Annotated in this window: 51 protein-coding genes and 1 tRNA gene (1 of these 52 cut by a window edge); 27 read left to right on the top strand and 25 right to left on the bottom strand. The window is 65.2% G+C overall.

From position 1 onward, the window contains the following. Positions 1-226 precede the first annotated feature (226 nt). Together F2P45_RS17490 and ada are read right to left on the bottom strand one after the other, a co-directional pair. Positions 227-922, bottom strand: coding sequence for a 2OG-Fe(II) oxygenase (locus tag F2P45_RS17490; RefSeq protein ID WP_166877751.1), 696 nt, complete (start codon positions 920-922; stop codon positions 227-229). Further along, positions 919-2,031: a bifunctional DNA-binding transcriptional regulator/O6-methylguanine-DNA methyltransferase Ada gene (ada, locus tag F2P45_RS17495; RefSeq protein WP_166877754.1), complete on the bottom strand. Its 1,113-nt coding sequence runs from the start codon at positions 2,029-2,031 to the stop codon at positions 919-921. The genes F2P45_RS17490 and ada overlap by 4 nt, the downstream gene beginning before the upstream one ends. Before the next feature lie 150 nt (positions 2,032-2,181). Between ada and hutC the strand changes: the two genes are divergently transcribed. The 7 genes from hutC (at position 2,182) to F2P45_RS17530 (ending at position 11,933) form a co-directional block, all read left to right on the top strand. Further along, positions 2,182-2,901, top strand: a complete 720-nt coding sequence (gene hutC, locus F2P45_RS17500) for a histidine utilization transcriptional repressor HutC (protein ID WP_166877756.1) — start codon at positions 2,182-2,184, stop codon at positions 2,899-2,901. A 136-nt stretch (positions 2,902-3,037) separates the two neighbouring features. After that, positions 3,038-6,955, top strand: coding sequence for an ABC transporter substrate-binding protein (locus F2P45_RS17505; protein ID WP_166877758.1), 3,918 nt, complete (start codon positions 3,038-3,040; stop codon positions 6,953-6,955). A gap of 118 nt (positions 6,956-7,073) precedes the next feature. After that, positions 7,074-7,571, top strand: coding sequence for a response regulator (locus F2P45_RS17510; protein ID WP_166877760.1), 498 nt, complete (start codon positions 7,074-7,076; stop codon positions 7,569-7,571). A 188-nt stretch (positions 7,572-7,759) separates the two neighbouring features. Then, entirely contained in the window at positions 7,760-8,086 is a 327-nt protein-coding gene (trxA, locus tag F2P45_RS17515) for a thioredoxin TrxA (RefSeq protein ID WP_126076315.1), read from the top strand. A 142-nt stretch (positions 8,087-8,228) separates the two neighbouring features. Next, a complete protein-coding gene (rho, locus tag F2P45_RS17520; protein WP_054268339.1) occupies positions 8,229-9,491 on the top strand; it encodes a transcription termination factor Rho in 1,263 nt (420 codons plus the stop codon). A gap of 358 nt (positions 9,492-9,849) precedes the next feature. Then, a complete protein-coding gene (locus F2P45_RS17525) occupies positions 9,850-10,119 on the top strand; it encodes a type B 50S ribosomal protein L31 (RefSeq protein WP_054268338.1) in 270 nt (89 codons plus the stop codon). Positions 10,120-10,211: 92 nt separating this feature from the next. Further along, positions 10,212-11,933 (top strand): ArnT family glycosyltransferase, encoded by a 1,722-nt coding sequence (locus tag F2P45_RS17530; RefSeq protein WP_166877762.1) that lies wholly within the window; start codon positions 10,212-10,214, stop codon positions 11,931-11,933. 45 nt (positions 11,934-11,978) lie between these two features. Here F2P45_RS17530 and F2P45_RS17535 read toward each other — a convergent pair whose 3' ends face one another. Beyond that, positions 11,979-12,869, bottom strand: a complete 891-nt coding sequence (locus F2P45_RS17535; protein WP_166877764.1) for a LysR family transcriptional regulator — start codon at positions 12,867-12,869, stop codon at positions 11,979-11,981. Positions 12,870-12,977: 108 nt separating this feature from the next. Here F2P45_RS17535 and F2P45_RS17540 point away from each other — a divergent pair, with 108 nt between their 5' ends. Next, positions 12,978-13,721, top strand: coding sequence for an SDR family oxidoreductase (locus F2P45_RS17540; protein ID WP_166877766.1), 744 nt, complete (start codon positions 12,978-12,980; stop codon positions 13,719-13,721). A gap of 14 nt (positions 13,722-13,735) precedes the next feature. Here F2P45_RS17540 and F2P45_RS17545 read toward each other — a convergent pair whose 3' ends face one another. Continuing rightward, on the bottom strand, positions 13,736-14,800 hold the full coding sequence (locus F2P45_RS17545) for a DUF418 domain-containing protein (RefSeq protein WP_166877768.1): 1,065 nt from the start codon (positions 14,798-14,800) through the stop codon (positions 13,736-13,738). Between the two features lie 96 nt (positions 14,801-14,896). Further along, positions 14,897-15,115 carry a hypothetical protein gene (locus tag F2P45_RS17550; protein WP_166877770.1) on the bottom strand — a complete coding sequence of 73 codons (219 nt, stop codon included), beginning with the start codon at positions 15,113-15,115 and terminating at the stop codon, positions 14,897-14,899. 91 nt (positions 15,116-15,206) lie between these two features. Here F2P45_RS17550 and F2P45_RS17555 point away from each other — a divergent pair. The 9 genes from F2P45_RS17555 (at position 15,207) to F2P45_RS17595 (ending at position 22,421) form a co-directional block, all read left to right on the top strand. Further along, positions 15,207-15,293 (top strand) — tRNA-Leu (locus F2P45_RS17555). Positions 15,294-15,656: 363 nt separating this feature from the next. After that, positions 15,657-16,775 (top strand): PEP-CTERM sorting domain-containing protein, encoded by a 1,119-nt coding sequence (locus tag F2P45_RS17560; RefSeq protein ID WP_166877772.1) that lies wholly within the window; start codon positions 15,657-15,659, stop codon positions 16,773-16,775. A 338-nt stretch (positions 16,776-17,113) separates the two neighbouring features. Continuing rightward, positions 17,114-17,572: a CsgE family curli-type amyloid fiber assembly protein gene (locus tag F2P45_RS17565; protein WP_166877774.1), complete on the top strand. Its 459-nt coding sequence runs from the start codon at positions 17,114-17,116 to the stop codon at positions 17,570-17,572. A gap of 40 nt (positions 17,573-17,612) precedes the next feature. Further along, positions 17,613-18,044 carry a curli assembly protein CsgF gene (locus F2P45_RS17570; RefSeq protein ID WP_166877775.1) on the top strand — a complete coding sequence of 144 codons (432 nt, stop codon included), beginning with the start codon at positions 17,613-17,615 and terminating at the stop codon, positions 18,042-18,044. Then, complete coding sequence (locus F2P45_RS17575; protein WP_166877777.1) at positions 18,041-18,922, top strand: CsgG/HfaB family protein; 882 nt, start codon at positions 18,041-18,043, stop codon at positions 18,920-18,922. Before F2P45_RS17570 ends, F2P45_RS17575 begins: the two co-directional genes overlap by 4 nt. Then, positions 18,919-19,440 (top strand): curlin, encoded by a 522-nt coding sequence (locus tag F2P45_RS17580; RefSeq protein WP_166877780.1) that lies wholly within the window; start codon positions 18,919-18,921, stop codon positions 19,438-19,440. The genes F2P45_RS17575 and F2P45_RS17580 overlap by 4 nt, the downstream gene beginning before the upstream one ends. 39 nt (positions 19,441-19,479) lie before the next feature. Then, a complete protein-coding gene (locus tag F2P45_RS17585) occupies positions 19,480-20,274 on the top strand; it encodes a hypothetical protein (RefSeq protein WP_166877783.1) in 795 nt (264 codons plus the stop codon). Between the two features lie 68 nt (positions 20,275-20,342). Then, positions 20,343-21,305 carry a hypothetical protein gene (locus tag F2P45_RS17590; RefSeq protein ID WP_166877785.1) on the top strand — a complete coding sequence of 321 codons (963 nt, stop codon included), beginning with the start codon at positions 20,343-20,345 and terminating at the stop codon, positions 21,303-21,305. Between the two features lie 75 nt (positions 21,306-21,380). Then, positions 21,381-22,421 carry an RNA methyltransferase gene (locus F2P45_RS17595; RefSeq protein ID WP_166877788.1) on the top strand — a complete coding sequence of 347 codons (1,041 nt, stop codon included), beginning with the start codon at positions 21,381-21,383 and terminating at the stop codon, positions 22,419-22,421. Positions 22,422-22,473: 52 nt separating this feature from the next. Here F2P45_RS17595 and F2P45_RS17600 read toward each other — a convergent pair whose 3' ends face one another. Together F2P45_RS17600 and F2P45_RS17605 are read right to left on the bottom strand one after the other, a co-directional pair. After that, positions 22,474-23,259: a substrate-binding periplasmic protein gene (locus tag F2P45_RS17600; protein WP_166877790.1), complete on the bottom strand. Its 786-nt coding sequence runs from the start codon at positions 23,257-23,259 to the stop codon at positions 22,474-22,476. Positions 23,260-23,351: 92 nt separating this feature from the next. Then, positions 23,352-25,412, bottom strand: coding sequence for a TonB-dependent siderophore receptor (locus tag F2P45_RS17605; RefSeq protein WP_229505138.1), 2,061 nt, complete (start codon positions 25,410-25,412; stop codon positions 23,352-23,354). Between the two features lie 294 nt (positions 25,413-25,706). Between F2P45_RS17605 and F2P45_RS17610 the strand changes: the two genes are divergently transcribed. Then, positions 25,707-26,726: an Rpn family recombination-promoting nuclease/putative transposase gene (locus F2P45_RS17610; RefSeq protein WP_166877796.1), complete on the top strand. Its 1,020-nt coding sequence runs from the start codon at positions 25,707-25,709 to the stop codon at positions 26,724-26,726. Between the two features lie 145 nt (positions 26,727-26,871). Here F2P45_RS17610 and F2P45_RS17615 read toward each other — a convergent pair whose 3' ends face one another. The 5 genes from F2P45_RS17615 to F2P45_RS17635 form a co-directional block, all read right to left on the bottom strand. Next, entirely contained in the window at positions 26,872-28,017 is a 1,146-nt protein-coding gene (locus F2P45_RS17615; RefSeq protein ID WP_166877799.1) for a glycosyltransferase family 4 protein, read from the bottom strand. A gap of 30 nt (positions 28,018-28,047) precedes the next feature. Next, on the bottom strand, positions 28,048-29,181 hold the full coding sequence (locus tag F2P45_RS17620; RefSeq protein ID WP_370663268.1) for a glycosyltransferase family 4 protein: 1,134 nt from the start codon (positions 29,179-29,181) through the stop codon (positions 28,048-28,050). After that, complete coding sequence (locus F2P45_RS17625) at positions 29,178-30,113, bottom strand: NAD-dependent epimerase/dehydratase family protein (protein WP_166877803.1); 936 nt, start codon at positions 30,111-30,113, stop codon at positions 29,178-29,180. Before F2P45_RS17625 ends, F2P45_RS17620 begins: the two co-directional genes overlap by 4 nt. Positions 30,114-30,123: 10 nt before the next feature. Continuing rightward, on the bottom strand, positions 30,124-31,170 hold the full coding sequence (gene gmd, locus F2P45_RS17630) for a GDP-mannose 4,6-dehydratase (protein ID WP_166877806.1): 1,047 nt from the start codon (positions 31,168-31,170) through the stop codon (positions 30,124-30,126). A 322-nt stretch (positions 31,171-31,492) separates the two neighbouring features. After that, positions 31,493-33,805: an NADP-dependent malic enzyme gene (locus F2P45_RS17635; protein ID WP_166877807.1), complete on the bottom strand. Its 2,313-nt coding sequence runs from the start codon at positions 33,803-33,805 to the stop codon at positions 31,493-31,495. A gap of 305 nt (positions 33,806-34,110) precedes the next feature. Between F2P45_RS17635 and F2P45_RS17640 the strand changes: the two genes are divergently transcribed. Beyond that, positions 34,111-35,316: a hypothetical protein gene (locus F2P45_RS17640; RefSeq protein ID WP_166877811.1), complete on the top strand. Its 1,206-nt coding sequence runs from the start codon at positions 34,111-34,113 to the stop codon at positions 35,314-35,316. A 253-nt stretch (positions 35,317-35,569) separates the two neighbouring features. Then, positions 35,570-36,553, top strand: coding sequence for a thiamine-phosphate kinase (gene thiL, locus F2P45_RS17645; RefSeq protein ID WP_166877816.1), 984 nt, complete (start codon positions 35,570-35,572; stop codon positions 36,551-36,553). Positions 36,554-36,568: 15 nt separating this feature from the next. On the opposite strand, the gene F2P45_RS17650 is transcribed toward thiL, so the two are convergent. Genes F2P45_RS17650 through F2P45_RS17660 form a run of 3 tightly spaced genes read right to left on the bottom strand, consistent with a single transcriptional unit; the run spans position 36,569 to position 41,762 of the window. Continuing rightward, the gene (locus F2P45_RS17650) at positions 36,569-39,154 is read right to left on the bottom strand and encodes an EAL domain-containing protein (protein ID WP_166877820.1); all 2,586 of its coding nucleotides are present in this window, start codon (positions 39,152-39,154) and stop codon (positions 36,569-36,571) included. Next, positions 39,151-41,178, bottom strand: a complete 2,028-nt coding sequence (locus F2P45_RS17655; RefSeq protein WP_166877822.1) for a sensor histidine kinase, YfiR-like protein-associated — start codon at positions 41,176-41,178, stop codon at positions 39,151-39,153. Before F2P45_RS17655 ends, F2P45_RS17650 begins: the two co-directional genes overlap by 4 nt. Then, positions 41,175-41,762, bottom strand: coding sequence for a TOL_0243 family YfiR-like periplasmic protein (locus tag F2P45_RS17660; RefSeq protein ID WP_166877825.1), 588 nt, complete (start codon positions 41,760-41,762; stop codon positions 41,175-41,177). Before F2P45_RS17660 ends, F2P45_RS17655 begins: the two co-directional genes overlap by 4 nt. A gap of 316 nt (positions 41,763-42,078) precedes the next feature. On the opposite strand from F2P45_RS17660, the gene F2P45_RS17665 reads away from it, so the two are divergent. The 5 genes from F2P45_RS17665 to F2P45_RS17685 all read left to right on the top strand — a co-directional run bounded on the left by F2P45_RS17665 (position 42,079) and on the right by F2P45_RS17685 (position 45,358). Further along, positions 42,079-42,561 (top strand): CinA family protein, encoded by a 483-nt coding sequence (locus F2P45_RS17665; RefSeq protein ID WP_166877827.1) that lies wholly within the window; start codon positions 42,079-42,081, stop codon positions 42,559-42,561. Positions 42,562-42,696: 135 nt separating this feature from the next. Then, positions 42,697-43,428 (top strand): P-loop NTPase family protein, encoded by a 732-nt coding sequence (locus tag F2P45_RS17670; protein WP_166877829.1) that lies wholly within the window; start codon positions 42,697-42,699, stop codon positions 43,426-43,428. 6 nt (positions 43,429-43,434) lie between these two features. Further along, on the top strand, positions 43,435-43,944 hold the full coding sequence (locus F2P45_RS17675; protein ID WP_166877832.1) for a hypothetical protein: 510 nt from the start codon (positions 43,435-43,437) through the stop codon (positions 43,942-43,944). Positions 43,945-44,012: 68 nt separating this feature from the next. Beyond that, positions 44,013-44,330: an ArsR/SmtB family transcription factor gene (locus F2P45_RS17680; protein WP_166877835.1), complete on the top strand. Its 318-nt coding sequence runs from the start codon at positions 44,013-44,015 to the stop codon at positions 44,328-44,330. Further along, entirely contained in the window at positions 44,327-45,358 is a 1,032-nt protein-coding gene (locus F2P45_RS17685; protein ID WP_166877838.1) for a cation diffusion facilitator family transporter, read from the top strand. Before F2P45_RS17680 ends, F2P45_RS17685 begins: the two co-directional genes overlap by 4 nt. 6 nt (positions 45,359-45,364) lie before the next feature. Here the strand turns inward: F2P45_RS17685 and F2P45_RS17690 are convergent, their stop codons facing one another. The 6 genes from F2P45_RS17690 to F2P45_RS17715 form a co-directional block, all read right to left on the bottom strand. Then, positions 45,365-45,856, bottom strand: coding sequence for a hypothetical protein (locus tag F2P45_RS17690; RefSeq protein WP_166877840.1), 492 nt, complete (start codon positions 45,854-45,856; stop codon positions 45,365-45,367). Beyond that, the gene (locus tag F2P45_RS17695) at positions 45,853-46,485 is read right to left on the bottom strand and encodes an SMI1/KNR4 family protein (RefSeq protein WP_166877843.1); all 633 of its coding nucleotides are present in this window, start codon (positions 46,483-46,485) and stop codon (positions 45,853-45,855) included. Before F2P45_RS17695 ends, F2P45_RS17690 begins: the two co-directional genes overlap by 4 nt. Further along, entirely contained in the window at positions 46,482-47,096 is a 615-nt protein-coding gene (locus tag F2P45_RS17700; RefSeq protein ID WP_166877845.1) for a hypothetical protein, read from the bottom strand. The genes F2P45_RS17695 and F2P45_RS17700 overlap by 4 nt, the downstream gene beginning before the upstream one ends. 43 nt (positions 47,097-47,139) lie before the next feature. Continuing rightward, the gene (cysK, locus tag F2P45_RS17705; RefSeq protein WP_166877847.1) at positions 47,140-48,072 is read right to left on the bottom strand and encodes a cysteine synthase A; all 933 of its coding nucleotides are present in this window, start codon (positions 48,070-48,072) and stop codon (positions 47,140-47,142) included. A gap of 203 nt (positions 48,073-48,275) precedes the next feature. Then, positions 48,276-48,857: an FKBP-type peptidyl-prolyl cis-trans isomerase gene (locus F2P45_RS17710; RefSeq protein ID WP_166877849.1), complete on the bottom strand. Its 582-nt coding sequence runs from the start codon at positions 48,855-48,857 to the stop codon at positions 48,276-48,278. 60 nt (positions 48,858-48,917) lie between these two features. Further along, entirely contained in the window at positions 48,918-49,781 is an 864-nt protein-coding gene (locus tag F2P45_RS17715) for a tRNA threonylcarbamoyladenosine dehydratase (protein ID WP_166877852.1), read from the bottom strand. Between the two features lie 248 nt (positions 49,782-50,029). On the opposite strand from F2P45_RS17715, the gene pdxH reads away from it, so the two are divergent. Together pdxH and F2P45_RS17725 are read left to right on the top strand one after the other, a co-directional pair. Beyond that, a complete protein-coding gene (gene pdxH / locus F2P45_RS17720; protein WP_166877854.1) occupies positions 50,030-51,244 on the top strand; it encodes a pyridoxamine 5'-phosphate oxidase in 1,215 nt (404 codons plus the stop codon). Positions 51,245-51,293: 49 nt separating this feature from the next. Beyond that, complete coding sequence (locus tag F2P45_RS17725) at positions 51,294-52,655, top strand: class I SAM-dependent methyltransferase (protein ID WP_166877857.1); 1,362 nt, start codon at positions 51,294-51,296, stop codon at positions 52,653-52,655. Here F2P45_RS17725 and F2P45_RS17730 read toward each other — a convergent pair. The 4 genes from F2P45_RS17730 to F2P45_RS17745 all read right to left on the bottom strand — a co-directional run. Continuing rightward, on the bottom strand, positions 52,647-53,003 hold the full coding sequence (locus F2P45_RS17730) for a hypothetical protein (RefSeq protein WP_166877860.1): 357 nt from the start codon (positions 53,001-53,003) through the stop codon (positions 52,647-52,649). The genes F2P45_RS17725 and F2P45_RS17730 overlap by 9 nt on opposite strands. A gap of 141 nt (positions 53,004-53,144) precedes the next feature. Further along, positions 53,145-53,750, bottom strand: a complete 606-nt coding sequence (locus F2P45_RS17735) for a hypothetical protein (RefSeq protein WP_166877863.1) — start codon at positions 53,748-53,750, stop codon at positions 53,145-53,147. A gap of 276 nt (positions 53,751-54,026) precedes the next feature. Then, positions 54,027-56,357 carry a hybrid sensor histidine kinase/response regulator gene (locus F2P45_RS17740; protein ID WP_229505139.1) on the bottom strand — a complete coding sequence of 777 codons (2,331 nt, stop codon included), beginning with the start codon at positions 56,355-56,357 and terminating at the stop codon, positions 54,027-54,029. A gap of 6 nt (positions 56,358-56,363) precedes the next feature. Then, positions 56,364-57,256, bottom strand: the 3' portion of a protein-coding gene (locus F2P45_RS17745; protein WP_166877866.1) for an HD-GYP domain-containing protein. It continues 157 nt past the right edge of the window; only the last 893 of its 1,050 coding nucleotides appear in the window; the start codon falls outside the window, past its right edge — the gene reads right to left on this strand; the stop codon is at positions 56,364-56,366.

Raw genomic sequence — 57,256 nt, forward strand, 5'->3', positions numbered from 1 at the left:
AGTCTGGAGGGGATCGTGGGAGGTCAATGGCAAGAGAAAGGGCATCTGAGAACATAGTTCCAGAAGTTAACACTTCTGGGATTTGTTTACAAGAAGCGACAGTCAAGAGCTTAACTTAACGGCATTAAGCTCTGACCCCGGTTGTAGGAACTCTGACCTTTGGTATAGGACCAGCATAGCCCATCGACAATAATTTCAGTTTAGAGCTCTGACCCCGGTTGTAGGTCTATTCGGCGTCGTGGAAGATGATGCCGAGGGTGTGGCGTTGCCCGGAGCGCAGGCGGCTGACGCCGTGGCGCATGGCGACGCGGTAGACGCCGCGCGTGCCATTGACCGGCCGCTGGTTCACCGGAAAAATCACCGCGTCGCCCTGCCCCAGCCCCACCACCTCGACCCGCGATTGCATGCGCGGGCGCTGTTCGGTCAGCACGAAATCGCCTCCGGTGAAGTCTTCCCCCGGCCGCGACAGCAGCAGCGCCACCTGCAAGGGAAACACGTGCTCGCCGTACAGGTCCTGGTGCAGGCAGTTGTAGTCACCCGCGCCATAGCGCAGGATCAAGGGCGTGGGCCGCCGCTGGCCGGCCGCGTGGCAGCGCGCCAGGAACTCGGCATGCTGCGCCGGAAAGCGGGCGCCGAGCCCCATCGCTTCGTGCCAGCGGTTGGCGATGCGCGCCAGCGGTCCATACAGCGCTGCGCGCAGCGCGCCGATCCCCGGCGGCAGCGGGTAGGCAAAGTAGCGGTATTCGCCGCGCCCGAAGCCGTGCCGCTCCATCACCACCCGGCTGCGGTAGCGCGCGTCGTCGTCATACGCGCCGGCATGGGCGCGGCAGGTCGCGGCGTCGATCAGGCCCTTCACCACCGTGCAGCCGTGCGCATCGAGGTCGGCGCCGGCCTGCTCCCAGTCAATCGCAGCGACGCTCATGCCCCGCCCCCGCCTTCGCTTTCGCTTTCGCGATCGAGCAGGATGCGCTTGCGCTCGACGCCCCAGCGGTAGCCGGACAGCGCGCCGTCGGTGCGCACCACCCGGTGGCAGGGAATGGCGACCGCCACCGGATTGGCGGCGCAGGCACCGGCAATGGCGCGCGCGCCAGTCGGCATGCCGATGCGGGCGGCCAGTTCGGCGTAGCTGACGGTCTGCCCGGCCGGGATCTCGCGCAAGGCTTGCCATACGCGCTGCTGGAAGGCGGTGCCGCGCACGTCGAGCGGCAGGTCGAGCCCGACGCCGGGCGCTTCGACCAGACCGACCACGCGCGCGACCGTCGCCTCGAAACCGGCGTCGGCGCCGCGCAGGTCGGCGGCGGGAAAGCGGTCCTGCAGGTCGCGCGCCAGCAGGTCGGGGTCGTCGCCGATCAGGATGGCGCAGATGCCTTTGTCGGTGGCGGCGACCAGGATCGCGCCGAGCGAGCAGGCGCCGATGGCGAAGCGGATCACGGCGCCGCTGCCGCCGGCGCGCCAGGCGGTCGGGGTCATGCCCAGGCGCGCGGGGGCGCTGGCGTAGAAACGCGCGCTGGAGTTGTAGCCGGCCGCGTAAATGGCTTCGGTGACGCTGGCGGCGCCGGCCAGCCCAAGGTCGACCCTGCCGGCGCGGCGCGCCGCCGCATACGCCTTGGGGGTGATGCCGGCGTGCTGCTTGAAGATGCGGTGAAAGTGAAAGCGGCTCATGCCGCAGGCGCCCGCCAGGCTGTCGAGGTCCGGCTCGGCGTCGCTGGCGTCGATCAGGCGGCAGGCTTGCGCCACCATCCGGGCGTGGCGCTCGGCCAGCGGTGGCTGGTCGGGTTTGCAGCGCAGGCAGGGACGAAAGCCGGCCCGCTCGGCGTCGGCGCCGCTGGCGTGGAAGGCGACGTTGGCGCGCAGGGCGGCGCGCGCGCCGCACGAGGGCCGGCAGTACACGCCGGTGGTGCGCACCGAGTAGTAAAAGCGGCCGTCGGCGCCGCCGTCGCGCCGCTGCACGGCGGCCCAGCGCGCGTCGTCGGTGTCGAAGCTGGCGGCGGGCGTAGCGCCGGCGCCGATGGGGTTGATTGCTGTTTTCATGGCTGTGCTCCTGCTGTCGTTCGCGATCGGGTTGGCAGGCATCCATCGTAGGCGGCGCGGCCCGGGCGGTCATCCCGGCGCTTGCTTTTGAATCCGGGCGCGCGGCCACGGTGCTAAAATCGGTTTTTGAGCCGGCTTTCGGAGAGTAGTTTGGAACAGCAGATTGCGCAAGACACGACGCCGATTTTCCAGCGCATCAAGGATTATCTGCTCGGCGAGATCGCCGCCGGCCGCTGGAAGGAGGGCGATGTGGTGCCGTCCGAGCAGGCCCTGGTGCGCCAGTTCGGGGTCTCGCGCATGACCGTCAACCGCGCCGTGCGCGAGCTGACCGCGGAACAGGTCCTCACACGCCGCCAGGGATCGGGCACCTATGTGGCGCCGCAAAAATACCAGGCCACGCTGGTCGAAATCAAGAGCATCGCCGACGAGATCCGCGCGCGCGGCCACGCGCACCGCAGCAGCCTGCATCTGCTCGACAAGGGGCGCGCCAGCGAGCTGCTGGCCCTGCAGTTCGAGCTGGCGCCCGGCCAGCCGCTGTTCCATTCGGTGATCGTGCACTTCGAGAACGAGGTGCCGATCCAGGTCGAGGACCGCTGGGTCAATCCGGCCTGCGCACCCGATTACCTGGCCCAGGATTTTTCGGCCATCACGCCCAACGAGCACCTGACGCAGGCCGCGCCCCTGCAAAGCGCCAGCTACAGCATCGAGGCCCTGCCCGCCCCGCGCGAGATCGCGAACATGCTGGCGGTGGGGCCGCGCCAGTGCTGCCTGGTGCTCAAACGCCAGACCCGCGCCCTCGGCCAGGTCGCGTCGGTGGTGACAATGTGGCATCCCGGCCAGTTATATCAGTTCACCGGCAAGGTCGGCTGAGCGGCACAATCGCCCCCGCGCAGCAGAAATACGACACTTTTACCCGCACGATAGGCGAAGATTCCTGTTGGTAAATTCCCTGCGCCGAAAAATGGCTACTATGGAGCTTAGCCTAAACCTCGTCGATGGCCCCGCCATGCCCGTTCCGATCTCGTTCACCCGCCACCGCGCCGCGCTGCGCCGCTGGCGTGCGTGCGCGCTGCTGGCGGCGGCGCTGGCCGGGGGCGATGCGCTGGCGCTCGAAAAGGTGGTGGTGCAGCTGAAATGGCAGCACCAGTTCCAGTTCGCCGGCTATTACGCGGCCCAGGAACAGGGCTTTTACCGCGAGGCGGGGCTGGACGTGACCTTGCGCGAGGCCGAGCGCGGCGACGACGCGGTGTCGGCGGTGACCTCGGGCGCGGCCGAATACGGGGTGGCCAATACCAATTTGCTGGTGGCGCGCGGGCGCGGCAAGCCGGTGGTGGTGCTGGCGTCGGTGTTCCAGCATTCGCCGGCGGTGCTGCTGGTGCGCGCCGACGCCAACGGCCAGCCGCAGCTGCCCGCCACCGGCACGGTGATGATTTCGGCGAACAGCGTGGAACTGCTGGTGTTCATGAAGAAGTTCGGCGCGCCGCTGGCCAACTATGCCCAGGTGCGCCACAGTTACAACGTGGGCGACCTGGCCAATGGCCGGGTGGCAGCCATGTCGGCGTTCAGTACCGACCAGCCCTACCTGCTGGAACGCGAACAGGCGCGCTTTGCCACGCTCACGCCGCGCGCGGCGGGCCTCGATTTTTACGGCGACCTGCTGTTTACCAGCGAGACCGAACTGCGCGAGCATCCGGCGCGCGCAGCCGCCATGCGCGCGGCCACCCTGCGCGGCTGGCGGCACGCCCTGGCGCACCAGGCCGAGACGGTGGACCTGATCCGCGCGCGCTATCCGCATCGCCTCAGCCGCGAGCATTTGCTGTACGAGGCGCACGGGATCGTGCCGCTGATCGAGGCCGACATGCTCGAACCGGGCTACAGCAATCCGGCACGCTGGCGCGCCATCGCCAGCGCCTACGCCAGCCTTGGCCTGCTGCCGGCCGATTTTTCGCTCGATGGCTTCCTGTACCAGGAGGCGCGGCCCGAGGCGCGCTTCGCCTTACCCGGAACGCTGGCGGCGCTGGCGCTGCTGGCACTGTTGCTGGCGGCAGCGGCGTCCTGGTGGCGCGCGCACCGGCTGGCCGCTTCGCTGCGCGCCGAACGCGCCCTGCTGGCCGACACGCGTGCGCGCCTGGCCAGCAGCGAGAACCTGCTGCGCTTTGCGCTCGATGGCTCCGGCCACGGCACCTGGGAGTGGACCCAGCAAAGCGGCGAACTGGCCTTGTCGGCGCGCTTCAAGGAGCTGCTGGGCTATGCGGCCGATGAATTCGCGGTCGATTTCGACGCCTGGCTGCTGCATGTGCACCCGGAAGACGTGGCGCGCCTGAAGGGCGACCTGTCGGCTTGCCTCAAGTCGCCGGCGGCCGGCAACAATGTGCTGGCGTGCGAGTTCCGCATGCGCTGCAAGGATGGGCGCTGGAAGTGGATGCTGGGACGCGGCATCGTGATCGGGCGCGATGCCAGGGCGCGCGCGCTGCGCGTCTCCGGCACCATGGCCGATATTGGCGACCGCAAGGAAGCCGAGGAAGCGCGCGTGCGCGCCGTGCTGGAAGCCTCGCCCGAGGCCATGCTGATCCTCGACGCCCATGGCCGCATCCGCTACGCCAACCATTTGTGCGCGAGCAGTTTTGGCTATGCGCTCGAAGCGCTGGTCGGCATGCCGGCCGAGCGGCTGGCGCCCGGCGTGCGCGAGCCGGGCGCGCCGAACCGGGTGATCACGGCGCAGCGGCGCGACGCCAGCCAGTTCCCGGCTGAAGTGAACCGCACGCCGATGCTGTCGCAGGGCCATACGCTCACGATCGTGTCGCTGCGCGACATCAGCGAGCGCCAGCGCGCCGAGCAGGCCCTCAAGGCGCTGGCGGCGCGCCTGCACGAGATTTTGCAGATGATGCCGATCGGCCTGTACCTCAAGGATACCGAAGGCCGCGTGACACTCATGAACAGCGCCTGCGAGAGCCAGTTCGGCCTGACGCTGGCGCAGTTGAGCGGCGACCAGCAGGGCGCGACGGGCACCTTGAACGCGCGCGAGCGCGAAGCCTTTGCCGGCGGCGTACTGCTCGACGATGTGGAAACAGTGTACAACGCGCGCCTGGAGCGCGAGCTGCATGTGCGCACCATCCGCAAAACCGTGTGCAACGAGCAGGGGCAGTGCGAGTACCTGATCGCGATGATGATCGATATCAGCGCCAGCATCGGCACCGAGCAGCAGCTGCGCGAATTGAACGAGCACCTGGAAGAGCGCGTCCAGCAGCGCACCGCGCAGCTGGACCAGGCCAAGAAAGTGGCCGAGGAAGCGAGCATGGCCAAGGGCCAGTTCCTGGCCAATATGAGCCACGAGATCCGCACCCCGATGAATGGGGTGATCGGCATGGCCTACCTGGCGCTCAAGACCGACCTCAATCCGCGCCAGCGCGACTACATCGAAAAGATCCGCTTCGCCGGCGAGCACCTGCTGGGCATCATCGACGACATTCTCGATTTTTCCAAGATCGAGGCCGGCAAGCTGGAAGTGGAGATGGTCGCCTTCACGCTCGACCATGTGATCCAGACCCTGTCGACCGTGGTCGCGCCCAAGGCGGCCACCAAGGACCTGGCGCTGGTGTTCGAGCTCGATCCGGCGCTGCCGCGCGCGCTGCAGGGCGATCCGCTGCGCCTGGGCCAGGTGCTGATCAACTATACCCACAATGCGATCAAGTTTTCCGACAGCGGCAGCATCACGATCCGCATCGACAATATCGACGACCGCCCGGACGACTGCCTGCTGCGCTTCCAGGTGTGCGACAACGGCATCGGCCTGACCCCCGAGCAGACGGCCAAGCTGTTCCAGTCGTTCCAGCAGGCCGACACCTCGACCACGCGCGAGTACGGCGGCACCGGCCTGGGCCTGGCGATCTGCAAGCAGCTGGCGCAGCTGATGGGGGGCGAGGTCGGCGTCGAGAGCCATCCGGGCAGCGGCAGCTGCTTCTGGTTCACCGCGCGCGTGGGCAAGCTCGATCCGGCCGCCGTGCATGCGGCCGCCGTGCATGCGGGCGCCGTGCATACGGGCGCCGTGCATACGGGCGCCGTGCATGCGGGCCGGGGCCAGGGGCCGGACGCGGTGGCCGGCGCGCGCCCGCCCGGCCAGGATGCGCTGCTGCGCGGCGCGCGCATCCTGCTGGTCGAGGACAATACCTTCAACCAGCAGATCGCCCTCGAAATGCTGGAGGAAGCCGGCTGCGTGGTGTGCCTGGCGCAGAACGGCCTGGAAGCGCTCGACCTGCTGGCCAAGACCGGTTTCGACGTGGTGCTGATGGATGTGCAGATGCCGGTCATGGATGGTTTGCAGGCCACGCGCCTGATCCGGCTCGATCCGCGCCTGGCCGGCCTGCGCGTGCTGGCCATGACGGCCACCGCCACCAGCGAGGACCGGGCGCGCTGCATGGAGGCGGGCATGGACGATTTCATCAGCAAACCGATCCAGCCGGCGCTGCTGTGCGACGCCGTGCTGCGCTGGCTGCCGGCGCGCGTGCCCGCCGCCGCCGCGCCGGCGCTGCCGGCCCAGCCGGGCTTTCGCACGGTGGCCGGCGACCCGGAGGTGATCGACCTGACGGTGCTGGCCAAGCTGCTCAGCTACAACCAGGACAAGGTGCGCAAGTTCGCCTTCAAGTTCCTGCAGACCACCCAGGATGGCTTCGAGGAGATGGAAACGGCGCTGGCGGCCGGCGACATCGCGCGCGTGCGCGAGCTGGGCCACCGCATCAAGTCCTCGGCGCGCACGGTGGGGGCGATGGGCATGGGCGAGCTGTGCCTGCGGCTGGAAAACCTGCCTTACGGCAGCCCGGCCAGCGAACGGGCCGAGGCGACCGCCCTGGTCGCCCAGCTGTGGCCGCTGCTTGCGCGCATCACCGAGCAAATTATGCAAAACACCACGTTTGCCAGCGACGCCTAAAAAAACCTGCGCACGGCTGCCGCTGGCAGGCGTTCTCCATGATAATAGTGGCGCACACGCGACGACCTTGAACCTGGCGCGCTGCCGATAACGACAATAATAGCTGCTAAAGACAACCATGGACGAGCCCGTAACACAGGCCCCGCCGCCGCGCATCCGCGTGCTGCTGCTGGACGATGATCATTTCATGCTGGAACTGCTGACCGACATGCTGGCCGATCTGGGCAACAGCGGCGACGGCGGCGCTTGCGCCTTCGAGGTCCGTACCGAATCGGATGCGCGCCGCGCCCTGGCCAGTCTGGCGCTTGACCCGCCGGGCCTCTTGATCTGCGACCTGTCGATGCCGGACATGGATGGCATCGAATTCATGCAGGCGGCCGCCGCGGCCGGGTTCGGCGGTGGCGTGATGCTGCTTTCGGGCATGGACAGCGGCGTGCGCAAGGCGGCCGAACGGCTGGCCAAGGCGCACGGACTGAACGTGCTGGGCGCCTTCAAGAAGCCGATCAGCGCGGCCGAACTGCAGGCCGCGCTGGCGCCGCTGAGGGGGCCGGCGCAGGACCCGGAAGCGCCCGGGCACGAGAATTTGTACAATCTCTCTCCCCTTTCGGGAAAATAGGTTATTATTTCGGCTAAATCCCCGCCTGATACCCTCTGCCGCCCTTCCCTATATTGAATTTGTGCACACCGTCACCACCATAGTGTTGCAAGATAAAAAGGAACTGGCTGGTGATAGCGATGGTCCCCGAAGCAGGGTCGGCTTATCCTCCAGGCGTTATTGACCCCCTACCTCATTTAGAGGAAAACATGAGCGAAAATATTAAATACATTAGCGATGCATCTTTCGAAGCGGACGTCCTCAAGTCGGACCGTCCCGTGCTGGTCGACTTCTGGGCTGAATGGTGCGGTCCATGCAAGCAAATCGCTCCGATCCTCGAAGAAATCAGCCAGGAATACGACGGCAAGGTCGTCATCGCCAAGATGGACGTCGATGCCAACCAGCAGGTTCCAGCCAAATTCGCCATTCGCGGCATTCCAACCCTGGTTCTGTTCAAGAACGGTGTTGAAGCGGCCCGCATGGTCGGCAACAATGGCAAGGGCAAGCTGACCGCTTTCCTCGACAGCAATATCTGATTAAGTACAACGTGACGTCGGCGCGCCCGCGCTGCCGTCTTGTCCGGCCGGGAAGCGAGTTGGCCTCGACTGACTTCTTCCCAGATGATTAACCCACGCAGTTCCCTCCCCTACCTTTACTTCCCGTCACGGGACTCAACTCATGCACTTATCTGAACTGAAGGCCATGCACGTCTCCGCACTACTGGAGATGGCGATTGGCCTCGATATCGACAACGCAGCCCGCCTGCGCAAACAAGAACTGATGTTCGCCATTCTCAAGAAGCGCGCGAAATCAGGCGAACAGATTTTTGGCGACGGCGCTCTCGAAGTGCTGCCGGACGGCTTCGGCTTCCTGCGCTCGCCGGACGCCAGCTACATGGCGTCGACCGACGATATCTATATCTCGCCGTCGCAAATCCGCCGTTTCAACCTGCACACGGGCGATTCGATCGAGGGCGAAGTGCGTACCCCGAAAGACGGCGAGCGCTATTTCGCGCTGGTCAAGGTCGACAAGGTCAATGGCGAATCTCCGGAAGCGAGCAAGCACCGCATTCTGTTCGAGAACCTGACCCCGCTGCACCCGAACGAGCCGCTGCGCCTCGAGCGCGAAATGAATGGCCAGGAAAACATCACCGGCCGCATCATCGACCTGATCGCCCCGATCGGCAAGGGCCAGCGCGGTTTGCTGGTGGCCTCGCCCAAGTCGGGCAAATCGGTGATCCTGCAGCACATCGCGCATGCGATCACCGCCAACCACCCGGACTGCACCCTGATCGTGCTGCTGATCGACGAACGTCCTGAAGAAGTGACCGAGATGCAGCGTTCGGTGCGCGGCGAAGTGGTTGCCTCGACCTTCGACGAGCCGGCCACGCGCCACGTGCAAGTGGCCGAGATGGTGCTCGAAAAGGCCAAGCGCCTGGTCGAAATGAAAAAAGACGTGATCATCCTGCTCGACTCGATCACCCGCCTGGCGCGCGCCTACAACACCGTCATTCCCGCCTCGGGCAAGGTATTGACCGGTGGTGTCGACGCCAACGCGCTGCAGCGTCCGAAGCGTTTCTTCGGTGCGGCCCGGAATATCGAAGAAGGCGGCTCGCTGACCATCATCGCCACCGCCCTGATCGAAACCGGTTCGCGCATGGATGACGTGATCTACGAGGAATTCAAGGGCACCGGCAACATGGAAGTCCACCTCGAGCGCCGCCTGGCCGAGAAGCGCGTTTATCCGGCGATTAACCTGAACAAATCGGGTACCCGCCGCGAAGAATTGCTGATCAAGGCCGACCAGCTGCAGAAGATCTGGATCCTGCGCAAGTTGCTGTACTCGATGGACGAGATCGAAGCGATGGAGTTCATTCTCGACAAGATGAAGGCCACGAAGAACAATAATGAGTTCTTCGACATGATGAGGCGCGGTGGGTAATTTCTGCGCGTAGCATCAACAAAAGGGCAGCTGCGGCTGTCCTTTTTCGTTGTTGGCTGGGCCTGCGGCGCCCCCAAGAGTATCCTCAGCGCAACACCGGGGTCAGACCCCGGTTGTTCCCTTGGGGGTCTGACCCCGGTGTTGCGCTGAGGATATTCATACCCCAATGGCGGCTTCGGAGACACCGGGGCCAGACCCCCTAACAGAAAAACCGGGGTCTGACCCCTCCCTATGCACAAAAGCGCTGTATAATCGCCGGTTGCAGTATTTAACCCCTGGCAAGTGAGCGGCAATCGGGTCACGAGGCAAGACGACCGACGAAGTGCAGTTTGGCTACCAAACTAACCGAGGCAAGACCATGCGTAAAGATATCCATCCAGAATACCGCGACGTTGTATTCCACGACCTGTCGTGCGATTTCAAATTCGTTACCCGTTCGACCATCCAGACCCGCGAAAAAATCACCCACGAGGGCGCAGAATACCCACTGGTGAAGATCGAGGTATCGGCTGAATCGCACCCGTTCTACACCGGCAAGCACAAAATCGTCGACACCGCTGGCCGCGTCGAGAAGTTCCGTCAGAAATTTGGTGCCGTCGGCTCCAAAACCGCAGTTGCAAACGGCTAAGTTTTTGCCTTGCACACCTGAAAAAGCAGCCACGGCTGCTTTTTTTTCGTTGATACTACGACCTTTCCCCATTGCCGATGCCCCCGTTATCGATGAAACCCGTCCGTCTTTCCGCCGCCGCCACCCTGGCCCTGCCGCGCTGGGCCTTGTTCGCGCTGGGCCTGCTGTACATCTTGCCCGGCCTGATCGGGCGCGCTGACTGGAAAGATGATGCCGGCAGTTTCGGCATCATGTGGACCATGGCCCACGGCGGCCTGGTCGACTGGCTGCTGCCGAATATCGCCGGCATGCGCGTGCCGGACGACGGCCCGCTGGCCTTCTGGTTCGGTGCGCTGTGCATCAAGCTGTTCGGGTGGCTGATGGGCGACATGATGGCGGCGCGCATGTCGACCATCGCCATTTTCGTGGCCGCCACGGCCTCGGTCTGGTGGACCGCCTTCCACCTGGGGCGGCGCCAGGATGCGCAGCCGCTGCGCCTGGCCTTCGGCGGCCAGCCCGAACCGGACGATTACGGCCGCACCCTGGCCGACACCGCCGCCCTGATCTATCTGGGCTGCCTGGGCCTGCTGATGTTCAGCCACGAAACCCTGGCCGTCACCCTGCAAGGCGGCCTGGTCGCCTATTTCCTGTACCGCGCGGTGCGCTACGTGGAAGCGCAGACGGTGCGCAATGCGGTCCTGATCGGACTGTCGCTGGGCGCGCTGGTGCTCACGCGCGGCCTGCTGACCCCGATCACCCTGCTGCTGGCCCTGTTTGCATGCACGCGCTTTCTGTCGGTGCCGCTGGCGCCGACCCTGCGCCACCTCGGCCTGGCCGTGCTGACGGCGCTGGCGATCTCCATGCTGTGGGTGCTGCCGGCCGTGTCGATGCAGCCCTACGGTCTGAATCCCGTCAGCGGCTGGCTGGCCTGGACCGCGAACCAGATCGGCCTGCCGAGCTGGATCTCGATCAAGACCTTCTTCCGGGTCGGGATCTGGTTCTTCTGGCCGGCCTGGCCGTTCGCCGGCTGGGCCATTTACGCGTGGCGCCGCCAGGACCATCTGCTGCACATCGTGCTGCCGCTGTTTTTCGTCGGCGCGCTCACCTTGCTGATCCTGTGCGATCCGCTGCCGGAAAACGGCGACCTGCTCAAGCTGCTGCCGCCGCTGGCCATCATGGCCGCGTTCGGGCTGCCGACCATGAAGCGCGGCGCCATCAATGCCATCGACTGGTTCTCGGTGATGGTGCTGACCATGCTGGGCGCGATCGTGTGGCTGTTCTGGATCGCCAAGCTGACCGGCTGGCCCGCGCAGCTGGCCAAGAACGTTCTCAAGCTGCTGCCGGGCTTCCGGCCGGAAGTCGAGGTGCTGGCGTTCGTGGTGGCGCTGGGCGCGACCATCGGCTGGATCGCGCTGGTCCACTGGCGCATCTCGCGCCAGCCGGCGGTGCTGTGGCGCGCCGTGGTGCTGTCGTCGGGGGGCCTGATTTTGCTGTGGGTGCTGCTCATGACGCTGTTTCTGTCCGACTTCAATTACAGCAAGAGCTACGCGGTGGTGGCGCGCCAGATCGCCGCCTCGCTGCCGACGGATGCGGGCTGCATCAATTCGAACGTGGGTGCGCCGCAGCGCGCGTCGCTGGCGTTTTACGGCAAGCTGCCGTTCGATAAAATCGGCGCCGGCAAGTGCGACCTGATCCTGCTGCAGGACAGCGTGAAAGTGCACGACGAGCGCGAGCTGTCCAAGCCGCCGCCGGGCGCCGAGTGGCGCCTGCTGTGGGAAGGCCGGCGCGCCGCCGACCGCGACGAGCGCTTCCGCCTGTACCAGCGCGCGCCCTGAGTTGCACGGCGCCTGGCGCCGCCGGCCCGTCAGGGTCAACCCGGGTCAGGCGGCAGCGGCGAACACCTCTTTCAGCCAGCCGGCAAAGGTGCGCACGCGCGCCGACAGCTGCCGCTTGTGCGGATAGAGCACGCTGACCGGCATCGGCCGCGGCGCCATGCCGGGCAGGACCTCCTTGAGCGCGCCATCGGCCAGGTACTGCGCCACGCCGTAGCGCGGCACCTGCACCAGCCCCAGGCCTGCCAGGCAAGCGCCCTTGTACATCTCCGCCCCGGTCACCGAGACCTGCGCCGCCAGGTTGACCACCCGCGACTGCCCGTCCACGGTGAAGTCGAGCGGGTACGGTTTGCCGGTCACGCTCGAAAGGTAATCGACCGCCTTGTGCGTGGCCAGGTCGGCCAGGGTGCGCGGCTCGCCGTGGCGCGCCAGGTAGGCCGGACTGGCCACCGTCACCTGCGCCAGCAGCGCCACGCGGTGCGCGACCATCGTCGAATCCTGCAGTTCGCCCGCGCGCAGCACGCAGTCCACTCCTTCGCGCACCAGGTCGACCAGGCGATCGCCTTCGCCGATCTGCAGTTCGATGTCGGGATAGCGCTGCAAAAAATCCGGCAGCCCTGGCAGCACGAAGTGGCGCGCCAGGGTCGCTTGCAGGTTCACGCGCAGCAGGCCCCTGGGCGCGGCGCTGCGAAAGGCGCCTTCGGCTTCTTCCATGTCGGCCAGCAGCCGCACGCAGCGCTGGTAGTGCGCTTCGCCGTCGAGCGTGGGCGCGACCTGGCGCGTGGTGCGTTCCAGCAGGCGCGTGCCGAGACGCGCTTCGAGCCGCTGGAGCGCATTGGTCACGGTGGCGCGCGGGAGCTGCAGGTCGTCGGCGGCCGCCGTAAAACTGCGCCGCTCCAGGATGCGCACGAAAATGCGCATGTCGTCGAAACGGTCCATTTCCACCTCTTTGTTGTCGCTGATCGAATAGTGATGGCAAGTTTAGCCTGATTATCCCGGAGTCGAGATACGTCATCATGCAAGTACTTGACCACCACGGAGAACAGCATGAACCAGACGGATCACACCAGAGTCGCCATCGTCACCGGCGCCTCGCGCGGCATCGGCGCCGATATCGCACGGCGCCTGGCCAGCGACGGCTTGGCAGTCGCCATCAACTACGCCAGCAATGCGGGCGAGGCGGACGCGCTGGCAGGGGCTTTGCGGGAAAAGGGCGCGCGTGCGATCGCGGTGCGGGGCGATGTATCGAAAGCGCACGACGCGCGCCGGATTTTCGAGGAGGCGGAGCAGGCTTTCGGCAAGGTCGATGTGGTGGTCAACAACGCCGGCATCATGGCGATGGTGCCGCTCATCGACGCGACCGACGAGCAGTTCGAACGCCACTTCGCGGTCAATGCCAAAGGCACCTTCAACATGCTGCGCGAAGCGGGCCGGCGCCTGCGCCAGGGCGGCCGCATCGTCAATCTGTCGACCACGGCGCTGGCGCTCAATATGCCGGGGTATGCGATCTACAACGGCAGCAAGGCGGCGGTGGAAGCGTTCACCCGGGTGTTTGCCAAAGAGCTGCGCGGACGCGATATTACCGTCAACGCGATCGCACCCGGCCCGGTGGAGACCGGGCTGTTTTTGAATGGGAAAAGCGATGCGCTGATCGCGCAGCTGGCCGGCATGGCGCCGCTCGGACGCCTCGGCCAACCGGACGATATCGCGAAGGTGGTCAGTTTCCTGGCCGGACCCGATGGCGGCTGGGTCAACGGCCAGGTCTTGCGCGCCAACGGCGGCGTGGCGTAGAAGTAAGCGCGCGCTTACGCGGTACAGCGCCGCATCAGCCACTCGACCGGGCCGAGTGCGAAACGGCGGCGCCACAGGTGCGCGCACAGCAGCGCGCCGGCCGAGAAGACCAGCGCACTGCCGACCGCGAAAGCGAGCGTGCGGCCGCCCAGCAGGCCAAGCGCTTCGAGCACGCCCATGCCGATGACGACGTGGGCGATGTACAGGGTGAGCGCGAGCTGGCCGGTATGCACCAGCGGCGCCAGCCAGCGCGCGTCATGCCAGCGCTGGCCGATCCAGACGCAGGCCGCCATCACCGCCATGGCGTCGCCGGCGGCGGCGATCCAGTACAGCGGCAGCGGCGGCAGCGGGCCGGACGACCACAGGTGCATCCAGACGCCGCTGCCCGGCGCGCCAAGCAGGGCGCCGATCGCCATCGTCAGTTCGGCCGCGATGCCCATCACAAGGCCGCCGATGAAGACCCGGTACAGCACGGTGCGCGACTGCATGTCGGCGCGGCCGAGCGCCATTCCCAGCAACAGGAAACCGGCCCACGGGAACACCGGGTGAAAACCGTTGAAGAACAGGTTGCGCAGAAAGCCGGCGGGCGTCCAGAAGCCGGCGTAGGCGAGCGTCTCCCAATTCCAGCCGGCGCCGTAATCGAGAGTCGCGGCCAGCACGACGAAGCCGGCCATCATCGCCAGCGCGGCGCCGACCAGGGCGCCCGTGCGCCACGACAGCGCGAGCGCGCCGATGACCATGTAGGCGCCATAGTAATGGAGGATGTCGGCCGGCCAGACCTGCACGTACAGCAGGCCGGCGACGAACAGGAAGGCGGCGCGTTTCAGGATGCCGGTGCGGTCGGCGCGCAGTGCGGCCGGGTCGCCCGCTTCGCGTGCCCGCTTCGACAGCAGCGACAGCCCGACGCCGGCCAGGATCACGAACAGGGCGGAGGCGCGTCCGTCGAGCGCGTCGAAGATCGCCAGCCACCACGGCGCGTCCGGCGCGCTGGCGTGCATCACGACTTTGAAATTAACGATCACCATGCCGATCACGGCAAGGGCACGGGCCAGGTCGAAGCCGACGATACGTTGTTTCATGGATGGCCACATTGAAAAAACTACAATGTAGCATGGGGCTTGGCGCCTGTTGAGAAGCGCGCTTCGATCAGCAATGCTTATGGATCGTCGTATGTTTCAGGCGCTCCGGCCAGGCGGGCCAAGCAGATACTGGCCGTTCAACCGGACATCGGGGCAGTTGACGTTGATCCAGCGCCCCGTCCGAAGTGATGGAACCATCGACAGCGGCTTGTGCAGGCGGCGCGTGAACCAATCGTCAGTCGGGAAGATCTTTTTGCCGCTGAAGAAAATCGCATTCGGATTGTCGCGCTTGATCTCTGCGCACCGCCTGGCCAAGGGTTCTCCAGGCCGGTGTCATGACAGCGTGGCACCGCAACGCGAAATAGTTGCCTGAACCGGGCAAATCGGCCATAATGCGGGTCGCGTTGCCGGGATGGCGGAATAGGTAGACGCACGGGACTCAAAATCCCGCGCTGGAAACAGCGTGCCGGTTCGATTCCGGCTCCCGGCACCAAAGAATATGCTTCAAGAAGTACAGCAAGGCCCACTGACCCGCGATTCTCGCCTTGAGACTGCGGGTTTTTTGTTGTCTGCGCGTGCTGGATGCGCGCCATGCCGGCGCGCCGGTAGCATCGCATCGGTCTCGATGCTCGCCGCTACACCGTGCGCGCGGCCTCGATTCCCCCTCCCCTTCGACGACAAAAACATGTTTACCCCCAGATTAACCATTTCAAATTGCAAATATTTCTTACCTGTCGGAATTCTTTACATGTTTTAAGCAAGATTTTCCCGGATTCGAATCAAAACAAAGAGTTACGAAACTGGCACGATCCATGCTCCTTCATGCGATAAGAATAATCACATAGGGATGCCTAAAATGAACTCGATCACACGTCGTTGCGTCGCACTTGCGTTGCTGGGATTGGCTGGCAGCGCGTCGAACGCGGTATTGGCAGGACCGCTGCCAATCTACTCCAGCACCTACCCCACGCCCAACTCCGCCTGCGCGACCTACGGCAATTTTGTTTCGTGTTCGACAGGCGTACTGAACTACTTGTCCGGCAGCGGCGCTGGCGGATTCACGGGCGACTACACCTTCAGCGCGGCACAGGGCGCGCTGCACGACGCGATCGTGGTCGCCTCGAACGGCGGCGCCACCCTGGCCAATGGCGACGCGGCGCTGCCATCGGAAAACGGCTTCAAAACCATCAACAGCGGCCAGAAGGATTACTTCTTCACAGGCGACGGCAACGATCCCACCAACAACGGCGCGCTGGCCAACGACACCGCGTTCAGCTGGGACATGGGCCTGTCCACGCTGAACAGCAAGCTGACCTTCGGCGGCGATTACCATCAGATGATGATCGCTTTCGACTTCAATAATCCGCAGAACAGCACGGCCAGCCTGCCGATCTGGGCGCTGGTGACGATACGCGATAGCGAAGGCACGCTGGACAACCAATATTTTGAAACGCAGCAACTCGACGCCCTGGATATTTTCAAGGATCCGTCACTGTTTCAATCGACAAAAACCTTCAACGGCAGCGGCGTGACAACGCCAAACTCGACCGACTTTGCGATGACGGTCGGCGCGATCTGCGTGGTCAGCGACACGGTATCGTATCCGTCCCCGAACGGCAGCAGCTGCCCCACGGGCGGGCAGCTGATCAACACGAACCAGGCATCGAATGCCGTGGAATTCATCAATTACATCCCGAGCCTCGACTTGAAAGGACTCGAAGGCGCCGGCTACGACACGCTGTCGGTGCAGGTGTGGATGGGTTGCTTCGGCACCGGCGGAAATACTTCCGGCCCGACGCTGGCCGACGCCAAACCTGTCGGCCCGTGCGACACGGGTGGCTACGGCGATATTTTTCTGATCGCCGGCGCGGCCCTGCCCGACCGGAACACCGTGCCGGAACCGGGCACGCTCGCGCTGGCCACACTGTCGCTGTGCAGCCTGTACGCTGCACGCCGACGCCGTGCACCGCGCTGATCCGCGTTCCATGGCGGGCATCGCCGATACGCGACGATGCCCTGCCAACACACAAGCCCCTACCCGCCCCGCATTCTCGCCATCGTCTCCTCCTCCCCGCATCGTGATCGCGCCGCCTGAAAAGCCAGCGCGATTTCTTTTGGGACAGCTCTTGTCCCGTTCAAATTTCCGCGCGCCAGTATTGATTTTTAGCCAGCCGAAGCGCTTGACATCCGGGTCTTGAATTTTTGACAGTCATCAAAGCCAGCGGGGTCTCGCTCGATAAACTCGAATCTCATCAGCACCGTCGTCACCGATTTTTCTGGCCACACCACAAGAACAACAAACCGCGAGGTCGTATGCCCAAGACCACCAACCTACTCGCCATGTGCGCGCTGTCGCTTGGCTGCGTGCTCGGCGCGGCAGCCCGGCAAGCAGCGCCGCAAGACGGCACGGACACGATCAGCCAGGCACGGCGCGCACTGGTGGCCGACACCGACGGCGGCGTTGTCACGAGCCAGGCCATCACCGTTGCCGGCCACGATTTCTGCCAGTACTTCATCGCCGCGTGGCGCGAAAAAGAAGGCAGTGAACGCTTCACCCTCGCCATCGTCGAGCGCCCGTCGGCACGGCGCGGCAGCGAAGTGCGCATCGACTTCGCCCAGCGCCGCGTGTTCGAAACACGTTTGCCCGCCGCCCGCGCGGCCATCAAATCGCTCAGCGAAGACGCCGCCGAAAGAACCTGGCACGCGGTGCTGGAAGCCGACGCCGAACGCAAGCGCGTCAACGACGCCGACCTGGCGCCCGACGAATTCTGACGCTCTCTCCATCCACTCTGTTTATGTAAGGACATCAGCCATGCACCTCCCTTCCATTTCTCGCGCGGCCACGCTGTGCATGGCCCTGCTGGCGGGCAGCGCCAGCGCGACCGAACTCGTGTATCAGCCAGTGAACCCCTCGTTCGGCGGCTACCCCGCCAATGGCCCCAATCTGCTGGCAAGTGCGTCGGCAACGAACAAGCACAAGGAGAGCTCGGGTCTGGGCGGCTCTTCCATGTTCGACCAGTCGCCGCTCGCACAGTTCAATCAAACGCTCGAACGCACTGTGCTGAGTCAACTCGCGTCCGCGGCCACCTCCAAATTGCTGGGGCAAGATGGCAAGCTGGTGCCCGGAACGTTTTCAACCGCCAACTTCACCATCACCGTGCTCGACCTCGGCGGCGGCATGTTGCGCATCACCACGACCGACAAGACCACCGGCGCCACCACCACCTTCGAGGTGGCGCAATGAACGCGCGGCACTGGGCAATCGCCGCCGCCGCTGCCAGCCTGCTGACCGGCTGCACCTTCCACCATCCGCCATCGGCCGTGACGGCCGGCGCGCAGCTGGCGCCCGCCACCCCGGTCACGCGCGACCTGCTGAACCTGCCCGCGCCGAAAGGCAAGGTGGCCGTGGCCGTGTATGGCATCCGCGACCAGACCGGGCAGTACAAGCCGGCCCCGGACAGCTCGTTCTCCACCGCCGTCACGCAGGGCGCCTCGTCGATGCTGGTCAAGGCGCTCAAGGAATCGGGCTGGTTCATTCCGGTCGAACGCGAGAACCTGCAAAACCTGCTTACCGAACGCAAGATCGTGCGCGCGCTGGAAATGCCGCAACCGGCCGATGCGGCGCCGGTGCAGATTCCGCCGCTGCTGGCCGCGTCGCTGCTGATCGAGGGCGGCATTGTTGCCTACGAAAGCAATGTACGCACCGGGGGCGCGGGCGCGCGCTTCCTGGGCATTGGCATGAGCACGCAGTACCGGGTCGACCAGGTGACGGTGAACCTGCGCAGCATCGATATTCGGGGCGGACAGGTTTTGCAAAGCGTCTCGACCAGCAAAACCATCTACTCGTATGAGATCCATCCGAGCGTCTTCAAGTTCGTGAATGTGAAAAATTTACTTGAGCTGGAAGGCGGGATGACCCGCAACGAGCCGATCCAGCTGTGCGTCAGCGAAGCGATCGAAGCCGGCGTGGCCCACCTGATCGTCGAGGGTGTGCGCGAAGGCAGCTGGGCGCTGCAGGACGAGTCGCAATGGAACAATCCGGTGCTGCAACGTTACCTCGCCGAACGCGCGCCGTATGCGCCGGCGAAACAGGCCGCCAGCGGCGCTGGAGCGCAGCCATGACAGCGCCGCTCACCACATGGTGGCGCGCCGCCATCGCCCTGGCCAGCCTGTGCGCGGCCAGCCTGGCGGGCGCGGCCGACCTGGCGCCGTCCGAACTGCCGGCCGCGGCGCCGCCAGGCCATGTGCTGGCGCTGCGCCAGCAAGGCAGCGGCAACGGCGCCATCGTCGAGCAGTCCGGACAGCGGCACCTTGTCGATGGCGTCCAGGCCGGCGCCGCCCAGCGCGTCAAGCTTGCGCAGCGCGGATCGTTACAGCGCGCCACGCTGCTGCAGGATGGCAGCGCCAACACGCTGGACTTGCTGCAAAGCGGCGACGGCAACCACGCCAGCGTCGGCCAGGTGGGGCAGGACAACCAGGCCAGCATTGTGCAGGATGGCATCGGCCACCGCGCCAATGTCGACCAGCAAGGCAGTCTCAACACGGCGCGCATAGAACAATATGGACGTGAAGGAAACGCGCGCATCAGCCAGTCCGGCAGCGCCAAGACCGCCACGCTGATTCAGCGTCAGGGGCGCTGAACCCACCTGATTCGCCTCTTCCTTTTTCGGAGCATCATCATGAAGACGTCTTTTCCGGCGCTTGCCGCCGGCTTCGCCCTGTGCTTGTCGGCCGATCCGGCCCGTGCCGGCCATGCCACCACCACGCAAACCGGCAACGCGAATACGAGCAATATCACCCAGCATGCGGACGCCCAGACCAGCGCCCACGTGCAACAGTCGGGCCATGCGAATGGCGGCCTGATCGTGCAGGACGTCGTGTACTACAGCGATGCCCGGATCGCGCAAAACGGCGCAGGCAATGGCGCCAGGCTGGAGCAAAACAATGTGGGCCATATTTATCTGAGTGCCATTCAAACCGGCAGCGCCAATCGGGCCGACATGGTCCAGCGCAACAATTCAGGCTTCGCCAGTGCGCGCGCGACACAAATCGGCACGCTCAATGCGGCGGCGGTGCAGCAAGACTTCGTCGCATTTACCCAACTTGGCATCGACCAGTCCGGCAACAGCAATCGCGTCGCGGCGACGCAGGCCGGCACCGAGCAAACCACCTTGGGGATCCAGCAAACGGGCACAGGCAATGGCGCAAGCACTTACCAGTCCGGCAGTGGCCACAACGGCGCGATTAGCCAGAACGGCACGCACAACACCGCCGCGCAGTGGCAAACCCTGGTGGGCAACGACTCCCTGATTATACAAACCGGCAATAACAACACAGCGGGCGTGAGGCAGGAAGGCACGATCGGCTTCGGCACGCCGCCCAATACCGCCTGGGTGAGCCAGGCCGGCAACGGATTGTATGCGGTGGTGACGCAATATGGCGGCGCCAACCGCGCCGGCGTCAACCAGCAGTAGGACAGTATTCAGCAACCGGGGTCGCTGAATGGCATCCATCCTGACCCTGTCCATTACGGAGGCATTTCATGAAACTTCATTTATCCGCCCTGGCAAGCGCACTGACGCTGGCATTTTCCGCTACCTCGGCCCAGGCTGAACTGAACGCCGTCACCGCCCAAAAAGGCGCCGGCAACAGCGCGTATACGGTGCAGCAAAATTCGACCGGCCTGATCAAGGCCACGATTTCGCAAACCGGCGATAACAACAAGGCTGGCGATGCCGCCGCCAAAACCGGCGGCATTGTCCAGATCGGGGTCAACAAGGATATCAGTGCGTCGATCGCCCAGCAGGGCAATCAGAACAACGCCGGCATCCGTCAGGAAAAGGCCTTGAACACGACAGCGACGCTGGCGCAAACCGGCAATCAGAATAGTGCCACCGTGCGTCAGAACAGTGCCACCAAGGCCAATGCCACGCTGTCGCAAAGCGGTCAGAAAAACAGCGCCACGCTCGACCAGCAGGGTGTTTCCGACTTCGAGATCCTGGCCAAGCAGACCGGTAGCGACAACAAGCTGGCCGTCAACCAGCTCAACTCCGCCAATCAGGGTGCGTATGTGACCCAGAACGGCGTGAACAACGGCGTGACGGTATCGCAGACGCAAACCGCGTATGCCGGCGTGACGGTCAACCAGTCCGGCACCGGCAATAACGTCAAGGCGGCCCAAAAGAACGCCAACAACGTCAGCTCGACCATTGCCCAAAACGGCACGGGCAACAATGCGCTGACCGACCAGTCGGATAACAAGAACCTCAGCGCCATCAATCAGAAAGGCAATAACAACCTGACCACGCTGACCCAGAATGCCAACGCCAACCAGTCGCAAGTGACCCAGGACGGCCTTGCCAACAAGGCGACGGTGTTCCAGACCGGCACCAATGCCAACAATTCGCTGGCCAACGTGTCGTCGATCATTCAAACCGGCAACGGCTATACCGCGAGCCTGACCCAGAACGGCAGCAATAACCATTCGGGCATTGTGCAGTACTGATGGCCGCGCGGCGGCGCGGGCGACCGTGCCGTCTTCCTCGCTCCTTTGCATCGCGTTATGCAATAAAATAGCGCGATGCAACTTACAACGATCCGCCAGCGCCTGCGCGCCCTGGGCGCCCTGCCCTTGCACGAACAGCGCGTCCTGCGCGACTGGGTCCAGGGCCGCCCCTACGACCAGGGACGGCGCCGTCCCAACGATTTCCTGCCGCTGGGCGTGCGCACCTTTCTGCCCGCGCTCGACGCCGAGCTGCACGGCATGGCGCGCCTGATTTCCTCGCATCCCGGTGAAGATGGCTCGGCGCGCTTGCTGGTCGGGCTGGCCGACGGCCAGGCGGTCGAAAGCGTGCTGCTGCCGCGCGACGGGCTGTGCGTGTCGAGCCAGGTCGGCTGCGCGGTCGGCTGCCAGTTCTGCATGACCGGGCGCGAAGGCCTGATCCGCCAGGTCAGCAGCGGCGAAATCATCGCCCAGGTGGTACTGGCGCGCACCCAGCGCCTGGTGAAAAAAGTGGTGTTCATGGGCATGGGCGAGCCGGCCCACAATCTCGACAATGTGCTCGAGGCCATCGAGCTGCTCGGTACGGAAGGCAATATCGGCCACAAGAACCTGGTGTTTTCGACCGTCGGCGACCCGCGCGTGTTTGAACGTTTGGCACAGGGCGTGGTCAAACCTGCATTGGCGTTGTCGCTGCACACCACCAAGCCTGGCTTGCGCGAGCAGTTGCTGCCGCGCGCGCCGCGCATCACGCCCGAGCAACTGGTCGAGGCGGGAGAAACGTATGCGCGCCTGACCGGCTACCCGGTGCAGTATCAGTGGACCTTGCTCGAAGGCGTCAACGATGGCGCCGACGAGATCGACGGCATCGTGCGCCTGTTAAAAGGCAAGTACGCGGTGCTGAACATGATCCCGTACAACACCATCCCGGATCTGGCGTTCAAGCGGCCCAGCTGGGAGAGCGCGCGCGCGATTGCGGCCACCTTGCATCAGCGCGGGGTGCTGACCAAGCTGCGCGATTCGGCCGGGCAAGATGTCGATGGCGGCTGCGGGCAATTGCGCGCCCGCGCCGCGGCACCGGCGCGCCGGACCATTGCGCTCAAGCGCGCCGAAGGCTCCTGACCGTGCCGCTCGCCTCGTTCGCAAGCTGGCGGCGGCTTGGGGCAACGCTCGCTCAGCGCGCCGGACCGGCCTGCGCGCCATCCCCGTCGGCCGCCTTGCGCGGGGTCCAGTTGTCGTACTTGCGCTCGAGCCGGCGCGAGGTACCGTCGCGGTTCATGGCGTCGAGCGCGGCGTTCATCTTGTCGATGAGCGCGTCGGGGACGGCGCGGTTGCAGGCAAGATAACCTTTGGCCCGGTTAAACACCAGCACCGGAACAATCTTGCCGGCAAAACCGTTTTGTTCGAGCACGCCGCCACCGGGACGCAGGCCGGTGGCCCACAGGTCGATCCGGTTCATCAGCAGTTTTTGCGGGTTGAGCAGGTCGTTCGGCGCCGGATCGACCGTGAAGCCGCGCGCGCGCAGATAGTCGTCGCGCACATCGCCATTGTAGGTACCGATACGTAGCCCGCGCGCATCTTCCAGCGTGGTCAGCTGATAGTTGCGGTCGGCCCGCCCCAGCAGTACCCAGGCGCCCTCGTCGGTCGGTCCCACCCATTTGAACAGTGGCTCGCGCTCGGGCGTGCGCGTGGTTGCGTAAACACAGCCGTTGGGACGCTGCACGGCCGAGGTGTACGCGCGTTTCCAGGGCAACACGTCAATTGAATAGCTCAGCCCGGTGCGCGCCATGATCTCGTGGATCTTGTCGGAGGAGTAGCCCAGCACGCGCTCGCCCTCCGCCATGATTGCCGGCGGCGCATGTTCGGTTGTGATGAAGAGCTGTGGCGGCGCTTCCGGCAAGCCGGCATGGCCATGTGGCCCGGCCAGCAATCCCGCAACAAGTAACAACTGCTTCACCATGGGTGGCCTTTGCGATGCGCTCGTCAAAGCATACCAGTTCCCGGGTTTTGGCGGCAATCGTGCTGCTGAGCACGAATATATGCCATGCCGGATTACCAGCGGTAACGCGCGCTCAGCTGGACCGTGCGCTCCGGCGCCCAGAAGCAGGTCTTGGCCGGTTCCGCCAGGCAGGTGGCGTATTCCTTACCGGTCAGATTGCTGACGTTGAGGGCATAGCGCCAGCGTCCATCGGTGTAGTGGGCAACGGCGTCGAACACGGTCTGCTCCTTGTTCAGGCCGCTGTTAAGCTGGTCCCAGTAATGCTTGCCGACGTAGCGCGCGCCCAGGCCCATGCCCAGCCCGTTCAGGGCGCCGCCGCCGATCACGTAGTCGCCCCACACCGACGCCGACGATGTGGGCACCAGGATCGGCATCTTGCCGAGGATGGCGGCATTGTTGCTGCGGCTGACTTCCACATCGTTGTAGCTGTACGCCGCCGTGATGTTCAAGCCGCGCAGCACTTCCCCGCGCGCTTCCAGCTCCACCCCGCGCGCGCGCTGCGCGCCGGTCAGCACCGAGAAATTGACGTGCAGCGGATCGTTGGTGGCGACATTGGTCTTGCTCAGGTCGAACAGTGCGGCCGTGAACAGGGTCTTGCCGTTGGCCGGCTGGTACTTGACGCCCACTTCGGTCTGGCGCGCCTTCATCGGCTCGAACGCCTTGCCTGAAAAATCCTGGCCGATCTGCGGCAGGAAGGACGTGCCGACGCAGACGTACGGCGCCAGTTCCGGCGTGACCAGGTAACTGAGGCCGACCCGGCCGCTCAAGACGCTGTCGTCGGAACGGCTGGTCGCTTTCGTCAGAAAATTCTGCAAGGTATCCTCGACCTTGTCGTAACGCCCGCCCACGGTGAGGATCATGCCGTTGGCAAACCTGGCCTGATCCTGCGCGTACAGGCCGGTCTGGGTCAGCTTGTCGCGCAGGCTGCCGAACACTTGCGTGCGCGGCCCGATGGTCACGTTGTAGCTTGGCGCGAGCAGGTTTTGCGCCGGCGCCGCGCCACGCACGCGGTACTCGCTGTCTTCCATGCGCATCCAGTCGAGCCCGGCCAGCACGGTGTGCTGCGCGCCGGCCCAGTTGAACTTGCCCTGGAGCTGGTTGTCGACCAGGGTATTGTCGACCCGGCTGAAGTACTGCGCCGCGGTGCGCTGCATGATGTTGTTGCCGACCGCGCCGGGGTTGATGGCGTTATAGACCGAGCGCAGGCGCGCCTGGCGCAGGTTCTGGCGGATCGTCCAGCCGGCATTGAGCTGGTGCTCGATCTGGTAGCCGAGCGACCACTGTTCGTTTTCCTGCTGGTCGAAGCGCGGGTCGCCGATCATGGTGTGGGTCAGGCTGCCATCGGGGCGTACCGCGGTCCAGCGTCCGCTGCCGCTGCGGTCGTTGGTGTACTCGCCCAGCAGGGTCAGGGTGGTACCGGGGGCGATGCTCCACAGCAGCGACGGCGCAAGATACTGGCGCTCGTTGCGGCCCGATTGGCCGTTGCCGTAGTCGAACTGGGTGTCGCTGTCGAGGCGGAGGCCGACCACGCGGTAGTGCAGCGCGCCGCTGCCGCCGATGGCGCCGCCGATGTCGGCGGCAAGCTGGCGGCGCGAGAACGAGCCGGCATCGACCCGCACTTCGTTGGCGGCGCCCGTGCCCGGCAGTTTGCTGACGCGGTTGATGGTACCGCCCGGGTCACCCTGGCCGAACAGGACCGACCCGGTGCCGCGCAGCACTTCGATGCGTTCCAGCCCGTAAGGTTCGCTGCGGAACATGCCGAAGCCGCCTGGGACCTGGCGCAGGCCGTTGAGGTAGTTGCTGGTGTTCTGAGCGTTGATGAAGCCGCGCAGATTGAAGTATTCGTAGCCGCGCGGATCGACGCCGTGGGTTTCGGTGACGGCGCCGGGCATGTAGCGCAGCACGTCGAGCACGCTGGTGACGGCGCGCGCATCCATTTCATCGCGCGTGACCACGGTGAGCGACTGCGGGGCTTCCAGGACCGGGGTATCGGTCTTGGTGGCGGAGGCACTGCGTTTGGCCAGGTACGTAGCGCCGTCGGCTTCGCCGACAATGGTGACGGCGGGCATGACGGTGCTGGTTTGCTGGGCCACGGCGCCGCTGGAAAGGGTCAAGAGTGCCAGGGCAACGGCGGTGCGGCGGAACGGGTTTGGGTGTGGGCTGTGCATGAATGTAAGGATGTGATTGTAGGGAGCAGCGGGGGCGCGTTACTGCGCCGTTCCGATGTAGACGAATCAGGGCTGCGGAAATTTAGTGCAGCCAGATCGAAGAGGAAGCAATGCCTGCCAAACCCGACAACGTCATCCTGTGCGCAACGACGCTCGGGGGCGTGGCGGCATGGTTCTGGCGGCGGCGCGCACGGCTGATGCAGCACAAGGGTCGGGCAGATTCGCTGGCTAGAATGCCTCATGCCTGCCTATAACGATCTCGCTTACCGTTCGCTGTTTGCCCACCCGGAGATGGTGCGCGAACTGCTCACGACGTTTACGCCGTTCAGGCTGTTCGACAATGTCGCGCTGTCGTCGTTCGAGCCGGCCGATCCCGTCTACGTGGGCGACGGTCCGGCGGCGCGCCAGAACGACATCGTCTGGCGGGTGCGAATCGGCGAAGAATGTTTGTATGTCTATATTCTGCTCGAATTCCAGTCCGGCGTGGACCGCTGGATGGCCTTGCGCATGCAGAGCTACGTCGGCCTGCTGTACCAGAAGCTGGTCAAGCAGCACGCGGTTTCGCCGCCCCTGCTGTTGCCGCCGGTGCTGCCGCTGGTGCTCTACAACGGCGTGCCGGAATGGAACGCCAGCCGGGAACTGTCCAAGCTGCTCATGGAGGCACCCGCCGAACTGCTGCCGTTCCAGCCATCCCAGCGCTACATGCTGATCGACCAGCAGCGCCTGGACGCGGCGGCGCTGGAAGCCAATGCCACCCTGCTGGCGCTGCTGTTTCGGATGGAACTTTCGAGCGCTCCCGAGGTCAGAGACAAGGTCTTGCCCGCGCTGGTGACCTGGTTTGCCGATGCGCCCCAGGCCAGCCTGATGCGTTCGGTGGAGGTATGGCTGGAATGCCTGGCGAAGCGGCGCGGCGAGCCGGCATCGTTCACGTTTGACAGTGCAAAGGAGTGGACTGACATGGGACGTCAATATGCAACGTGGGCCGAGGAATTCGAAGACATCGGCTTTCAGAGGGGAACCGAAAAAGGCCGTGTGGAAGGCAGGACAGACGGGCAGTTGAGCGCCCTGCGCGGCATGCTCACGCAGCTGTTGCGCAAGCGCTTCGGCGATCTGCCGGAGCCGGCCGCACAGCGCATCGGCGAAGCCCCACTGGCGCAACTTGAACAGTGGTTCGAGCGCGGCATCGATGCCTCTGGTCTGGATACCGTATTTGGCGACGACGCGCTGTCATCCCATCCGGGCCAGAGCCAGGTGGAATAGCCGGGCCACGTCAGGCCGGGCCACGTCAGGCCGGGCCACGTCAGGCCGGGCCACGTCGGCCGGGCCACGTCGGCCGGGCCACGTCGGCCGGAATGGCCGAGCTTGGATGAACCTGGCTCGGCCAAGCAGCCCCGACGAGTAAGACCTAGGCCTGCACCTGCGCCAGCGCCACCGTTGCATGGCGCGCCACCAGCTCGTGGTACAGCGCGGTATAACTCTTGGCCATTTGCTCGGCGGTAAACAACTCCCAATAGCGCGCCTCGGCACGCTTGCCCATCGCTTGCGCCAGTTCCGGATCGTCCCACAGCTTGCGCATGGCCTCGCCAAACGCTTGCGGATCGCTCGGCGGCACCACCAGCCCCGTTTCGGCATCGATATTGATATACGTCGTGCCCGTGCCAATCTCGCTCGAAATCATCGGCTTGCCGTACATCGCCCCTTCCAGCAGCGAAATACCAAACGCTTCCGAGCGCAAATGCGACGGGAACACCAGCGCGTAGCACAGGGTCAGGAGCGCAACCTTGTCAGCCTCGTCGAGCGCGCCGACGAACAGCACATGCGTCAAACCAAGCCGTTCGGCGTGCGCCTTGAGCTCGTTCTCGATCGGACCCGCCCCAACGATCACCACCGGATAATCGGTATTGGCAACCGCATCGAGCAAAATATGCAAACCCTTGTAATAGCGCAGCACCCCGACGAACAGAAAGAAACGCTCGCCGATCTGCTTGCGCCATTTGTCCATGCGCGCCTGGTCCGGTTCCGGATAAATCGTCTTGTCCAGCCCGTAAGTGATCACGCGCGTCTTGTCGCGATAACGGTCCAGCACGGCCGAGGACGCCATGTAGTTCGGCGAGGTGGCGACGATGGTGTCCACGCTTTGCAAAAAGCGGTGCTTGAGCGGCTGGTACAGGCGCAGCAACTGCTTCTGGCGCACGATGTCGGAGTGATAGGTCACCAGGCTCGGTTTCTTGATGCGCGAAACAAAATGCGCCAGGTCCATGAACGGCCACGGGAAGTGGTAATGCACCACGTCCGCATCTTCCGCCATGCGCGCCAGTTCGCGGAAAGCGGCCACCGAAAACCCGGTCGACGAAATCTCGAAGTCGAGCGGCAGCAGGCGCACCTTGTGGCCTTCGAACTCGACGTCGCGCCTTTCTTTCTGGCGCGTCAGGGTCAGCACTTCATTGCGCACGCCCAGGCGGCCGGTGCCGACGCACATTTGCCGGATGACCTGCTCGACGCCGCCCACCGATTCCGGGAAATAGGTTTTATAGAAATGTAGGACACGCATAGTTTCGGAATGGCAAAGGACGACGTCGGATTATTGGGAAAGGACGGCACGATACACGGCGGCGGTCTGCAGCGCGGTGTCGTGCCAGGTCAACTGGGCTGCGCGAGCGCGGCCCGCCGCAATGCATTGCTGCCGCAGCGCGTCGTCGCGCGCCAGCGCCTGCATCGCCGCGGCGATGTCTCCGGTGTTGCCCGGATCGACGTCGAGCGCCGCGCCCCGGGTTACTTCCGGCAAGGAACTGCTGTTCGAGGCCACCACCGGCACCCCGGACGCAAACGCCTCGACCACGGGGATACCGAAACCTTCATACAGGGACGGAAACACAAACACCCCCGCGCCCGCATACACATGGCGCAGGGCATCGGCGCCGCTCAGCTGGTTCAGCCATACCACCTGCTCGCCATCCTGCCGCGCCGCCTTGATGCGCGCGATCAGTTCGTCGCAGCGCCAGCCGGCGCCGCCGACAATGACCAGCTGGCGTTCGGCGCGCAAAGCGTCCGGCAAACTTAAATAGGCACTCAGCAGGCGCTCGACATTCTTGCGCGGCTGCAAAGTACCGACAAACAAAAAATAGCCCGCACGCAGGCCGTTCTCGAGCAAGGTGCGCGCCACGGCCGACGCATCGGGCGCTTGCAGCCACGCCGCGTCGACACCGTTGTGCACCACGCTGATGCGGTGTTCATCGATCCCGAAGCATTCGACCAGTTCACCGATCGCAAAGTTCGACACCGCGATCACATGTTGTGCCTTGCGCGCCGCTTTTTGCTGCATCCAGTTCTTGGCGCGCCGCATGCCGGGGCTGCACCACTGCGGGTACTTGATCGGCAGCGCATCGTGCAGGGTCGCCACCACCGGGCAATCCATGCGCACGATGCGGTAATCGGTCGCGTGAAAAAGATCGGCCGGCATGTGCACCCGGTTCGCGCGCGGCGTGAGCAGGTCGGCCAGGCTGGCCGCTTCGAACGATTGCGGCATGGCCTGCCCCACGCTGATGGCCGTGGCGTCGCCGCGCGCACGCGGATACGAATACGCGGCCACATCGCAGCCGGCGTCCGGCAAGTGCCGCAGCAGGGCCTGGGTGTACACGCCGATCCCGTCCAGCCGTCCGCCGGTCAGGCCCGGTTCGATCATGGTCGTTCCCAGGCCGACGCGCAGGCGGCTCACGCCTGGTACATCCAGCGCAGCGTGTCCGCCAGCGGAATCGGGGACAGGCCGCCGATCGCGCCGCGCAGTTTGTCATTGTTGCCCATCAGGACCAGCACATCCTTGGCGCGCACGAAGGCCGGGTTGACCCTGACCTCGATCCGGTAGCCGGCAATCGACTCCATCAGCGCGATCACCTCGCCCAGCGAGTGGGCCTGGCCAGAACAGATATTGAAGGCCTGGCCGGCCACATTGGACGCCAAGAGGCGCCGGTAGCTGTCAGCCACCATGCGCACATCGGAAAAGTCGCGCGCGATGGCCTGGTTGCCCAGTTCGATCACGGGCGCGGCCTTGCGGAAATGCGCGACGATCTTCGGCAGCAGGAAGTTCTCGTCCTGGCCCACGCCGGTATAGTTGAATGGCCGCGCGATGATGATCGGCAGCTTGTCGCTCCACAACTGGGCCATGTGTTCCATGGCCAGCTTGCTGACGGCGTAATCGTTGGCCGGCGCGGGCGCCAGCGACTCGTCGATCCGGCCGACGCTGGCGTTGCCGTAGACGTTGGCGGACGAGGCCAGCAGCACCGCCGATGGCTGGTGGCGCTGGGCGGCCAGCGCTTCGAGCAGGTTGCGGGTGCCGACGATGTTGACGCGGTAAATCAGTTCGGCGTTGGCATGCGCCACGAAGGCGATGCCGGCCAGGTGCACCACGACATCCGGCTGCACCTGTTCGACCATGGCGGCCACGCCGGCGCGGTCGAGCAGGTCGACCGCGAAGACATCGGGATCGGCTTGATGATCGCCATGGCCCGGCACCACGGTGCCGAACACGCGGTAGCCGGCAGCGGCCAGTTCGCGCGCCACGTAGCGCCCCGTGAAGCCGTGCAGGCCGGTGATCAGGGCACGCTTGCCCTGCCCTTCAACACCGGGCGCGGGAGTCGTTTCCGTGACCATGGCCGTCATATCAGAACGAAAAACCTTGTTCGTTGCGGCGCATGTCGGCCTCGACCATCATCTGGCACAACTGCTCCAGCGTGGTTGTTGGCGCCCAGCCCAGCTCGCGCAAGGCCTTGCCCGGATCGCCGATCAGCAATTCGACTTCGGCCGGACGGTAGAATTTGGGACTGATGCGCACCAGCAGCTTGCCGGTACGGGCGCAATGGCCGGTCTCGGCTTCGCCCTTGCCCGTGTATTCGATGTCGATGCCGGCACCCTTGAACGCCATGGTGACGAAGTCGCGCACGGTTTCGGTACGGTTGGTGGCCAGGATGAAGGTGTCAGGCTGTTCGGCCTGCAGGATGCGCCACATGCCTTCGACGTATTCCTTGGCGTAACCCCAGTCGCGCTTGGCGTCGAGGTTGCCCAGTTCCAGCACGTCGAGCTTGTTGAGCACGATCTTGGCGACCGAATCGGTGATCTTGCGGGTAACGAATTCACGGCCGCGCAGGGGCGATTCGTGATTGAACAAAATGCCGCTGGAACCGAAAATGCCATACGACTCGCGGTAATTGACCGTCATCCAGTGGGCGTACAGCTTGGCCACACCGTACGGGCTGCGCGGGTAGAACGGGGTATCTTCGACTTGCGGAATGGCCTGGACCTTGCCGAACATTTCGGAGGTCGATGCCTGGTAGAAGCGCGCCTTCGGGTTGACGATGCGGATCGCCTCCAACAGGTGCACGGCACCGAGACCGGTAATGCTTGCGGTAGCGACTGGCTGCTCAAACGACACACCGACGAAACTCTGGGCCGCGAGGTTGTACACCTCGTCCGGCTCGGCGCTCTGGATCAGGCGAATGCTCGACGACAGGTCGGTCAGGTCGTATTCGACCAGACGCAGGTTCGGATGTGCCTGGATGCCCAGCTCTTCGATACGCCAGAAGTTCACCGAACTCGTGCGACGATAGGTCCCGGTGACCTCGTAGCCCTTTTCAAGCAACAACTGCGCAAGGTAGGCGCCATCTTGCCCGGTGATTCCGGTAATCAGGGCTTTTTTTGTTGTTTTTTGCATAATTCGTGATATTCGTGTGTAGTTGGAGTGCCGTAATCTGCACGTCCGACTCGCAGTTAACAACTCAGCATTGTAACAGAATCGTTTTGACTATTCTTTACGCAAAAGGATTTCGTGCAATATAAACAACGACTTGCGTGGATATTATGCCTGTTTTCTATGCATAATGGCAGCACCTTACGGATTGTTACGCCTATCTTGAACTGTAATGAAATGTAGTAATGCACGTCAATCCACGCCATTCTTACTACAAAAAAACGGCCGCGATCAGCAACGATGGCGGCCGTTCCAGCGAAAAAAACGCGCTCTCTTTACAGTACGATCAGCGCTCCGACACCGCATCGACCACGCACAGCGCGGTCATGTTGACGATGCGGCGCACGGTGGCCGATGGCGTCAGGATGTGCACCGCCTTGGCGCAGCCGAGCAGCACCGGGCCGATCGCGATGCCGTTGCCGGCCGCGGTCTTGAGCAGGTTGTAGGCGATGTTGGCGCTGTCGATATTCGGCATCACCAGCAGGTTCGCTTCGCCTTGCAGGGTCGAGTGCGGCATCATCTGCTTGCGCAGCTTGGCGTCGAGCGCCACGTCGCCGTGCATCTCGCCATCGACTTCGAGCTGCGGCGCCTTTTGCTGCACCAGCGCCAGCGCCGCGCGCATCTTCTGCGCCGAGGCGCTGTTGGCCGAACCGAAGTTCGAGTGCGACAACAAGGCCGCGCGCGGGATCAGGCCGAAGCGGCTCATCTCGTCGGCCGCCATGATGGTGATTTCCGCCAGCTGCTCGGCGGTCGGGTTTTCGTTGACGTGGGTGTCGACGATGGCCATCTGGCGTTCCGGCAGGATCAGGAAATTCATCGCCGCGTACACATTGGCGCCGTCGCGCTTGCCCAATACCTGTTCGATATAGTGCAGGTGCAGGCTGGTGGTGCCGAAGGTGCCGCAGATCATGCCGTCGGCGTCGCCCTTGTGGATCATCATCGCGCCGATCAGGCTGTGGCGGCGGCGGATTTCCAGCTTGGCGTATTCCTGGGTCACGCCCTTACGCATGGTCATCGCGTAATAGGTCTGCCAGTAATCGCGGTAGCGCTCGTCGTGGTCGGGGTTGATGACGTCGAAATGCTCGCCCTGCTTCAAGCGCAGGCCGAACTTGACGATGCGCTGCTCCAGGACGCTCGGACGGCCGACCAGGATCGGACGCGCCAGTTTCTCGTCGACCACCACTTGCACGGCGCGCAGCACGCGCTCTTCTTCGCCCTCGGCGTAGACGATGCGCTTGAGTTCCGGCGGGGCCGCCTTGGCCATCGCGAACAGCGGCTTCATGAAGGTGCCGCTGCGGTACACGAACTGCTGCAGGCTGTCGGCGTACGCTTCCAGGTTGGCGATCGGACGCGTCGCCACGCCGGATTCGAACGCGGCCTTGGCCACGGCCGGGGCGATGTGGATCAACAGGCGCGGATCGAACGGCATCGGGATCAGGTATTCCGGGCCGAACGAGAGGTTGCTGATGCCGTAGGTGGTGGCGACCACGTCCGACTGCTCGGCGTGGGCCAGGTCGGCAATCGCGTGCACGACCGCAATTTCCATCTCGCGCGTGATGGTGGTGGCGCCGCAATCGAGGGCGCCGCGGAAAATGTACGGGAAGCACAGCACATTGTTCACCTGGTTCGGATAGTCCGAACGACCGGTCGCGATAATCGCGTCGCCGCGCACGGCCTTGACTTCTTCCGGCAGGATTTCCGGGGTCGGGTTGGCGAGTGCCAGGATCAGCGGATTGGCCGCCATTTCCTTGACCATATCCTGCTTGAGCACGCCGCCAGCGGACAGGCCCAGGAAAATGTCGGCGCCCGGCATGACTTCTGCCAGGGTGCGCAGCGGGGTATCTTGCGCGAAACGCGCCTTGTCCGGGTCCATCAGCTCGACGCGGCCTTTATAGACCACGCCGGCCAGGTCGGTCACATAGATGTTCTCGATCGGGAAACCAAGATCGACGATCAGTTCCAGGCAGGCCAGCGCCGCGGCGCCCGCGCCCGACACCACCAGCTTGCACTCGCGCAAATCCTTGCCGACGACCTTGATGCCGTTCAGGATGGCGGCGCCGACGATGATCGCGGTACCGTGCTGGTCATCGTGGAAGACAGGGATCTTCATGCGGCTGCGCAACTGGCGCTCGATATAGAAACACTCGGGCGCCTTGATGTCTTCCAGGTTGATGCCCCCAAAAGTCGGTTCCAGCGACGCGATGATGTCGACCAGCTTGTCCGGGTCCTGCTCGTTGATCTCGATATCGAACACATCGATGCCGGCGAACTTCTTGAACAGAACGCCCTTGCCTTCCATCACCGGCTTGGATGCCAGCGGACCGATATTGCCCAGACCCAGCACCGCGGTGCCGTTGGTGATGACCGCCACCAGATTGCCGCGCGCCGTGTATTTATAGGCGTTGCCCGGATCCTTGACGATCTCTTCGCACGGCGCGGCCACGCCGGGCGAATACGCCAGGGCCAGGTCGCGCTGATTGAGTAACTGCTTGGTGGGGGTGACACTGATCTTGCCGGGACGGGGGCACTCGTGATATTCGAGCGCTGCGAGGCGCAGCTGCTGGCGCAATTCTTCCTTCTTGTCTGGTGACGAATCCATGCTGGTACGGCCTTCCTGTGTACTGTCGGGGACTGACGATTTTATCAGACGTGATCTTTCAACAAGGTACGTATTTTCACCAACATCGGCCCAATTGCCGCAAAACATGCCTTTTTTGCGCCAAGAAAAACAAAGCGAACGCTCGCTCGACGTCACAGGGCGGTACAGATTGCCGACAGTTGATACAAATCCTAGACATAAACGCAATAGACCCTGCGCCGGGCTGGCCGGAAAATGCAGGGCATCGCGGTCGCGGTCCCTGACCCGCAGCGCGCCCTTGCCAACCTAGCCGAAAAGAGTGCCCCATGAACGACATCCAGAAATGTTTACCCGCCGGCCTGATCGCCGCCACCCTGCTTGCTGCCTGCGGCGGCGGAGGCGGCGACGCGGGCAAGCCGGCCCCTCTGCCGACGCCGGATCCGGTGGCCCGCGTCGACGTCCTGATGAGTAACGAGCGCGGCATGAAGGCCATCACCATCGACGACAAGAACGCCTATGTTGCGCTGACCAATACCGAAGCCGAGGGCAGCGCGGTGATCGCCACCGCGCGCGGCGTGAGTGCCAAGTCGGCCTGGCAAAACGTGGCGCTGGGCGCCTGCAAGCTGCCGGCCAGCGCGCAGGTCGAAGTGCGGCGCGCGGCCGACCTCAAGCAGGTGGACGGCAAGACCGTCCTGGTGCAGCCGGCCTGGGGCAGCGCCGAGGAACACACTTTATGCGAGCTCGACCAAGCCAAAATGACCTTCGTTCCCAAGGACAAGGACTTCCGCATCTGCTACGCCACCTATTGCGAACGCATGGAGGTCAACGACGTCAAGGCTGTCGGCAAGCGCTGGTTCGCCAACGGCGGCGCTGGCCAGAACGTGCAGGTCTCGAACGACCAGGGCCTCACCTGGAAGCCGGTCATGGGCAGCATGGACAGCATGAGCTGCACGCACCAGGCCTTCGAGGTGGTGGGCGGACGCCTGCTGACCGGCGGCGAATGCCCGCTCGACATGGCCTATGTGCGCGCCTACGGCATGAACGCCGACAATTCCGCGCTGGCGTCCGCAGTCCCGGTGCCGATCAACGTGCCGGAGCTGGAAAACCGCAATGTGCACCTGATCACCACCCTCGGCAAGAGCGAGCGCGTGTTCATCGGCGTCGAAGGCGGCCTGCTGCGCAGCGACGACAGCGGCAAGAGCTACAAGTTCGTGCTCAAGCAGCCCTTGTCGGGCGGGGCCGGCTATCCCTACATCACCGAATTGCTGTCGCCGGCGGGCAAGCCAAACGTGATCGTCGCCGCCGGGTTCGACAAGGCGCATGGCCTGCCCTACCTGGCGTGGTCGAACGACAACGGCGACAAATGGACCGACCTGTCGAGCCTGCTGCCGGGCTACAAGCGCGCCAATGCCGACGCCACCAGCGAAGTGACCTCGATCGCGGAAGACGCCCAGGGACGCATCCTGGTGACGGTCAATGAAGAGTTCAAGAAAAAGGGCCGGCTGGTCGAAGTCACCCTGGGCAAGCTGTAAGCACCACACCCGGTGTCAGGTCTGACAAACGGACACGGGCTGGACTGTATTACACCCGGTGTCTACACCTGGTGTCAGGTCTGACAAACGGACACGAGCTGGACTGTATTGAAACCCGATGGCTGGGCTCGTGTCCGAATGTCAGACCTGACACCGGCCTGCGAGCTGGACTGTATTGAAACCCGATGGCTGGGCTCGTGTCCGAATGTCAGACCTGACACCGGCCTGGTAGGATGCCGGAGTACAATTGCGCATGCTCTCAGAATTCGACCTTATCAAGCAGTACTTCAAGCGCTCCGGGCCGAACCAGGCAAGGCCAGCCCGGGCGGCGCTCGGCATCGGCGACGATTGCGCGCTGCTCGCACCCTCCCCCGGCATGCAGATGGCCATTTCGTCCGACATGCTGGTCGAGGACCGCCATTTCTTCGCCGGCGCCGATGCGCGCATGCTGGGCCACAAATGCCTGGCGGTGAATCTGTCGGACCTGGCGGCGATGGGCGCCCGGCCAGTGGCCTTTACCCTGGCGCTGGCGCTGCCGGCGGCCAATCCCGCGTGGCTGGGCGAGTTTGCCGCCGGCCTGTTCGCGCTGGCCGACCTGCATGGCTGCGAACTGATTGGCGGCGATACCACCAAAGGCCCGCTCAATATCTGCATCACCATCTTCGGCGAACTGGCGCCAGGTCACGCGCTGCGGCGCGATGCGGCCATCGCCGGCGACGATCTCTGGATCTCGGGCACGCTGGGCGATGCGCGCCTGGCGCTGGCCGGGTACCGCAAGGAATATGCGCTCGATGACGCGGCACAGCTGATGGCAGGCACGCGCATGCACATGCCCGCGCCGCGCGTCGCGCTTGGCCTGGCCCTGGCTGGAGCGCGGCTGGCCCACGCGGCCATCGATATCTCCGATGGGCTGGTGGGCGATCTGCGGCACATCCTGGCTGCGTCGAACCTCGGCGCAAGCTTGAATGTGGATGCGCTACCGGCCGGACCGGTGCTGGCCGCGCAGCCGCAAGCGCTGCGGCGACAGTTCTGCGCCGCCGGTGGCGACGATTACGAGTTGTGCTTCACCGCCGCGCCGGAACAGCGCGAGGCGATCCTGGCTGCGGCCATCGCAAGCGGCACCGCCGTCACGCGCGTGGGCACCATCGTTGCCGCGCCGGGCCTGCGCCTGGTGGACGCGCACGGCTGCGCGCTCGATCTGCAACTGGATGGTTTCGACCACTTCGCCAGCGCCTGATCCGGCGCCTCCCGCTTACTCCGCAGTCACCTGCGCCGCATGCACAAAGTGCGCATTATGCGGATCATCCTTCGGCCCGTTCATCAGCCAGTAATGATGAAACGCCAGCCGCACGTTGTCGCGCAGCTGCGTCTCATCCCACGGCTTGGTGTAAAACCGGTAAATCGCCCCGCGGTTGATCGAATCGAGCACCGCTTCGAGCCCGGTGTAGCCCGACAGGATAATCCGTATCGTGTCCGGGTACAGTTCCTTGACCTTGCTCAAAAACTCGGTCCCGCTCATGACCGGCATGCGCTGGTCGCACACGATCACCTGCACCGTATGCAGCGCCAGCAGCTCGAACCCTTCGGCCGGCGACACCGCCGTCAGAATCCGGTAGTTGTCGCGCTTGAACAGCCGGTGCAGCGCCGACAGCACATTCACGTCGTCATCGACGATCAGCAAGGTCTGGCGGTGATTGTCGGGCGACTCGGTCTCCTGCGGCTGCGCCAGATTGGCCAGCACCATCGCGCCAAACTCCTTGACCGGCAGCGGGCGGCTGAAATGAAAGCCCTGCACTTCGTCGCAGCGATGACGCCGCAGGTAGGCCATCTGCGCCGCCGTCTCCACCCCTTCGGCGATGACGTGCATGTGCAGCGAATGCGCCATGCCGATGATGGCCAGCGCGATGGCCGCGTCGTCCGGGTTGACTGTGACCTCGCGCACGAAGGCGATGTCGATCTTGAGTTTGTCGATCGGGAAGCGCTTCAGGTACGCCAGGCTCGAATAACCGGTCCCGAAGTCGTCGATGGCGATCGTGATGCCCAGCTGCTTGAGGTTGCCCAGCACGTTGATGGTGTGCTCGGCGTTGGACATCAGCGCGCTTTCGGTCAGTTCCAGTTCGAGCAGCGACGGGTCGATGCCGTGCTTGCCGATGGCCGCGCGGATTTCGCCTTCCAGGTCGCCTTCGACGAACTGGCGGCTCGACACATTGACCGCCACGCGCACGTCGCCGACATCGCTGGCCGACCACTGCGCAATCTGGCGGCAGGCTTCTTCGATCACCCATGCGCCGACGCGCACGATCAAGCCGGTTTCTTCCATCACCGGCACGAATTCGGCCGGGAACACCAGGCCGAAGCCGGGCCGGTTCCAGCGCAGCAGCGCTTCGGCGCCGGCGATGCGGCCGGTGCGCAAATTCATCTTGGGCTGGTAGTACAGCAGGAACTCCTCGTTTTCGAGCGCGTGGCGCAGCGCCAGTTCGAGGTCGAGCCGGGCCAGCACCTGCACGTTCATCCCGGCGGTGAAGAAGCGGTAGCCGTCGCGCCCCGCTTCCTTGGCGCGTCCCATCGCGGTATCGGCATATTTGATCAGCGTTTCGGGATCCAGGGCGTCGTCCGGATACATGGCGATGCCGATGCTGGCCGTCAGACCGGCCTGGCGGCCCTGCAGGTCGAACGGGGCGCGCAGGGCGTCGCGCACTTCGTTGGCGACGTTGACGGCGTCCTGCTGGTTGCGCGTCATGGTCAGAATGAGCGCGAATTCGTCGCCGCCCAGGCGTCCCACCGTATCGCGGATGCGCACGCACTGCACCAGGCGCGTGCTGAACTGGCGCAGCAGTTCGTCGCCCAGCGCCGAGCCGAGCGAATCGTTGATGGTCTTGAAGCGGTCGAGCGCGATGAACAGCACCACGATGCGCCAGTGCTTGTCCTGCGCCAGTTCGATCGCTTCGCGCAAGGTCTGGTAGAACAGGGTGCGGTTGGGCAGGCCGGTCAGGCTGTCGTAGCTGGCCAGGTGCTTGAGGCGCTGGCGCGCGGCCAGCCGCTCGCTGATGTCGCGCGCCACCGCGATCAGCATGCGGGTGCCGCCCACGCTCTGGGTCTGCCAGTAGATTTCGACCGCCACTTCGCGCAGGTCGGCGCGGGTGAGCTGGTCTTCGACCAGGTCCGGGTAGCGCAGCACGTCGCGCGCGGGGTCGGCCTGGCAGGCCAGCTGGCCGCGCGCGGCCAGGCCGTACACGGTGGGGTCGAGGCGCAGCAGTTCGTCGCGCTGGTAGCCGAGCATGCGGCAGGCGCCGTCGTTGACGTCGACCACCCTCATGCTGCCGATGTCGATCAGGAAGATGGCGTCGTCGGTGGCGTCCATGGCACTGCGAAAACGCTGCAGTTCGACGGTGCGCTCGCGTACCGTCTGTTCGAGCAGGGTGCCGTAGTTCTTCGACTCGCGGTGCAGCAGGCGCACTTCCAGCATGTTGCGGATGCGGGTGAGCACTTCGACCGGGTCGAACGGTTTGCCGACGAAGTCGCGCGCGCCGGCGTCGAGCGCGGCCAGCTTTTTGTCCGGTTCGGCCGTCACTACCAGCACCGGCAGGTAGGCTTCGGTTTCCATGGGCGCCAGCGCCTCCATCACCTGGAAGCCGTTCATGCCCGGCATGTGCAGGTCGAGGATGATCAGGTCGTAGCGGTGCTTGAGGTGCATCGCCGCCACTTCGCGCGGGTCGGTGGTGCTGCTCACGTTGGTGTAGCCGGTGGTCGTGAGCAGGTAGTCGAGCAGCTGGACGTTGACCAGCTGGTCGTCGACGATCAGGATGGCGGCGTTGTGGATGTCTTCGAGCGATATCATGAGTTCCGCGCTTTCTGCGCAAGCTGCCGCGTGTCGGCGAATGCGAGGGTGGTGTCGATCGCCTCGTTGAATTCGTCGATGTTGATCGGTTTGGTGAGGTACCGTGCAAAACCGCTGGCCAGCCCGCGCTCGACGTCGTGCGGCATCGCGCTGGCGGTCAACGCGATGACGGGAATGTGGGCTGTGCGCGGATCGCTGCGCAATTCCTTGAGCGCGTCGGTGCCGCTCACGCAGGGCAGGTTCAGGTCCATCAGAATCACGTCCGGCAGGTGCGCCTTGGCCAGTTCGATGCCGATGTGGCCATCGGGCGCGGCGAGCAGATGCAGGTCGGGCCGGTAGCGCACGATTTCCTGCACCAGCTTCAGGTTGGCCGGGTTGTCTTCGACGTACAGCAAGGTGTGTTCGGCCAGCGGCGCGGACGCCGCCTTGGGTTCGAGCGCCAGCACGGTTGCCTCCCCCACCGCCGAGGGCACCGGCTGGGTCAGCCCGAGTTCGATCCAGAACACGGTGCCGACGCCGACGCTGCTCGAGACGCCGATGTCGCCGCCCATCAGTTCGACCAGGCGGCGCGTGACGACCAGGCCGATGCCGGTGCCTTCTTCGCTGCCGTTTTCCTGGCCCAGGCGGTTAAACGGCTGGAACAGCGAATCGATCTGGTCGGGACGCAGGCCCATGCCGGTATCCTGCACCGACAGGCGCACGCGGTTGGCGGTGACGACGCTGCAGTCGCACACCACCGCGCCCATCTCGCGGTTGTACTTGATGGCGTTCGAGAGCAGATTGAGCAGCACTTGCTTGAGGCGCGTGCGGTCGGCCTGCACCACCGCGCCCGGCGCGTCCGGGAACAGCATGCGGATCTTGCGCTGCTGCGCCAGCGGTTCGGTCATGTTGCGGCACTCGACCAGCATGTCGGCCAGCGCCACCGGTTCCATCGACAAGGTCACGGTGCCCGATTCGACCTTGGCCAGGTCGAGAATTTCGTTGATCAGGGTAAGCAGATGGCGCCCCGATTTGAGAATGTGGCCGGCGAACTCCTTCTTTTGCGCCAGCGTGGAGGGAAGCGATTCGGATGTCAATATCTGGGCGAAGCCGAGAATGGCGTTGAGCGGGGTGCGCAGCTCGTGGCTCATCGACGACAGGAAGGCCGACTTGGCCTGGTTGGCGTTCTTGGCCACGGCCATGGCCACTTCCAGTTCGGCGTTGGTCAGTTCCAGCTGCATGGTGCGTTCGTGCACCCGCACCTCCAGCCGCTCGTTGAGGTCCATGATTTCCTGCTGGGCGCGGGCGCGTTCCTCGGCTTCGCGCGCAATCGCATGGTGCGAGGTTTCGAGCGCGCCGGTGCGCTGCTCGATCTCGCCCAGCATGGCGTTGAAGGAGTCCACCAGTTCGCCCGCTTCGTCGTCGCTGATGCGCGGGGCGCGGCGCGAGTAGTCGCGCGTGCTGACCACTTCGCGCGCGGTTTCGGTGAGCGCGACGATCGGCGCGGTGACGATGCGGCCCAGACGGCGCGTCATCAGCCAGGCGATCAGCATGGCCAGCGCGATCACGCCGGCGGCGATGCTCAGGTAGTCGACCGCGCGCGCCACCAGGGTGTATTCGGCGCGCAGGTACACGGTGCCGAGCAGTTCGCCGTTTTCGACCACCCTGCGGTACAACAGCAGGTCGTCGCCGGAAACGCGCAGGTCGTCGTTCTGCGGGCTGACCGGAAAGGCCTGCTGCTCGCCCGGCGCGCGGTAGGAGGCGAACAGCGCGCCCCTGGCGTCGTAGATGGCGCCGGCCCGCACCGAGGGCCGGATGCGCAGCAGCGCCAGGTTTTCGGTGGCCAGGCGGGCGTCGTCGAACGTCAGCGCGGCCGAGGTCATGTGGCCGAGCAGTTCGGCTTGCGTGGCCATGTCGCCCAAGAGGGCCTTGTGGTAGTTGCGCAGGTCGTAGGCGATCACGGTGCCGATCGAAACCAGCAGCGCGGCCAGGGTGGTGAGCATGACCACCGTGACCAGTTTTTCGCGGATCGAGCGCACGATCATGTGGCCCCCTGCACGCGGTTGGCGGCGGCCAGCATGCGCGCGCTGATGCGCAGGCGGCTGGAGTTGACCTGGCCGAGGGCGACGTCGAAGCGCAGCCGGTGCTGGGCCACCACGAAGGCGATCATGCACCCCAAAGCGATGCCGTCGTCGGCGTCGGAGACGGTCAGCACCGACTGGCCGCGCGCGGCGGCCAGCATGTCGATCACGGCGGCGCGTTCGCCGGCGCCGATAAACAGGATGTGGATGCCGCTGACGGCGTCGCCGCGGCGCAGTTTGCGCACGGAAATGGCATGCCCGCCGACGGTGCGCCCGGCCACCATTTGTTCGAGCTGGTCGGCCAGGCCGTCATTGCCGGAGACGCCGATCTGGAGCGGGCTGTCGGCACGCGCGAAGCTGCCGTCGGGCCACTCGACGAAGCCGGCGAATTTGAACAGGTAGGCCGCCTTGACCTGGTTTTCGACGCTGGGCTGCGACTGGGCCGCGGCGACGCCGCTCCAGGCCAGCAGTGCGAGCACCATCGGCAACGCCAGCGCCAGCGCCAGTCCCGCGCGCCGGCGCAATGCGAACCGGCTCAGACCCGCCATGGCAGTTCGGCAAGCAAAAGAATCGGGGACATGGGACTCCAATCCGGATCAAACAAAAAGCAAACTCAGCGGTAAAGGCCAGCATATCAGAGCAACAGGCCAGTGGCGCACGGCAGGACGGCCGGGCCGGGACGACGATTTCCCCAGAACCACTCTACGCTTTTTTAGCTCACTTGGATATCCCTTGTGAAACATTGCAACAGGGTGGGCGACCAGTGTTGCATACGGCATGGTAAAGTAGAATCGCAGGGCCGTGGCGCGCGCCCGCCCCCGATCTGCATTCCGATCCCCGCTTACCGTCCAAAAGGAGCAACACGTGACGAACGACATTCTCGATCTTTCCGCCAAAGTCGGCCGCGCGCTGCAAGCGAAAGGCTTGCTGCTGGTAACCGCCGAATCGTGCACCGGCGGCGGGGTGGCGCAGGCGATCACCGAGGTGGCCGGCTCGACCGCCTGGTTCGACTGCGGCTTCGTGACCTATTCGAACGCGTCCAAGACCGAGCTGCTCGATGTGTCGGCCGCGCTGATCGCGCAGCTGGGCACGGTCAGCGAGGAAGTGGCGTCCGCCATGGCCACCGGCGCATTGGCAAACAGCAACGCGCACGTGGCGCTGTCGACCACCGGCATCGCCGGCCCGAGCGGCGCGGTGCCGGGTAAACCGGTCGGCACGGTCTGCTTCGGCTGGGCCAGGGGCGACACGGTCCAGACCGAACGCCTGGTGTTCGCCGGCGACCGCCAGGCGGTGCGCGAGCAGACTGTGGTGCACGCGCTGCAAGGGCTGCTGCGCATCATCGAATAGCGCGCACAAGACACGGATGGCGCTGCGGCGCCATCGCCATTTCCAGCTTTTGTCCGATGCAAACGCCGCCAACTTAAGCTTCGTCATTCCCGCGCAGGCGGAAATGACGGGTGAGTCATTTTCTGGAGCAATTCGATGCACAATACGGTTCATTTCATCTTGCAGGGCAAGGGCGGCATCGGCAAGACCCTGGTCTCGACCATCCTGGCGCAATGGCTGGCGGGCAAGGACGAGGAACGGCCCCTGCGCTGCTACGACACCGACCAGGAAAACGCCACCTTTTCGCGCTACAAGGCGATGGACGTGAAACACGTGCCGGTGATGACCGATGCGCGCAACATCGACCCCAAACGCTTCGACGCGCTGATGATCGACCTGCTGGAAGAAGAAGGCAACTGTGTCATCGACAACGGCGCCAACACCTTTTCGCCGCTGATGGGCTACCTGCTGGAAAACGATTGTTTCGATCTGCTCAAGGAGTCGGGGCGCAAGGTGTACATCCACACCATCGTCGGCGGCGGCGATACCCTGCACGACACGGCCATGGGCTTTGTCTCGACCGCCAAGTCGACCAGCGTGCCGCTGGTGCTGTGGGAAAACGAACACTTCGGCCCGCTGCAATCGGCCACCGGCAAGGTGTTTACCGAGTCGCAGACTTACGCGGACAACGCGGCGCGCGTGTGCGGGCGCGTGGTGCTGTCGCAACGCAATGCCGACACCTTCGGCGCCGACATCAAGAAGATGAATATCGCGCGCCTGACCGCCAATGAAGTGCGCGAAAGCGACAAATTCAACGTCATGGAAAAGCAGCGCATCAAGGTCGTGTTCCGCGACTTGTTCGAACAGCTCGACAAAGTGCAGTGGTAAGCCGGCATGGACCAGCAAAAACTGCGCACCCTCGTCTTTGAAAAAACCGGCGTGCGGATCGATATCGACGATCCGATCTTCGCACTGGTGGCATTGAACGAGGCGGTGCTGGCCGAAGCGGTCGAGCGCCACGTGGCATTGCTCGACGATGCCACCGCCGACCTGGCCGACCAGGTCCAGGCCTTGCAGGAGAGCGGCTACCTGGGCCATGCAAGCAATGCCGCCGCGCGTCCGGCGGCGCTGGTGACGGCGGCGCCAGGCCCTGTCCAGGCTCCGGCGGTGCGGGAAAAACGCCTGATGGCGATTGCCGGCGGCGCCGCGCTGCTGTGCGCGTTCGTAGTGCTGGCCGGGCAGGCGCTGTTGTTGCGCCCGGCACCGTCGCCCGTCATCGTCGCCAAGGAACTTACTCCCGAGCAAAGCAGCGCCCTGCGCGATGGCGACAAGCTGGCCAGGGCCGTGGCCAAACTCGATCCCAAAACCCGCGCCGCCATCGCCGCCGAGATGCAAAAACCGTAATTTCCGGCGAGCGCAGCCGTGTGTGCCGGATATGCGCTATCATATCTACATATCTTCACATGTTGACTATGAAACCTTCTCCCGATAACGACGCATCGATCGCCCAACTGGCCGACCTGTTCCATCTGCTGGGTGACCCGACCCGGCTGCGCATCGTATTGTCCTGCCTGGCGGGGCCGATTGCGGTGGGCGACATCGCCGCCGGCCTGCAACTGAGCAGTTCGCTGGTCAGCCACCACCTGCGCCTGCTGCGCGCCGCGCGCATCGTCAAGGCCGAGCGCCAGGGCAAGCAGGTGTTCTATTCGACGGCGGACGCCCACATCAGCGGCGTGCTGACCGACATGCTCGAACACATCGCCGAACCCACCAATGGAATCGACCCATGACCAGCGCCCACGACCACGATCACGACCATGACCACGCCGGACACGGCCACACGCACCCGCCGGCCAAAGCGACCAAAGCGGCGCACAAGCACGATCACGACCATGGGCACGGGCATGGGCACGGCCACCATCACCACCAGATCGATCCCAACGGCAACGGCCGCGCCTTCGCCCTGGCGATCGGCCTGAACACGGTATTTGTCGGCATCGAATTCTTTTACGGATTCCTGGCCAACTCGACCGCGCTGATGGCCGATGCCGGCCACAACCTGTCCGATGTGCTGGGCCTGATGCTGGCCTGGGGCGCGGCCATGCTCACCAAACGCGCGCCGGACGGGCGCTACACCTACGGCCTGCGCAGCTCGTCGATCCTGGCGGCGCTGCTCAACGCCCTGCTGCTGATGCTGGCCTGCGGCGCGATCGGCTGGGAGGCGGTGCACCGCTTCGCCAATCCGGCCCCGGTGCAGGGCATGACCATGTCGGTGGTGGCCGGTATCGGGGTGCTGGTCAACGGCTTTTCGGCCTGGCTGTTCATGGCCGGCAGCAAGGACGACCTGAACATCCGCGGCGCCTACCAGCACATGGCGGCAGACGCCGCGATTTCGCTGGGCGTGGTGGTGTCGGGCGTGGCGATCATCTTCACCGGCTGGACCTGGCTCGACCCGGCGGTCAGCATCGTGATCGTGCTGCTGATCCTGGTCACCACCTGGGCCTTGCTGCGCGAGTCGCTCGACCTGGTGCTGGCGGCGGTGCCGGCCAATGTCGACGCCGCCGCGGTGGGCGATTTTCTGCTGGCGCGGCCGGGCGTCGCCGGCATGCACGACCTGCATATCTGGGCCATGAGCACGACCGAGACGGCGCTGACCGCGCATCTGGTCATGCCCGGCGGCTATCCGGGCGATGCGGCGCTGGACGCCATCGTGGCGGCGCTCAAGACCGATTATGCGATTGCGCACTGCACCTTGCAGGTGGAACTGGGGACGAGCGATCACAGCTGCGCGCTGCATGTGCAGGAGGCGAAGGCTTAGCCGCGCTCAGAACAGGTGCGCGGCCAGGCTCAATTGCTGGTCCGGCGCGCGCGCGATAAAGCAGTCGGGCGCGATGGTGTCGCCATAGGCCACGTTGTAGATCACTTCGGCGTATTCCTGGCCGATGTACGACGCGTGGCGGCCGTTGAGGATCAGGCGCGCTGTCTGCCCGGGGGCAAGCCGGAGCGCCGTATTGAACGCCGGACGGCGCGGCTGGCCTTCGGACGGGTCCCATTTCAGGCCGAGCACCAGCAAGCCATCGTCACGCGGGCGGAGCACCAGGCTGCGCTCCTTGAGCGCGGCCTGGTCGGCCTGTTTTTCCTTCTTCAAGACGGCAGCGAAGCCGTCGCGTTCATGCATCAGGTAGGTCTGGCAGACATACTGCGCGCCAGTCTGCAACAGCGCAAAGGCGCGTGGCAGCAGCGCCCGTTCATTTGCGCGCGGGGCGCCACGGGTGGCCTTGGTCCAGCGGATCTCGACAAGCTGGACGGCGATCATCGCGCGCCTGCCGCCTTCAGGCGCAGGTAGTCGAGGAAGTGGCGCGTCTCGGGATTCACGGTGGACAGGCTGAAATCGCCTTCGTCCTCTTCCACCAGCGCGTACTCGCCATTGGCGTACAGTCCAAGCAGGCGTTCCAGGAATTGTTCCAGGCTGGCGCCCGCCTGCACCCGGACGAATTCTCGCCCGCCGAACGAGATCACCTGGCCCACGCTGCCGGCGGTGTCGGGGTCGAGGTCGATGCCCAGATAAGCGCCGCCGGCGTCGTCCGCCAGCGGAATCCATGCCTTGCTGGCCGCACGCGGACGGATGGTCAGCGGTGGCAGGCAAGTGTAGGACGACACATCATCCCCAGCTTGTCCGGCCGTTTCGCTGTTCCAATGCGCCAGGGTGGCATCGAGAGGCAGGAACGGCAAGCCGAAGAACAAACCGAGTGCAATCTGGTCGGCGCAGTCCGCTTGGCCATCGTGCCAGCTGTACAGGGCCCGTAGCGACGGCGGCAGCGGCCTGCCGATGGCGCGCTCGAAGGCGTCGATGGCCGCCTGGCTGGCGCCAGGATTCAGGCTCGCTGCCATGCTCGGGAAACGCGATTCGATGCAGCTTTGCAGCCGCTCCAGCAAGTCGTTCATGGTGATTTTCCGCTCCGTTGAATAGTCGATGGCATGCCCGCCTCACGTGCAAAGGCGTGGCGGCAGGCCTCGGTGGCCTCGATATCGAGGTCGTCCAGCCGCACCGTGCGCGGGCTGTATTCGAACCAGGGCAGCACGGGCGACTGGCGCTTGAGCGTGACCTCGTAGGCTTCCTGGCTGGTTTCCCGGTCTTCGACGACATCGACATAGCAGCGCCAACGCGGCGCCAGCTGCTCGGCATGCCGCGCGGCGATGTCGGCAACGGCGCCCATCAGTCCCATCGCGCCAACGGTGGCGAACAGCAAGCCCGCGATGCCGGGAATCGCGGCAACCGAGCCAAGCAGGTAAGCGAGCACCTTGGGACGCAGGCGGTAAGCCGACATGCCGAGCACCGCGAAGGCCAGCCAGGCCACAATCGACAAGACCGCATTGAGCGCGGCGCTCGCCGTGGACAGATTGAGCGCCAGCGCGCCCACCACCACGACGACACTGGCGACGAGCAGCACCAACATGCGGCGCTGCACCGGCGGCGCCTGCCGCGACAGAAACCAGGCCGCCACCGGGCTGGCAAAGGGCGTAGCGAGCAAGGCGCAGAAAAACAGCCAGAACACGACGCGAGCGCCGGATCAGCAAGCGCCGGCGCCGCTCGTCACGTCAGCCCGCCAGGTTGGCAAACAGCGGCGTGGACAGATAACGTTCGCCGAACGACGGGATGATCGTCACGATCACCTTGCCCGCGTTTTCGGGACGGCGCGCCACCTGGATCGCGGCCCACAATGCCGCACCCGACGAAATGCCGACCAGCAGCCCTTCTTCGCGCGCGGCTGCGCGCGCGGTCTCGAAGGCGGCGTCGTTGCTCACGCAAATGACTTCGTCGAAGGCGGCGCGGTTGAGCACCTGCGGCACGAAACCGGCGCCGATGCCCTGGATCGGGTGCGGCCCCTTGCTGCCCTTGGACAGCACGGGCGAGGCTTCCGGCTCGACCGCGATGGCCTGGAAGCCCGGTTTGCGCGCCTTGAGCACTTCGCCCACGCCGGTAATGGTGCCGCCGGTGCCGACGCCAGCGACCAGGATATCGACCTTGCCGTCGGTGTCGCGCCAGATTTCTTCGGCCGTGGTACGGCGGTGCACATCGGGGTTGGCGGGATTGTTGAACTGCTGCGGCATGAAGTAGTTGGGATTGGCCGCCACCAGTTCTTCGGCCACCTTGATGGCGCCGAGCATGCCTTCCGGCCCCGGGGTGAGCACCAGCTCGGCGCCATAGGCGCGCAACAGCATGCGCCGCTCGCTGCTCATGGTTTCGGGCATGACCAGCTTGCAGCGATAGCCGCGCGCCGCGCACACCATGGCCAGCGCGATGCCGGTGTTGCCGCTGGTGGGTTCGACGATGACGGTGTCCGGCCCGATCTTGCCGGCCGCCTCGGCCGCTTCGACCATGGCCAGGCCGATCCGGTCCTTGACGCTGTGGGCCGGATTGTAGAACTCCAGCTTGGCGAGGATGTCGGCACCGGCGCCCTGCGCCAGTTTGCGGATCCGGACCAGCGGGGTATTACCGATCAACTCAGTGACGTCGTTTGCGATTCTCATGCTCACTCTCCCGCTGTGATGGATTGGACATAGAGCCTATCACGGTAGGCCGGCGTCGCAGTTGGCGCGCCTGGCAGACGGGGGCGGCGTTGTTCGTCGTTGCATGGCTAGCCATGCGGCCTCCTCACGCCTTGCCCGCGCCAGCCATGCATCGCCTACGCGCACGTCGCCCCCTGCTTCCCCCGGCCTACCGAAATAGGCTCTTACTTGACGTTAACAAGTTCCACGTCGAAGATCAAATCGGCATCCGGCGGAATGCCGCCGCCTGGCGCGCCGCGCTTGCCGTAGCCAAGGTAGCTCGGGATGATCAGGGTGCGCTTGCCGCCCACTTTCATGCCCAGTACGCCCTGGTCCCAGCCCTTGATCACGCGCCCGGTGCCGAGCACGAATTCGAGCGGCGCGCCGCGCGTGAGCGAGGAGTCGAACTGGCGGCCGCGCTGGCGCGTCGCCATCGGCTTGTACAGCCAGCCGGTGTAGTGCACGAATACCTTGCTGCCGGCGGTCGCTTCGGCGCCGGTGCCGACCTTGGTGTCGGTGGCGACCAGCGGATCGAGAACCGGCTCGGCCAGCACCACGGTGCCTGGCGGCGTGGCAGGCTGGGCTTGCGCGGGCGGCTGGGGCGTGGCGGCAGGCGCCGCAGGGGCGGCCGGTGCGTCAGCCGCCGGTGGGGTGGCTGGCACGGTCGCTGCCGCTGGCGTCTCGGGAGCGGGCGGCGTCTGGCCGGCGGCCTGGGCCATCGATGCCGCGGCGGCGCACATCAGGAATACGGAAATAGGACGGCGCATGATGTGATCTCTTTCAGTAAGATTCAGTGAACAACGGTCAAACTGGGTAATTCTGCAACGCTATGATAGCAAGGCCTCGGGCGCCTGCACAGAAGGCGCGTGAATCGCACTGTCGGCAAGACGGCGCAGCAGGTGGCCGGCGGCGACCATGCCGAAGGTCGCGGTGACGACCATGCTCGATCCGAAGCCGGCGCAGTTCAGGCCGGTGATGCCGTCGCCGTCGCCGTCGCCATCTACGCTGCAGCTATCGCCTTCGGGCATGGTCAGCGGTTCCATCGAAAAGACGGCATCGACGTTGAACTTGGTTTTCAGGCTGCGCGGGAAGCCGTAGTCGTTGCGCAAGCGCTTGCGCACCATTTTCAGCAGCGGCTCCTGTTCGGTTTTGGACAGGTCGCGCAGTTCGATGCGGGTCGGGTCGGTCTTGCCGCCGGCGCTGCCGATGATCACCATCGGCAACTGATGGTCGCGGCAGTACGCGATCAGCGCGGCCTTGGCCTTGACGTTGTCGATGGCGTCGACCACGTAGTCGTACTGGTGGGCGCCGATCATCTGGTCGAGGTTGCCCGGATCGATGAACTCTTCGATCAGATTGACCTTGCAGAAGGGGTTGATCTGGGCGATGCGCTCGGCCAGCGCGCCGATCTTGGCCTGGCCGACGGTGTCGGTGAGGGCCTGGATCTGGCGGTTGATGTTCGATTCGGCCACGTTGTCGAGGTCGATCAGGGTGAGCTGGCCGATGGCCGAACGCGCCAGCGCCTCGACGATCCAGGAGCCGACGCCGCCGACGCCGATCACGCACACATGGGCGCAGCGGAAGCGCGCCAGCGCGGCGTCGCCGTACAGGCGGCCGATGCCGCCGAAGCGGCGCTCGAAGTCGACCTCGCTGGTATCGAGGGGAAGTGAGGGGATAGTGATGGTATTCATGCCGCCATTTTAACGGACGCGGCCGGACAGACTGCTCTAAAATGACCGGTATGTTCCCGATGGCGGTGACGTCACTCCGTCGTTCCCGCGCAAGCGGGAACCCAAGTTCGTTCCGCTGCCATTGGCGGTTCGACAAAACTTGGGTTCCCGCCCGCGCGGGAACGACGCTGTTGAGTGTAACGAATAACGCGAAAGCGCATGTCAACGCCACCAGGGTATTTACCACCAGCCACAAGCGAGAAATCTCCATGAGCTACGCCCTGCCCGACAGCGCCCCCGGTTTCGACCAGCCGATCGCGGTGCTGAAACACTGCCACGACCGCATCCGCAAACAGCTGGCGACCCTGGAAAAATTGCTGCCGCACCTGGCCAGCCACGGCGCCGACGACGAAGCGCGCCAGGCCGCGCGCGCGGTGATGAAATATTTCGACCAGGCCGCCCCGCTCCATCACGAAGACGAAGAACAGAACCTGGTGCCGATGCTGCGCAGCACCGCCAGCGGCGCCGACGCCGACCTGCTGACCGAACTCGTGCCCGGCATCCTCGACGAGCACCGCCAGATGGACGGCATGTGGCAAGACTTGCACGAGCAACTTTCCGCCATCGCCGACGGCAGCGCCGCGCTGCTGCGCGAGCACGACGTGCAGCGCTTTGCCGCCATGTACCGCGCCCATATGGAGCGCGAGGAAGGCCACATCGCGCCGATGGCCAAGCGCCTGTTCAGTGCCGGGCAGATGGCAACTCTGGGCCAGGCGATGCGGCAACGGCGCGGCATCGCGCCCACCGCCGCCCCGGCAGCCACGGCGGCGGAGCCAGCGTCCAGCGGCGACGCCGTGGCCAGCCTGCGCAAGGATTACGGCCAGGCCAGCCTGAGCGAGAACGACGTGGCCGACGATCCGTTCGTGCAATTTACGACCTGGTTCGAGGAAGCGCTCAAGGCCCAGGTCAACGAGCCGAACGCGATGAGCGTGGCGACCGTGGACGAACAGGGCCGGCCCACCTCGCGCATCGTGCTGATCAAGCAGTTCGATCCGCGCGGCTTTACCTGGTACACCAACTACAACAGCCAGAAGGGCCGCCAGCTGGCCGGCAACCCGCATGCGGCATTACTGTTCTTTTGGACGGAACTCGAACGCCAGATCCGGATCGAAGGGAAGGTAGAGCGCACTTCTGCGGAAGAAAGCGACAAGTATTTCCACAGCCGTCCGCTGAAAAGCCGGCTGGCTGCGATTGCGTCCGCGCAAAGCGAGCCAATCGCCAATCGCGGCGCGCTGGAACAGAACTATGACGCTGTAGCCAAGCAATACGGCGAGGAGCCGCCACGTCCCGACAACTGGGGCGGCTTCCGCCTGGTACCCGAACGGATCGAGTTCTGGCAGGGACGCCGCTCGCGCTTTCACGACCGCATCGTGTACACGCTGCAAAGCGACGGCAGCTGGGCGCGCGAACGGTTGCAACCTTAACGGCCGGTGTGCACGCACACGGGCCGGCAACGATCGTCCGGAGGTGTGCGTGTTCAACCAGATCAGACTGAGGGCCTGGAGCGAAGGACTGCGCAGCCAGCCCTCGCTTCCTTTGCGGGTGGAGCTGTGGAACGGGCAGCGCTTCGATTTCTCGCCCGATCCACCGCGCGTGACCGTGCGTGTGCCGCGCGCCAGTGCGCTGCGCCACCTGCTGTCGCCATCGCTGTACAAGTTGGGCCGCGCGTATGTGGAAGGCGTGATCGACGTCAGCGGGCGCGCCAACGACATGATTGCCGTGGTCAATGCGCTGGCCGCCAATTCGCTGGCCGGCAACATGCGCGGGGCGCTGCCCGCACTCGGGCTGGACCGCCTGTTCGGCGCAATCGGCGGGGCGCTAGGCGACGCACTAGGCGACGCACTTGCCGGCAGCCACACGCGCAAGCGCGATGCGCAGGCGGTGCGCTATCACTACGATGTGTCCAACGAGTTCTACGGCGCCTGGCTCGATCCGAACATGGTGTATTCGTGCGCCTACTTTGAGAACGGCAACGAAACCCTGGCCGAGGCGCAGCTCAAGAAAATCGACCATATCCTCAACAAGATCGGCGTGCGGCCGGGGCATCGCCTGCTCGACATCGGCTGCGGCTGGGGCGCGCTGGCGATCCGGGCGGCTCAGCGGCACGGGGCGCGCTGCGTCGGCATCACCCTGTCCGACAACCAGGCGCGGCTGGCGCGCGAGCAGGTCGCGCGGGCCGGCCTGACAGGCCAGGTCGAGATCCGCCTGCAGGACTACCGCGACGTCGGCGGCCAGTTCGACCGCATCACCAGCGTGGGCATGTTCGAGCATGTGGGGGTGCGCCAGCTGCCGGCGTATTTTCGCCGCATGGCGACGCTGCTCACGTCCGACGGGGTGGCGATGAACCACGGGCTGACCAGCACCAGTCCGGACAGTCACGGCGTGCCGCACGGAGGCGGCGAATTCATCAGCCGGTATGTGTTTCCGCACGGAGAGCTGGCGCACCTGGGCACGGTCATCAAGACCATGCAGGAAGGCGGGCTGGAGGTGCGCGATGTGGAAAACCTGCGGCGCCATTACGCGCGCACCTGCGCCCTGTGGACCGACAATTTCGAGGCGAACAGCGAGCGCATCAAAGGCTTGACCGATGCGCGCCGCTTTCGCATCTGGCAGGTGTACCTGGCCGGGTGCACGCATGCGTTCACGCATGACTGGATCAGTTTGTACCAGATCGTGTGCGGCAAGGCGGGGCGCGATCCGGCGGCGCTACCGTGGTCGCGCCGCTACATGTATGCGCAGGCAGGAAGGCGTCCATGCTCTCTGAAGACACTCCTGGGGATGCCCGGCAGGAGTAGCGTGGCGCCACTCCCGTTCCGGCGCGCCCGATTACTTTAGTTTGAGCTTGGCGTTTTTGGCGGCCTCGTCTTCGCCCTGGCGCGCTATCGATCTGGCATCCGTGCCAAACGACGATCCGCCATGCGATTCGTGCCCCATATCGTCCGGCAGTGCCCGCGACGACTGGTCCTGCGCCCCGAATGGCTGCTGGGCGCCCTCGTGCACGACCAGGCAGGCCAGCCCCGGCACCACGTTAAGCGGCTGGTAGCCGCTATTTCCGGCCATTGCCACGACGTTATACACGGGAACGGCGCTGACATTCTTGCCCAGCACCGATTTGATCTGCGCCGACTGCTCGCTGCTCAGGGCCAGCCATCCGGCCGGAAAAAATACCTCTGATGAATTCACAATAATGCTCCCTTGTTGACTCTGTGGTGTTGAAGAAGAACGTTGCTGACGCTCGCAGCGCGGCGCGGCGCGCTGCCCGAAAAATGGCCTGGGCAATGCCGGATCACCCAAGCCATGGGACACGCCCGCTACCGGATCAGCTTAGTAGCGCTGATATCCCTGCGAACCCGGGAAACCCTGGAAGCCCTGGCCGGGGAAGCCCTGGCCCTGGAAGCCGAACGGTCCCTGGAAGCCCTGCCCACCTTGATAACCGAAGGTGCCCTGCGGTCCCTGGTAGCCCTGCTGCCCTACAAAGCTCTGGAATCCGAGCGGCCCGATGAAGCCTTGCGGACCCTGGTAGCCGAATACTGCCTGCGGCCCCTGGTAGCCTTGCTGTCCCTGGACGCCCTGGAAGCCGAACGGGTTGAAAAAGCCCGCCGGTCCCTGCGCGCCCTGAAAACCGAACGGTCCGAAGAAACCTTGCGGTCCCTGGAAGCCGACCATCGCCTGCGGCCCCTGGAAGCCGAACGGCCCGACCGAGCCCTGGAAGCCGAGCGGGCCGATGACGGCTTGCGTGCCCTGGAAGCCAGCGGACGCTTGCGGCCCCTGGTATCCCTGCCCGCCCTGATAGCCCTGCACCGACTGCGCGCCCTGCACGCCAGGGAAGTCGGGGACGATCCGGATCGACGTCATCCGTTGTCCGCTAAGGGCGTGAATCTGACGAATCTGTTCTTCGTTCAGCGCTAACACCAAGCCTTGTTCATTCATGTCCGTGCACTCCTCTGGATTTGAAAAAACCCAACAATGACGCGTTGAGAAAAATCGCTTGCGACGTGCGGCGCCTGGCTGGCGTCGGCAACGATCGGCAGGCGTGACTTAGAATAAGCTGGCGGCGTTGCCGGGGTACCTGACGATTCGTATAGTGCCTCCCCTATCCGAAATAACAGGCGACAAACGGCCAGGCGCGGCATCGCGCGCACGGCAATCGTCGAGAAAATGGGAAGGGGAATCAGGCGTTGACGCGGGTAATGCGCCGGCCGCGCGTCAGGCGCCGCCCAGTTGCTCGCCCAGCGCCGCGAAAACGTCTTGCAGCGCGGCGGCCAGCTCCCTCGTGAGCGCAGGCGGCAGCGGGCCGGGCGCCTCATCATGCAAACGCGCGGCCAGCCGTTCGGTGCAGGCGATCGCGCGCTGCGCGCCAAAATTGACCAGCACACCCTGCAGGCTGTGCACGGCGCGCTGCGCTGCTTCCCGGTCGCCCGCGGCCAGCGCCTGGTCGAGCGCGTCCAGCAGTTGCGGACCGTCGCCGATGAACAGCGCGGCCAGTTCGAGCAGCAGTTCGCGGTCGCCGTCGAGGCGCAGCAAGGCGCCGCGCCAGTCCAGTAGCGCGCCGGCGCCCCGGCCATGAAAGCGCGCCACCACCTCGCGCAGGCGCGCGCTGTCGAGCGGCTTGGACAGGTAATCGTCCATGCCCGCCTCCAGACAGCGTTCGCGGTCGCCCTGCATCGCGCGCGCCGTCATCGCCACCACCGGCACATGGCCGCCAGCGGCCGCCGCCGCTTCCCACTGGCGCAGGATGCGCGTGGCCGCCAGGCCGTCCAGGCCGGGCATCTGCACATCCATCAGCACCAGGTCGACGGCGCCGTGCAGCGCGTGTTCGAGCGCGTCGACGCCGTTGTCGGCCAGGGTCACCCGGTGGCCCATTTTTTCCAGCAGGCGCAGCGCCAGGCGCTGGTTGACCGGGTTGTCCTCGGCCAGCAGGATGTGCAGGCGCCCCGCCCTTTGCGGCGGCGCGGCTGGCGCCACGGGCACGGGCGGCGCGCCCGCCTCGGGGGTGGTCAGCGCTGTTGGCAGCTCGGCGCGCGCCTCCGGCATGGCGGCCGCCATCTGCCCCAGCGGTACGGTAAAGCGGAACACGCTGCCGCAGCCAGGCTCGCTGCTGACGGCGATATCGCCCTGCATCAGGATCACGAGGCGGCGGCAGATGGTCAGTCCCAGGCCGGTGCCGCCGTACTGGCGCGTGGTGGAGCCGTCGACCTGCGAAAAGGCGTCGAAGATCAGCTTCTGCTTGTCCGGCGCGATGCCGATGCCGGTGTCGCGCACCGAAAATTCGACTTCGCAGCGCTCTTCCAGCGCGCGCCGCATGGTCACGCCGAGCGTCACCCCGCCTTCGCTGGTGAACTTGATGGCGTTGCCGAGCAGGTTGATCAGCACCTGGCGCAGCCGGCCCGGGTCGCCCTTCATCGCCGGCGGCAGGTGCGGCGGCAGCTCGCATTCGAGCGCCAGTCCTTTGCGGCGGGCCGGCAGCGCCAGCGAACGCAGCGTTTCCCGCACCAGCGCGCGCAAGTCGAAGGGCACGTCTTCGATCTCGAGCTTGCCGGCTTCGATCTTGGAAAAGTCGAGGATGTCGTCGATGATGGTCAACAGCGCGTCGGCCGAGCCCTTGACCAGCGCCAGGTCTTCGCGCTGGCGCGGCTCGAGCTGCGATTCGAGCACCAGTTCGGTCATGCCGAGGATGCCGTTCATCGGCGTGCGGATCTCGTGGCTCATGTTGGCCAGGAACTCGCTCTTGGCGCGGCTGGCCGCCTGCGCCGATTCGACCGCGTGCTGCATGGCGTCGCGCGCGGCGCGCTGTTCGCTGACATCGATCAAGAAGCCCAGCAGGTAGGGTTCGCCGCCGCTGCGGATCACGATGCGGTTGACCACCACGTCGAGCGGCGGATCGAGGTGCGCCAGGCGGCGCTCGCTGGTGATCATGCGCCCGCTGCGCCAGGCCCGCTCGTCTTCCTCCTGTACCGCGCCGGTCCAGGGGCGCGGGCCGAAGTCGGCGATGGTGAAGCCCTCGATCCGGTCGCGGGTGCGCTGCGCGAACTGCTCGAACTGGCGGTTGCAGCGGACAAAACGTCCCTGGCGGTCTTTCAGGAACACGGGAATGGGCAGCTGGTCGAGAATCTGCTCGGTCAGCTCGCGCGCGCTTTCGCGCTGCCGCACCAGTTGTTCGAGGGCGTGCGTCAGGCCGAGCAGATCATCGTCGGCGGCGCCGCCCCCGGCGGCCGTCGGGGCGGCCGGCATGGCCAGCCGTCCCAGGCTCGCTTGCAGCGAGCGCAGCACCTCGCCCTGGCGCGCCGCTTCCGCGCGCAGCTGGTCGTTGGCGCCGGTCAGTTCTTCGGAGCTGATGTCGAGCATGCGAGTGCGCACCTGCAGGTCGCGCTCGTCGTCGCCGTAGCTGCGCGAGACCGCGTCGAGCAAGGCGGACAGGCCCTCGGCCAGGGCTGCGTCGCCCAGCGCGCGCAAGCCGGCCAGGCGCTCCTGCAAGGCGCGTTCGCTGTTGACGCCGAGCGTGCGCCGCAGCTGGCGCAGCAAGCGCTTGTGCCGCATGGCGCCTTAGGCCGCGTCCTGGCGCGCGCAATCGCGGAAGCGCTCGCGGATTTCGAGCACCGCCGGCCAGCGCCGCAGCAGCGCGTCCACGCACTGCGGGTCGAAATGGCTGCCGCTGTTATCAAGCAGGTAGGCGCGCGCCGCGTCCAGGGTCCAGGCGTTCTTGTAGGGGCGCACGCTGGTCAGGGCGTCGAACACGTCGGCCACGGCGACGATGCGCCCGACCAGCGCAATGGCCTCGCCCTGCAAGCCGTTCGGGTAGCCCTGGCCGTCGAAGCGTTCGTGGTGGGTGTGGGCGATCACGGCTGCCAGTTGCAGCATGCTCGCTTCGCTCGCCTTGAGGATGTTGTAGCCGATCGCCGCGTGCTGGCGCATGATGTCCATCTCGTCAGGGTTCAGGCGGCCCGGCTTGAGCAGGATATGGTCGGGCGTGCCGACCTTGCCGATGTCGTGCATCGGCGCGGCGTTGAGGATGCAGGCCTGCTCCTCGTTCGACAGCCCCAGTTCGGCCGCGATCAGGCAGGAGTAATGGGCCATGCGCTGGATGTGGGCGCCGGTTTCGGGGTCGCGGTATTCGGAGGCGCGGCACAGCAGCAGGATGGTTTCCTGCTCGCGCGCGCGCAGTTCGGCGGTGGCCTTGCCCACTTCGCTGGCCAGCCAGCTGGCGCGGCTTTGCAGGGCCAGGGTGGCGCGCCGCAGTTCGAGCATGTTGCGGGTGCGCGCCAAAAATTCGACCTTGTCGATCGGCTTGATCAGAAAATCGTTGGCGCCGTTTTCCAGCGCGCGGTGGCGCACTTCGACGTCCTGGCTGGCGGTGACCATCAGCACCGGTGGCCGCTCGCGCGCCTCGCCCCCGAGCGCGGCGATGAAATCGAGTCCGTTCAGGTCGGGCATCATGT

The organism is Massilia mucilaginosa (genome assembly GCF_011682145.1).
GTDB classification, from domain to species: Bacteria; Pseudomonadota; Gammaproteobacteria; order Burkholderiales; family Burkholderiaceae_D; genus Telluria_A; species Telluria_A mucilaginosa.

Bases quoted from the DNA above. Each gene is read 5' to 3' on its own strand.
- F2P45_RS17715 (WP_166877852.1), bottom strand. From the start codon at position 49,781: ATGAATACCATCACTATCCCCTCACTTCCCCTCGATACCAGCGAGGTC.
- F2P45_RS17710 (WP_166877849.1), bottom strand. From the start codon at position 48,857: ATGCGCCGTCCTATTTCCGTATTCCTGATGTGCGCCGCCGCGGCATCG.
- F2P45_RS17490 (WP_166877751.1), bottom strand. From the start codon at position 922: ATGAGCGTCGCTGCGATTGACTGGGAGCAGGCCGGCGCCGACCTCGAT.
- F2P45_RS17640 (WP_166877811.1), top strand. From the start codon at position 34,111: ATGAACGACATCCAGAAATGTTTACCCGCCGGCCTGATCGCCGCCACC.
- rho (WP_054268339.1), top strand. From the start codon at position 8,229: ATGCACTTATCTGAACTGAAGGCCATGCACGTCTCCGCACTACTGGAG.
- F2P45_RS17635 (WP_166877807.1), bottom strand. From the start codon at position 33,805: ATGGATTCGTCACCAGACAAGAAGGAAGAATTGCGCCAGCAGCTGCGC.
- F2P45_RS17695 (WP_166877843.1), bottom strand. From the start codon at position 46,485: ATGAACGACTTGCTGGAGCGGCTGCAAAGCTGCATCGAATCGCGTTTC.
- F2P45_RS17610 (WP_166877796.1), top strand. From the start codon at position 25,707: ATGCCTGCCTATAACGATCTCGCTTACCGTTCGCTGTTTGCCCACCCG.
- F2P45_RS17625 (WP_166877803.1), bottom strand. From the start codon at position 30,113: ATGGTCACGGAAACGACTCCCGCGCCCGGTGTTGAAGGGCAGGGCAAG.
- F2P45_RS17545 (WP_166877768.1), bottom strand. From the start codon at position 14,800: ATGAAACAACGTATCGTCGGCTTCGACCTGGCCCGTGCCCTTGCCGTG.
- F2P45_RS17590 (WP_166877785.1), top strand. From the start codon at position 20,343: ATGAAACTTCATTTATCCGCCCTGGCAAGCGCACTGACGCTGGCATTT.
- F2P45_RS17570 (WP_166877775.1), top strand. From the start codon at position 17,613: ATGCACCTCCCTTCCATTTCTCGCGCGGCCACGCTGTGCATGGCCCTG.
- F2P45_RS17685 (WP_166877838.1), top strand. From the start codon at position 44,327: ATGACCAGCGCCCACGACCACGATCACGACCATGACCACGCCGGACAC.
- F2P45_RS17675 (WP_166877832.1), top strand. From the start codon at position 43,435: ATGGACCAGCAAAAACTGCGCACCCTCGTCTTTGAAAAAACCGGCGTG.
- F2P45_RS17505 (WP_166877758.1), top strand. From the start codon at position 3,038: ATGCCCGTTCCGATCTCGTTCACCCGCCACCGCGCCGCGCTGCGCCGC.
- ada (WP_166877754.1), bottom strand. From the start codon at position 2,031: ATGAAAACAGCAATCAACCCCATCGGCGCCGGCGCTACGCCCGCCGCC.
- F2P45_RS17660 (WP_166877825.1), bottom strand. From the start codon at position 41,762: ATGGCGGGTCTGAGCCGGTTCGCATTGCGCCGGCGCGCGGGACTGGCG.
- F2P45_RS17600 (WP_166877790.1), bottom strand. From the start codon at position 23,259: ATGGTGAAGCAGTTGTTACTTGTTGCGGGATTGCTGGCCGGGCCACAT.
- F2P45_RS17580 (WP_166877780.1), top strand. From the start codon at position 18,919: ATGACAGCGCCGCTCACCACATGGTGGCGCGCCGCCATCGCCCTGGCC.
- F2P45_RS17585 (WP_166877783.1), top strand. From the start codon at position 19,480: ATGAAGACGTCTTTTCCGGCGCTTGCCGCCGGCTTCGCCCTGTGCTTG.
- F2P45_RS17540 (WP_166877766.1), top strand. From the start codon at position 12,978: ATGAACCAGACGGATCACACCAGAGTCGCCATCGTCACCGGCGCCTCG.
- trxA (WP_126076315.1), top strand. From the start codon at position 7,760: ATGAGCGAAAATATTAAATACATTAGCGATGCATCTTTCGAAGCGGAC.
- F2P45_RS17565 (WP_166877774.1), top strand. From the start codon at position 17,114: ATGCCCAAGACCACCAACCTACTCGCCATGTGCGCGCTGTCGCTTGGC.
- cysK (WP_166877847.1), bottom strand. From the start codon at position 48,072: ATGAGAATCGCAAACGACGTCACTGAGTTGATCGGTAATACCCCGCTG.
- F2P45_RS17535 (WP_166877764.1), bottom strand. From the start codon at position 12,869: ATGGACCGTTTCGACGACATGCGCATTTTCGTGCGCATCCTGGAGCGG.
- F2P45_RS17575 (WP_166877777.1), top strand. From the start codon at position 18,041: ATGAACGCGCGGCACTGGGCAATCGCCGCCGCCGCTGCCAGCCTGCTG.
- F2P45_RS17740 (WP_229505139.1), bottom strand. From the start codon at position 56,357: ATGCGGCACAAGCGCTTGCTGCGCCAGCTGCGGCGCACGCTCGGCGTC.
- F2P45_RS17615 (WP_166877799.1), bottom strand. From the start codon at position 28,017: ATGCGTGTCCTACATTTCTATAAAACCTATTTCCCGGAATCGGTGGGC.
- F2P45_RS17735 (WP_166877863.1), bottom strand. From the start codon at position 53,750: ATGAATGAACAAGGCTTGGTGTTAGCGCTGAACGAAGAACAGATTCGT.
- F2P45_RS17560 (WP_166877772.1), top strand. From the start codon at position 15,657: ATGAACTCGATCACACGTCGTTGCGTCGCACTTGCGTTGCTGGGATTG.
- F2P45_RS17530 (WP_166877762.1), top strand. From the start codon at position 10,212: ATGAAACCCGTCCGTCTTTCCGCCGCCGCCACCCTGGCCCTGCCGCGC.
- thiL (WP_166877816.1), top strand. From the start codon at position 35,570: ATGCTCTCAGAATTCGACCTTATCAAGCAGTACTTCAAGCGCTCCGGG.
- F2P45_RS17510 (WP_166877760.1), top strand. From the start codon at position 7,074: ATGGACGAGCCCGTAACACAGGCCCCGCCGCCGCGCATCCGCGTGCTG.
- F2P45_RS17670 (WP_166877829.1), top strand. From the start codon at position 42,697: ATGCACAATACGGTTCATTTCATCTTGCAGGGCAAGGGCGGCATCGGC.
- F2P45_RS17650 (WP_166877820.1), bottom strand. From the start codon at position 39,154: ATGATATCGCTCGAAGACATCCACAACGCCGCCATCCTGATCGTCGAC.
- pdxH (WP_166877854.1), top strand. From the start codon at position 50,030: ATGAGCTACGCCCTGCCCGACAGCGCCCCCGGTTTCGACCAGCCGATC.
- F2P45_RS17690 (WP_166877840.1), bottom strand. From the start codon at position 45,856: ATGATCGCCGTCCAGCTTGTCGAGATCCGCTGGACCAAGGCCACCCGT.
- gmd (WP_166877806.1), bottom strand. From the start codon at position 31,170: ATGCAAAAAACAACAAAAAAAGCCCTGATTACCGGAATCACCGGGCAA.
- F2P45_RS17655 (WP_166877822.1), bottom strand. From the start codon at position 41,178: ATGATCGTGCGCTCGATCCGCGAAAAACTGGTCACGGTGGTCATGCTC.
- F2P45_RS17595 (WP_166877788.1), top strand. From the start codon at position 21,381: ATGCAACTTACAACGATCCGCCAGCGCCTGCGCGCCCTGGGCGCCCTG.
- F2P45_RS17525 (WP_054268338.1), top strand. From the start codon at position 9,850: ATGCGTAAAGATATCCATCCAGAATACCGCGACGTTGTATTCCACGAC.
- F2P45_RS17680 (WP_166877835.1), top strand. From the start codon at position 44,013: ATGAAACCTTCTCCCGATAACGACGCATCGATCGCCCAACTGGCCGAC.